The following is a 57671-nucleotide window of genomic DNA, read 5'->3' as shown; positions in this document are numbered from 1 at the left end:
TCCAGGGTGGCAGAGAACAGCATGGTCTGGTTACGCCAGCGCGTTTCACCCGCGATATGTTCGATATCCTGCGCGAAGCCCATGTCCAGCATCCGGTCAGCTTCATCAAGGATCAGCGTTTCAACCGCACGGCAGTCAAAGTTCTCTTCTTTAATGTATTGCAGCAGGCGACCGGTCGTGGCTACCACGATATCCTGGTTTTCGCTGAACACTTCGGCGTGGTTCATATACGCAACGCCGCCAGTGATGGTGGCGATATCAAGATGGGTGTTCGCCGCCAGTTCACGCGCGTGTTCGGCAACTTGCATTGCCAGTTCACGCGTAGGCGTCAGGATCAAAATACGTGGCGGGCCTGATTTTTTGCGTGGGAAATCGAGCAAATGCTGCAAGACAGGCAGCAAGTAGGCTGCTGTTTTCCCCGTGCCGGTTGGCGCAGAACCGAGCACATCGCGGCCCTCAAGCGCAGGCGGAATGGCCGCGGCCTGAATGGCGGTCGGGCGTGTAAAGCCTTTGCTCTCTAACGCATTGAGCAGGCTTTCATCGAGTTCAAGTTCGGAAAAAGTCGTTACAGTCATGTTCTACCTCTGTGTGGGGCGCTGATTATAGACGTTACGGCTGTAATCTTCATCTGTTTGTATGGATATCGCTTTGCGACCACTTCGCTTTCCCCTATGCTACTCCAGTTTCACTTAGAAGGTTGCCCTGACATGTCTCAACTCAAAGCGCAATTGCGCCGCGATGGTTTTACATTTAAACAGTTCTTTATTGCTCACGATCGCTGTGCGATGAAAGTCGGCACAGACGGGATCCTGCTGGGATCCTGGGCGCCTGTTGCTGGCGTTAAACGTATTCTTGATATTGGTACAGGAAGTGGGCTTCTGGCGCTGATGCTGGCGCAGCGTACCGAGCAACATGTCACCATTGATGCCGTTGAGCTTGATGCACAAGCCGCTGAGCAGGCAAGTGAAAATGCCGCTGAATCCCCCTGGGCTGAACGTGTAAAAGTGGAATGTGCCGATGTACTTACCTGGGCACCCGAGCAGACTTCCCGTTACGACCTTATTGTCAGCAACCCACCTTACTATGAACCCGGCGTAGAGTGCGGTACGCCGGAGCGTGAGCAGGCCCGTTATACCGGTTCGCTCGATCACCGTGCATTATTAACCAGTGCCGCTGAGTTGATCTCTGAAGAGGGATTTTTCTGCGTCGTATTGCCGGAAAGCACCGGTAATACCTTTATTGAAATTGCGCGGGAAATCGGCTGGAACTTGCGCCTGCGTACCGATATTTCAGATACAGAAGGGCGCTTGCCTCACCGGGTGCTGCTGGCACTGTCGCCAAAAGAGGGCGAGTGTTTTAATGACCGGATGGTTATCCGTGGGCCAGACCAGCGTTATTCCGAAGATTACACTGCTCTGACCCAGGCATTTTACTTGTTTATGTGAGCACCTGGGGAAAGTACCGACGGGCCTGATTCGGCCAGCTGATCCGGGAAATCCAGGGTGTAGTGCAATCCGCGGCTCTCTTTACGCATCATGGCACAGCGCACAATCAGCTCTGCTACCTGCACCAGGTTACGCAATTCCAGCAGGTTATTGGACACGCGGAAGTTTGCGTAGTACTCGTCGATTTCCTGTTGCAGCATGGTAATGCGTCGCAAAGCACGTTCAAGGCGCTTGGTTGTACGCACAATGCCCACGTAGTCCCACATAAATAGCCTTAACTCGTGCCAGTTATGCTGGATGACAACCAGCTCATCCGGGTTTTCAACGCGGCTCTCATCCCAGGCGGGTAAGTGCGCCGTCGGGCGAGCGTAAGGCATCCGCTTAATAATATCTTCTGATGCAGACCACCCGTAGACCAGGCATTCGAGCAGCGAGTTCGACGCCATGCGGTTTGCCCCATGCAGCCCCGTGTAGCTCACTTCGCCAATGGCATACAGGCCGTCAACGTCGGTACGACCATGATCGTCAACCATGACGCCGCCACAGGTATAGTGTGCTGCGGGAACAATAGGAACCGGCTCGCGGGTGAGATCAATACCCAGGCCCAGCAGCTTTTCGTAAATCATAGGGAAGTGCTGGCGAATGAAATCAGCCGGTTTATGGCTAATATCCAGATACATACAATCAACACCAAGACGCTTCATCTCGTGGTCGATGGCGCGCGCAACGATATCACGCGGGGCGAGTTCGCCTCTGGCATCAAAGTCCGGCATAAAACGCGAACCGTCCGGCCGCTTCAGGTACGCACCTTCGCCGCGCAGGGCTTCAGTCAGTAAGAAGTTGCGCGCCTGTGGGTGGAACAAGGCAGTTGGATGGAACTGGTTAAATTCCAGATTCGCCACCCGGCAGCCCGCGCGCCAGGCCATGGCGATGCCATCACCCGAGGCGATATCCGGGTTCGTGGTGTATTGATAAACTTTGGATGCACCGCCAGTTGCCAGAACCACGGCTTTCGCCTGGCAGGTTTCGACTTTCTCTTTATTACGATTCCAGACCCAGGCACCCACTACGCGGCGCGTGCCTGGAAGCCCAATCTTATCAGAAATAATAAGGTCGACCGCATTACTGCGTTCCAGTACCTGAATATTCGGATGGCTCAGCGCTTTACTGACCAGCGTGGTTTCAACTTCTTTACCGGTTGCATCCGCTGCGTGGAGGATGCGGCGGTGGCTGTGCCCGCCTTCACGGGTAAGGTGATAACTCTCTTCACCGTTGGGCTGGATCTGCGTATCGAATAAAACACCCTGATCGATGAGCCACTGAACGCAGTGGCGAGCATTGCTGGCGACAAATTCGGCGGCGTGCGCATCCACGATCCCCGCCCCGGCAATCAGCGTATCTTCCACGTGGGATGCAATGCTGTCTGTCTCATCAAACACGGCGGCAATACCGCCCTGGGCATAAAAGGTTGAGCCTTCGCTCATTGGCCCTTTACTCAGTACGATAACTTTCTGATTTTTAGCCAGGCGAAGCGCCAAAGATAACCCGGCAGCGCCGCTGCCAATAATCAGTACGTCACACGTCAGTTCTGGTGTTGTGTTCATGATGTTTGTTTAATTTACTAAACATTGTTTGGCCAGAATAGCACCCGAATGCGAGATGTCGCACGTTTTTTTTAAATGATGTTGCAATGGCTAAACTCGATATCAAGGCTTAAAAGCGGGTAAATGTATGAAAATATTTTGCGAAGCAGATCGTTAGCTTCAGATTATGTGGTGAAATAAAGCCTGTGTTGCGTTACTCTTCTGACGGTAAACAGGCAGTTTCTTGTCAGAAAGTGCCTACGTATCGTGAACGGACATATAATGATAGAAAATGAACGGTCTGCGGCGCGATGAACAAAAACAAAGGCGTTACGGAACTTATTGAAGAACAGACACTCTAAGTCGGTGCTTGCTCAACAGTGCAGTGTTTTTAGAGTGGCGTTTCGATAACGCGTGGAATTTAGGTTTGGGGAGACATTACCTCGGATGAGCGAGCAGTTAACGGACCAGGTCCTGGTTGAACGGGTCCAGAAGGGAGATCAGAAAGCCTTTAACCTTCTGGTGGTTCGCTACCAGCATAAGGTGGCGAGTCTGGTTTCCCGCTATGTACCGTCAGGGGACGTCCCTGATGTGGTACAAGAGTCTTTTATTAAGGCCTATCGTGCGCTGGATTCTTTCCGGGGAGATAGTGCTTTTTATACCTGGCTGTATCGTATTGCAGTTAATACAGCAAAGAATTATCTGGTCGCTCAGGGCCGCCGTCCACCTTCCAGTGATGTGGACGCAATCGACGCCGAAAACTTCGAAAGTGGCGGCGCATTGAAAGAAATTTCGAACCCTGAGAACTTAATGTTGTCAGAAGAACTGAGACAAATCGTTTTTCGCACGATCGAGTCGCTCCCGGAAGATTTACGCATGGCAATTACGTTGCGGGAGCTGGATGGTCTGAGCTATGAAGAGATAGCCGCTATCATGGATTGTCCGGTCGGCACGGTACGTTCACGAATCTTCCGTGCGCGAGAAGCTATTGATAATAAAGTTCAACCGCTTATCAGGCGTTGACGATAGCGGGATACTGAAAAAGGTATTAGGCATGCAGAAAGAAAAACTTTCCGCTTTAATGGATGGTGAAACGCTGGATAGTGAGCTGCTCAACGAGCTGTCTCATTCTCCCGAAATGCAAGAGACCTGGGCGAGTTATCATCTCATCCGTGACACCCTGCGCGGTGATACCGGAGAGGCTCTCCATTTCGATATCTCAGCACGCGTTATGGCGGCGATTGAGAACGAGCCTGTTCATCAGACCACACCGCTGATTCCTGAAGCTCAACCTGCACCTCACCAGTGGCAGAAAATGCCGTTCTGGCAAAAGGTGCGCCCGTGGGCCAGTCAACTTACCCAAATGGGTGTGGCTGCATGTGTATCGCTTGCAGTTATCGTTGGCGTCCAGCACTATAATACTCAGTCTGAAGCCAATCAGCAGCCTGAAGCGCCAGTGTTTAATACACTGCCGATGATGGGTAAAGCCAGCCCGGTTAGCTTGGGCGTACCGGCAGATGCATCCGCAAGCGGCGGTCAGCAACAGCAGGTACAAGAGCAGCGCCGTCGCATCAATGCGATGTTGCAGGATTATGAGTTGCAGCGTCGCCTGCACTCTGAACAGCTTCAGTTTGAGCAGGCACAAACCCAGCAAGCCGCTGTGCAGGTGCCAGGTAACCAAACTTTAGGAACGCAATCGCAGTAATGAAGCAACTTTGGTTCGCCATGTCTCTGATGGCGGGTAGCCTGTTCTTCTGTGCAAACGCCTCGGCTGATGTTTCATCCGGGGCGTTGTTGCAGCAAATGAATCTGGCCAGCCAGTCACTCAATTACGAGTTGGCATTTATCAGCATCAATAAGCAGGGTGTAGAGTCATTACGCTATCGCCATGCCCGCCTTGATAAACAGCCGCTTGCCCAGCTTTTACAGATGGATGGCCCGCGTCGGGAAGTTGTTCAGCGCGGTAACGAAATCAGCTATTTCGAACCTGGTCTTGAGCCTTTCACGCTTAATGGCGATTACATCGTTGATTCCCTTCCATCGCTTATCTATACAGACTTTAAGCGTCTTGCGCCTTTCTACGATTTTATTTCGGTAGGTCGTACGCGCATTGCCGATCGTCTGTGCGAAGTGATCCGCGTAGTTGCGCGCGATGGCACACGATACAGCTACATTGTCTGGATTGACGCAGAAACCAAGCTGCCGATGCGTGTAGACCTGCTCGATCGTGATGGCGAAACCCTGGAGCAGTTCCGGGTTATCTCATTCACCGTCAATAACCAGGTCGGCAACAGTATGCTGAATCTGGCAAAAGCCAGCCTGCCACCGCTTCTGTCTGTGCCTGCGGGCGACTCAGTTAATTTCAACTGGGTACCTTCCTGGATCCCACAGGGCTTTAGCGAAGTTTCCAGCAGCCGCCGTCAGTTGCCGACTATCGAAACACCGGTGGAGTCGCGACTCTACTCCGATGGGTTGTTCAGTTTCTCGGTTAACATCAACCGTGCAACGGCAAACAGTTCTGAACAAATGCTCCGTACCGGTCGCCGGACAGTCAGTACCACGGTGCGAGATAACGCAGAAATTACGATTGTAGGTGAATTGCCGCCGCAAACAGCGAAGCGAATTTCCGACAGCATTAAATTCAAGGCAGCACAATGATTAAAGAGTGGGCCACGGTCATTTCGTGGGCGGATGGCATTGCGCTGGTCAGCTGTGATGTAAAAGCCTCGTGCAACAGCTGCGCATCCAGAGCCGGTTGTGGAAGCCGTGTGCTGAACAAGCTTGGGCCACAGACCTCGCACACTATCTCCGTGCCGAGTGAACAACCGCTGGTGGAAGGGCAAAAAGTCGAACTGGGTATCACTGAAGGCAGTTTACTCACTTCTGCCATGCTGGTTTATCTTTCGCCGCTGGTGGGCTTGTTCGTGATGGGCGGTGTGTTCCAGATGCTTTTTGGCACCGACCTGGCCGCAATGTGCGGCGCAGCATTGGGTGGCGTTGGCGGTTTTTTACTGGCCCGGGGCTTTTCCCATAAGCTTGCAGCACGCGAAGAATGGCAGCCCGTCATTCTGAACGTGGCGCTGGCACCAGACCAGCTTCGTGTTGAAACGCTCTCTTCTGAAGCCCGGTGATTTCACCGGGCTTTATCATTATTTACATCTCTGATAAGAAAACGCTGATTCTTCACGCTATGCTTGGCTCTAAGTGCATTTCCAGGTTACGGGGATGTAGTGTAGAATGCTGCGTTTTCGCACTGAAAAACGTCAGGCTAAGAACAGCGGCCTCCAGGAATTCGTAAGGCATAATTATTTAACTATATGAAGAACATACGTAACTTTTCGATCATTGCTCACATTGACCACGGTAAGTCGACGCTGTCTGACCGTATTATCCAGATTTGCGGTGGCCTGTCTGATCGTGAAATGGAAGCCCAGGTTCTGGACTCCATGGACCTGGAACGCGAACGTGGTATTACCATCAAAGCGCAGAGCGTAACGCTCGATTACAAGGCTGCTGATGGCGAAACCTACCAGCTGAACTTTATCGACACCCCGGGCCACGTTGACTTCTCCTATGAAGTTTCGCGCTCGCTGGCGGCCTGTGAAGGCGCGCTGCTGGTGGTGGATGCCGGGCAGGGCGTAGAAGCCCAGACTCTGGCAAACTGCTACACCGCGATGGAAATGGATCTCGAGGTTGTGCCGGTTCTGAACAAAATCGACCTGCCTGCCGCCGACCCTGAGCGCGTAGCCGAAGAGATTGAAGACATTGTCGGTATCGACGCCACCGATGCCGTGCGCTGCTCGGCGAAAACCGGTGTGGGTGTTCCGGATGTGCTGGAGCGTCTGGTGCGTGATATCCCGGCACCAGAAGGTGACCCGGATGCACCATTACAGGCGCTGATCATCGACTCCTGGTTTGATAACTATCTGGGTGTTGTGTCGCTGGTCCGTATTAAAAACGGCACCATGCGTAAAGGCGACAAAATCAAGGTGATGAGCACCGGGCAGGTCTATAACGCTGACCGTCTGGGTATCTTCACGCCAAAACAGGTTGACCGTACCGAGCTGAAATGCGGCGAGGTAGGCTGGCTGGTGTGTGCAATTAAAGACATCCTCGGCGCGCCGGTAGGCGATACGCTGACGCTGGCACGTAATCCAGCGGATAAAGCGCTGCCTGGCTTCAAAAAAGTGAAGCCGCAGGTATACGCGGGTCTGTTCCCGGTCAGCTCTGATGACTACGAAAACTTCCGTGATGCGCTCGGTAAACTGAGCCTTAACGATGCTTCCCTGTTCTATGAGCCAGAAAGTTCAACGGCGTTGGGCTTCGGCTTCCGCTGTGGCTTCCTCGGCCTGCTGCACATGGAGATCATTCAGGAACGTCTGGAGCGTGAATACGATCTGGATCTGATCACCACGGCGCCGACCGTAGTCTATGAAGTAGAGACTACATCGAAAGAAGTTATTTACGTCGATAGCCCGTCCAAGCTTCCGCCGCTGAACAATATTTATGAACTGCGCGAGCCAATTGCAGAGTGTCATATGCTGCTGCCGCAGGAGTTCCTCGGCAATGTGATTACGCTATGTATCGAGAAGCGTGGCGTTCAGACCAACATGGTTTACCACGGTAACCAGGTGGCGCTGACCTACGAAATCCCGATGGCAGAAGTGGTGCTCGACTTCTTCGACCGTCTGAAGTCTACCTCTCGCGGCTATGCGTCGCTGGATTACAACTTCAAACGCTTCCAGGCATCCAACATGGTACGTGTGGACGTGCTGATCAACAGCGAGCGTGTTGATGCGCTGGCGCTGATCACCCACAACGACAACGCGCCATACCGTGGCCGTGAGCTGGTTGAGAAGATGAAAGAGCTGATCCCGCGTCAGCAGTTCGACATCGCTATCCAGGCCGCAATCGGTAACCACATTATTGCGCGTTCTACCGTGAAACAGCTGCGTAAAAACGTTCTGGCTAAATGCTATGGCGGTGACGTCAGCCGTAAGAAGAAGCTGCTCCAGAAGCAGAAAGACGGTAAGAAGCGTATGAAGCAGGTCGGTAACGTTGAGCTGCCGCAGGAAGCATTCCTTGCCATCCTTCACGTTGGTAAAGACGGCAAATAACCCTTAAGGAGTTGGCATGGCGAACATGTTTGCCCTGATCCTGGTCATTGCTACCCTGGTGACAGGTCTGTTGTGGTGTCTGGATAAGTTTATTTTCGCCCCAAAACGTCGTGAACGTCAGGCTGCCGCTCAGGCAGCCACTGGCGACGGGCTCGATGCGAAGACCCTGAAGAAAGTTGGTCCGAAACCGGGCTGGCTGGAAACCGGTGCATCGGTGTTTCCGGTGCTGGCGATTGTTCTGGTTGTCCGTTCGTTCATTTACGAACCTTTCCAGATCCCGTCTGGTTCAATGATGCCAACACTGTTGATTGGTGATTTTATTCTGGTAGAGAAGTTTGCCTACGGCATTAAAGATCCTATCTACCAGAAAACGCTGATCGAAACGGGTCATCCGAAACGTGGCGACATCGTTGTCTTTAAATATCCGGAAGATCCACGTCTTGATTACATCAAGCGTGCGGTGGGCCTGCCGGGTGACCGGGTCTCTTACGATCCGGTAGCGAAAGAAGTGACCGTACAGCCAGGTTGCAGCTCCGGTACGGCATGTGAAAACGCGCTGCCAATCACTTACTCAAACGTTGAGCCAAGCGATTTTGTGCAGACCTTTGCTCGCCGTAACGGCGGTGAAGCGACCAGCGGTTTCTTCCAGGTTCCGAAAGGTGAAAGCAAAGATAACGGCATTCGTCTGGTTGAGCGTAAAGAGACGCTGGGTGATGTTACCCACCGTATTCTGACCGTGCCGATTGCGCAGGATCAGCTGGGTATGTACTACAAACAACCTGGTCAGCAGCTGGCAAGCTGGATTGTTCCTCCTGGACACTACTTCATGATGGGTGATAACCGCGATAACTCAGCGGACAGCCGTTACTGGGGCTTTGTGCCGGAAGCCAATCTGGTGGGTAAAGCGACAGCTATCTGGATGAGTTTTGAGAAGCAGGAAGGCGAATGGCCGACCGGCGTTCGCCTGAGTCGTATCGGCGGGATCCATTAATTCTCAATAATTGAACGCGTAGCCACTGGAATTGGTGGCTACGTGAATTATTTAAGCGATAAATCTCTTCGAACTAACGACATCCCCTGTCGTTGTGTATAGAATATTCCCCCGAAGTTTAAGGTTGGCCCTGTAAGGGTGCCACGGCACACGAAACCGCGTTGGTTTTCTCAGGTCGGTTTCGTGTGCTGCATTTTTGACGCATTCATTTATTGGTATCGCATGAACCCCATCGTAATTAATCGGCTTCAACGAAAGCTGGGCTACACTTTTCAGCATCAGGAGTTGTTGCAACAGGCATTAACCCACCGCAGTGCCAGCAGCAAACATAACGAGCGTCTTGAGTTTTTAGGCGACTCTATTTTAAGTTTTGTGATTGCTAATGCGCTTTATCACCGTTTCCCGCGTGTGGACGAAGGTGATATGAGCCGGATGCGCGCCACGCTGGTGCGGGGTAACACCCTTGCGGAAATCGCACGCGAATTTGAACTGGGCGAATGTCTGCGCCTTGGGCCGGGTGAGCTCAAAAGCGGTGGTTTCCGCCGTGAATCTATTCTCGCAGATACGGTCGAAGCATTAATCGGTGGCGTTTTCCTGGACAGCGATATCCAGACCGTAGAAAAGCTGATCCTGAACTGGTATCAGACCCGTCTGGACGAAATCAGTCCGGGCGATAAACAAAAAGATCCGAAAACGCGTTTGCAGGAATATTTGCAGGGTCGTCATCTCCCGCTGCCATCCTATCTGGTGGTGCAGGTGCGTGGCGAAGCACACGATCAGGAATTTACCATCCATTGCCAGGTCAGTGGCCTGAGTGAACCGGTGGTGGGCACAGGTTCTAGCCGACGCAAGGCTGAACAGGCTGCCGCCGAACAGGCGTTAAAAATGCTGGAGCTGGAATGAGCGAAGAAAAAACCTATTGCGGATTTATTGCCATCGTCGGACGTCCGAACGTTGGTAAATCCACCCTGTTGAATAATCTGCTTGGGCAGAAGATTTCTATTACCTCTCGTAAGGCGCAGACCACGCGTCACCGCATTGTCGGTATCCATACTGAAGGCGCGTATCAGGCAATTTATGTCGATACCCCGGGCCTGCACATGGAAGAGAAGCGTGCCATCAACCGCCTGATGAACAAAGCCGCGAGCAGCTCGATCGGTGATGTTGAGCTGGTGATTTTCGTTGTGGAAGGTACCCGCTGGACGCCGGACGACGAAATGGTGTTGAACAAACTGCGCGATGGCAAAACGCCGGTTATCCTGGCCGTCAACAAAGTGGACAACGTCCAGGAAAAAGCTGACCTGCTGCCGCATCTGCAATGGCTGGGCAGCCAGATGAATTTCCTCGACATCGTTCCGCTGTCAGCCGAGACCGGTCTGAACGTCGATACCATCGCCGGCATCGTGCGTAAGCATTTGCCAGAAGCAATCCATCACTTCCCGGAAGAGTACGTCACCGACCGCTCTCAGCGCTTTATGGCGTCTGAAATCATCCGTGAAAAGCTGATGCGTTTCCTGGGCGCAGAACTGCCGTATTCTGTGACTGTTGAGATCGAACGTTTCCAGAGCAACGAGCGCGGTGGCTATGACATCAACGGCCTGATCCTCGTTGAGCGTGAAGGGCAGAAGAAGATGGTGATTGGTAACAAAGGTGCCAAGATCAAAACCATCGGTATTGAAGCCCGTAAAGACATGATGGACATGTTTGAAGCACCGGTTCACCTGGAGCTGTGGGTGAAAGTGAAATCTGGCTGGGCCGATGATGAGCGTGCTCTGCGCAGCCTCGGTTACGGCGAAGATCAATAGTTTTCATAATCTATGGCTTTCGAGGTGCAGGAAGGCGGCAAGACCGCGAATCCCCGGGAGCTTACTTCAGTAAGTGACTGGGGTGAACGGGCGCAGCCAACGCACCTGCAACTTGAAAGACGACGAGTATGATGGAAGGATGGCAGCGCGCCTTCGTATTGCATAGTCGTCCCTGGAGCGAAACCAGCCTTATGCTGGACGTCTTCACGGAAGAGTCGGGTCGCGTGCGCCTTGTTGCTAAAGGCGCACGTTCCAAACGTTCTAATCTGAAAGGCGCATTACAGCCTTTCACACCGTTGCTGGTCCGTTTTGGCGGGCGAGGGGAAGTGAAAACCCTGCGCAGTGCTGAAGCCGTCTCTCTGGCGCTCCCCCTTTCTGGTATCACGCTTTACAGCGGCCTATATGTCAATGAACTCATCTCACGCGTTCTTGAACATGAGACTCGCTTCTCTGAACTTTTCTTTGATTATCTGCACTGTATCCAGGCACTTGCTGGTGCAACCGGCACGCCGGAACCGGCGCTGCGCCGTTTCGAGCTGGCGCTGCTGGGGCATCTTGGCTACGGCGTGGATTTTTTGCACTGCGCAGGTAGCGGTGAGCAGGTAGACGACACGATGACGTACCGTTATCGCGAGGAAAAAGGCTTTATCGCCAGCATCGTCATTGATAACAGTACATTTACCGGGCGGCAGCTCAGGGCGCTGTATGAACGCGAGTTCCCGGATGCTGATACCCTGCGCGCGGCAAAACGCTTTACCCGAATTGCACTCAAGCCGTATCTTGGTGGCAAGCCCTTAAAGAGCCGCGAATTATTCAGGCAGTTTATGCCGAAACGTTAACGTTTTACCCCTCACCCCAGCCCTCTCCCGGAGGGAGAGGGGGAAGGGAAATGAACCAAAATACCGAGGATTGTCATGGCTGAATTACTGTTAGGCGTCAACATTGATCATATTGCCACGCTGCGTAATGCACGCGGCACGGCGTATCCTGATCCGGTTCAGGCGGCATTTATCGCTGAGCAGGCTGGCGCTGACGGCATTACCGTTCACCTGCGTGAAGACCGCCGCCACATCACCGACCGTGACGTGCGCATTCTGCGTCAAACGCTGGATACCCGCATGAATCTGGAAATGGCCGTCACGGAAGAGATGCTGACCATCGCCTGCGACACCAAACCGCATTTCTGCTGCCTGGTGCCGGAAAAACGTCAGGAAGTGACCACTGAAGGTGGGCTGGATGTGGCAGGCCAGTTCGACAAAATGCGTGATGCCTGCAAACGCCTGGCGGACGCGGGCATTCTGGTTTCGCTGTTTATCGATGCTGATTTCGACCAGATTAAAGCCGCTGCTGACGTGGGCGCGCCATACATCGAAATCCATACCGGCTGCTACGCAGATGCCGAAGACGATGCCACTCAGGCTAAAGAGCTGGAGCGCATTGCTAAAGCTGCCACCTATGCGGCAGGTCTGGGTCTTAAAGTTAACGCGGGCCACGGCCTGACCTATCACAACGTCAAAGCCATCGCAGCATTGCCAGAAATGCATGAGCTGAATATCGGTCACGCCATTATTGGCCGTGCGGTGATGAGTGGCCTGAAAGAGGCGGTATCAGAGATGAAACGCCTGATGCTGGAAGCGCGCAAGTAATGGCTATTCTGGGCTTAGGCACGGATATCGTCGAAATAGCCCGCATTGAAGCGGTGATCGCCCGTAGCGGCGATCGCCTTGCACGACGCGTGCTAAGTGATAACGAATGGGCCATCTGGGAAGCGCATCAGCAGCCGGTGCGTTTTCTGGCAAAGCGTTTTGCGGTGAAAGAAGCGGCCGCCAAAGCCTTTGGTACGGGCATTCGCAACGGTCTGGCGTTTAATCAGTTTGAAGTGTTTAACGATGAACTGGGCAAGCCGCGCCTGCGTTTATGGGGCGAAGCGCAGAAGTTGGCCGAGAGACTCGGCGTGGCGCATATGCACGTGACAATCGCGGATGAACGCCACTACGCCAGCGCGACGGTGATTATCGAAAGTTAGAGACAGACCCTTACAGTTTGTCCGCGTGGTGCATCAGGACAAACTTATCCCACAGCTGTTCTTCGCTTTCAACGTGTGCCGGATCTTTGAGGATCGTATTGGGGATTGGGCACACTTTCTGGCAGGTCGGTGTTTCGTAGTGGCCGATACATTCCGTGCAGCGGTCGCTGTTAATCTCATAAATGCTGTCACCCATCGAAATCGCCTCGTTTGGGCATTCGGGTTCGCACATATCGCAATTGATGCATTTTTTGGTGATTAACAGCGCCATCAGGAATTTCTCAGAAACAACACAAACAGGGCGGGCATTATATGCGCATTCCCTGTTCAAACCAATTTTTTTACCAGCTCCTCGCTGTGGCGAATACGTTCCGGAGCGTGTTCCAGATCCTGCTGAACCAACGCCATAAACAGAAGGTCCGTCAGCATCATTTGGGCACTGGTGGATGAGATAGCCGCGCTGCGCGTCGCCTGCTCTTCCGCAATGGTATACAAACAGCGCGTTGCCCGTTGTTGCAGGGCATTAGGGGTAAAACCCGTGATCGCCAGTATTTTCCCGCCAACGCGCAGGGCCTCATCGGTAGCCATGTTGATCTCGCGACGCTCGCCGGAATAGGAGATAGCCACCAGTAAATCATCAGGCTCCATCGCCTGCACCGTAGCAAGCAGAGCGTGCATATCAAGCTCGACAATGCCGTTGTAACCAATTTTGGTCAGCTTCCAGCCAAAATTACGCGCCACCAGACCCGACGCGCCAATCCCGGTCAAAATGATCCGCCGCGCGGTACGCAGCATCGCCACGCTTTCCAGCAATTTTTCTTCTGTATTGACGTCGAGTGTGGCGTGCATCGCTGCCACATTCTCTTTGATCAGTTTTTCCCCCACCAGCCGCATCGGGTCATCACCGCGGATCTGGTTGTGCACCGGCATAGACTGCGGGTTGGGATTGCTCACCAGCGCTTCGCTGATGGCAAGTTTTAAAGCCGGGAAACCTTTAAAGCCAATCTTCTGGGCAAATTTCACCACGCTGGACTGGCTCACTCCCGCTTCGCTCGCCAGCTGCTGCGAGCTGAGATGGCGGGCGTGGTCGGGCTGCGTCAGCAGGAAATCCGCCAGCTTTTTATCGCTCTGGGCAAAGCCTGCGTAACGCTGGCGGATGCGGATTAAACAGTTCATACGTTCTCCTGGCGAAAATGTGATTGCTGCTGCAAATAAAGAAATTTGCTCGCCTGAATGAATTTTATATTCCATTATAGTGTGATTATTATGAATTAAAAATTCTTGAGGTACAAAAGATGAATCTTGGCTCACTTGTTTCTGAAACGCGCAACCCGCAAACCATGGATCTGGACGCACTCTCCACGCTGGAGCTGGTTAACCGTTTTAATCAACAGGATACGCTGGTCGCGCAGGCAGTGAAAGAGACATTACCGGAAGTGGCAAAAGCTGTCGATGCGGCAGCCACCGCACTGAAATCGGGTGGCCGCATCATCTATATGGGCGCGGGAACCAGTGGGCGTCTTGGCGTGCTCGATGCCTCTGAATGTCCGCCAACGTTCGGTGTACCGCATGGGCTGGTTATCGGGCTTATCGCCGGTGGCCCGGGTGCGCTTCTGAAAGCCGTAGAGGGCGCGGAAGACAACAAACAGCTCGGGGAAGATGACCTGAAAGCGCTGAATCTGAGCAAGCGGGATCTGGTCGTCGGGCTGGCGGCATCCGGGCGCACGCCGTATGTCATCGGCGGGCTGGAATATGCTAACCACACTGGCTGCACCACGGTTGCTATCTCGTGCAATCCTGGCTCGCCGATTGCGCAGGTCGCCGCCATTGCTATTTCCCCGGTCGTCGGGCCTGAGGCGCTTACCGGCTCCACACGTCTGAAATCCGGCACGGCACAAAAGCTGGTGCTCAACATGATTTCAACCGGCGCGATGGTCAAGTTTGGCAAGGTGTACCAAAACCTGATGGTGGATATGAAAGCCACCAACATCAAGCTGATTGACCGGGCCTGCCGGATGGTGGTGGAAGCCACAGGCGCAAGCCGCGAAGAGGCGGAATCCGTCCTCAGACAGACGGATTATGATGTGAAACCCGCCATTCTGATGATTTTAAGCGGGCTGGATGCAACCGCTGCGAGAGCAAAACTCGATACGCATCATGGGTTTTTACGGGCGGCTTTAGAAAACTAAAACAGAGGCGTGTATGGAAAAAACGGCAGCGCTCGCCAGCGGTATTTTGCAGGGGATTGGCGGGGAAAAAAATATTCAGCGTCTGGAAAACTGCATGACGCGTGTGCGTGTTGAAGTGCATGACGACGAGCAGCTTGACCTGCCGCGCCTGAAGCAGCTTTCCGGGGTGAGCGGATACGTTAAACAAGGGCAGCAGCATCAGCTGATTGTCGGCCCGGGTAAAGCCGCACAGGTGGTGGATGCCATGCGGGCGTTGATGGGGGGAGAAGCCACCGCCTCGTTTGACGATGCTGAACGCACCAAAGCGCAGGCAAAGGCAAAATACAAAGCCCCAATGAGCGATGCGCTGCGGCAGCTGGCAAACGTCTTTATTCCACTGATCCCGGCCTTCATTGCCTCCGGTTTGATCACCGGGATCATCAATATCCTTAAGCGCCCGGATATCGTGGGGGACTTTGCCACCCACTATCCAAACTTGCTGGGTATTCTGGCCATTTTCGGCAGCGCCGTGTTTGCCATTATGAATATTCTGGTGGGGGTCAACACCGCAAAAGTATTTGGTGGCTCGCTGGCAATGGGTGGCGTGATGGCCGGGATCCTCTCCAGCCCGCAACTGGCGCAGATCACCCTGTTTGGTGAAGCCCTACAGCCCGGGCGTGGTGGCGTCATCGCCGTGCTGCTGGTGGTCATCCTGATGTGCTGGATTGAGAAAAAGCTGCGTACCCTGCTACCGGGTTCGATTGAGCTTATCCTTAATCCACTGCTCACCACCCTCATTACCGGTAGCGTGGCGATTGTTGCACTGCAACCGCTCGGCGGCTGGATTTCAGAAGCCATCGCCCACGGTGCTTCTTTGGCTATCGACCGGGGCGGTTTGCTGGTGGGCGCAGTATTGTCAGGGACGTTCCTGCCGCTGGTGTTAACCGGTTTGCATCAGGGTCTGGTGCCCATTCACGTTGAGCTGGTACAAGCGCACGGTTATAACGCCTTGCTGCCGATCCTGTCGATGGCGGGCGTCGGGCAGGTTGGCGCGGCTATTGCGGTACTGATGAAGACCCGCAACACACGTCGGAAGAAGGTGATTAAAGGGGCGCTGCCGGTCGGATTGCTGGGCATTGGCGAGCCGCTGATCTTCGGTGTAACCCTGCCGCTCGGCAAGCCTTTCCTCGGGGCATGTCTGGGCGGTGCTGTAGGCGGCGCGCTCATCAGCTACTGGAAAGTGGCAACGGTGATCACCTTTGGCATTTCCGGTTTGCCGCTGGCGTTAACCATCGTGACCGGAAAAGTCATGCTCTATCTGTTAGGCTATCTGGTAGCGGTGATCGCCGGGTTCTTGTTTACCTGGCTGTTAGGATTCAACGACCCAGAGGAGTAAGGTTTGGCTAATCACGAGCGTCGTGTTGTCTTTTTTGACCTGGACGGAACGCTGCATCAGCAGGATATGTTTGGTACGTTTATGCGCTACCTGCTACGGCGTCAGCCGCTGAATGCACTGCTCGTACTGCCTCTCTTACCGGTTGTTGGCCTGGCATTGCTGATTAAAGGGCGCGCTGCGCGTTGGCCGATGAGCCTGCTGTTGTGGGGCTGCACATTCGGCCACAGCGAAGCGCGGCTTAAACAGCTCGAACGGGATTTTGCCCACTGGTTTCGCAGTCATGTGATCGCGTTTCCGGTTGTGCAGGAAAGGCTGACACGATACCTCGCTGAAAATGATGCGGATATCTGGCTGATTACCGGTTCGCCGCAGCCGCTGGTGGAACAGGTCTACGCCGATACACCGTGGTTACCGCGGGTTAATCTTATCGCCACTCAAATCGCCCGCGGTTACGGCGGCTGGGTGCTGACTATGCGCTGCCTCGGGCACGAAAAGGTGGCGCAACTGGAAAAGCGGATCGGCACGCCGCTTCGCCTCTACAGCGGCTACAGCGACAGCAAGCAGGATAACCCTCTGCTCTATTTCTGCCAGCACCGCTGGCGTGTGACCCCGGTTGGTGAACTTCAGCAACTCGAATAGTCTTATGCGGAAGTGGTGTGTATAATGCCGCCCGCTTTAGACTGGAGTATCTAACGTTGTCCAATCCCGAACACAATCATGAATACTGGATGCGCCACGCGCTGACGCTGGCCCAACGCGCCTGGGAAGAGGGCGAAGTGCCCGTGGGTGCGGTTCTTGTTCATAACAACCAGGTGATTGGAGAAGGGTGGAACCGTCCTATAGGCCGCCACGATCCCACGGCTCATGCTGAAATCATGGCGTTACGCCAGGGTGGGCTGGTGCTGCAAAACTACCGTCTGCTGGATACCACGCTGTATGTCACCCTGGAACCCTGTGTTATGTGCTCCGGGGCCATGGTGCACAGCCGTATTGGCACGCTGGTGTTTGGTGCGCGGGATGAAAAAACCGGTGCGGCAGGTTCACTGATGGATGTGCTTGGTCATCCGGGCATGAACCATCAGGTCAAGACTATCGGCGGGGTGCTTGCACCAGAGTGTTCGGGGCTACTAAGTGACTTCTTTCGAATGCGCCGGCAGCAGAAAAAGCAACAAAAGGCAGAATTGAAGCCGTCGGACGATTAACTTCGTTCGGCAAGACCACCGGATAGCTTTGTGCCAGCTGTTTTGCCTCTACCGCTTCTTTTTCTTTTTCAAGCAGATAACCTACCAGACTAATCTGGTACTTACGGATATTCTCCACATAGGCGTAAGCCTCATGCCCGCGCGCGTAACCATAGGTCAGCTTGTTGTACCAGGGTTTTTGGCTCAGTAACGGCAGCCGCTGTTTTACATCTGACCAGCTATCCGGGTTGCCTTTTGTTTTTGCCGTCAGTGCGCGCGCATCAAGCATATGCGCGTAGCCCATGTTATAGGCCGCTAGCGCAAACCAGATACGCTCTTCTTCCGGCACTGTCTCCGGCACTTTGGTCATCATATCCTGCAAATATTGTGCGCCACCGCTGATGCTCTGTTCTGCATCGGTCCGGTCGCTAATGCCAAGGCTCTGTGCAGTATTTTTGGTCAGCATCATTAAACCACGCACGCCGGTTGGCGAGGTGGCCTGAGTGTCCCAGTGGGATTCCTGATAAGAAATCGCCGCCAGCAGCCGCCAGTCAATCTCCTGGGCGTATTTCTCGAACAAAGGTTGCAGGTCTGGTAGCACGCTATCTACCGCACGCAGAAAACTCCGGGTATCGACATAATCAAAGTCTTCACCGTGACCCAGATATTTCTCTTCCAGGCGCGCCAGGGTCCCGTCTTCATTAATTGAATTAAAGAAATCGAGCATGGCGGCGGACAGGGTTTGATCGTCATCGAGCTGGCTAAACCAGGTGACAGGCTGTTCATCGGTTACATCAAGCGCCACGGCGATTTCCGGATGTACGCGCTGGAAAAGGCTGATGGCCACGGAGTCAGCGATGGTGTAAGCCAGCTTTTTGTCTTTGACCTGCTCCAGCAGCGCGGTGGTGCCAAGCTTAGGATCTACCGTCCAGCTGAGATCCGGGTATTTCTTTTCTTTGAGAGTTCGCAGGTCGTCAATCACCACATGGCCCGGGGCGATAGCGAGCTGCTGCTCATTAATAGAGGCAAGGGAACGCGGGCGCGGGTTTCCCACGCGATAAACCAGCTGCTGTGAAACCGAATAGTAGGTTGGCCCGGGTTGATAATTCTTGCTGCGCTCGCTGTTATACACCAGCCCGGCGGCCAGGATATCGGCATCGTCGTTATCCAGGTCATCGAACAGCTGGCTGATATTCTGGCGAACGGTAATTTTGAGCTTTACGCCGAGGTAATCGGCGAACTGCTGGGCCAGTTCATAATCCAGGCCAATGGTTTTGCCGTTGATGTCACCGTAAATCAGCGGGGAACTCAGGGTACTGACGCGCAGCTCCCCCCGCTCTTTAATCGCGGCGATACGGTTTTCGGCTTTGCCGAACCAGGGGATAGAAGGCCAGAGGGCCACTGCCAGCAGCAAGGTAACTATGCCGATGAGCAGATAATTAATCTTTAATTTTTTCAATTAGTTAATTCTCTGCGACGCCGGGTGCCTCAGTGTGCTGTAGCCATGTGAAGAATAAGGTTTGTCATTGAATGTGCGGCATTTTGCGCAAACTTACGCCAGTTGGCAACAAATTAGAGAGAGAGGTCACATCTATTGTTAAATGTCGCGGTCGATTTTATTTCGACGCAAACGGTTTCGTCGGCGCTCAGGATTCTCTATAATGACGCCCGTTTTCCCCCCTTGCGCACACTGTAAGCGCCCCGGCGCTTCGAAGACGAGAGACTTATGATGGAAATTCTGCGTGGTTCGCCTGCACTGTCTGCCTTCCGTATCAACAAACTGCTGGCACGTTTTCAGGCAGCCGACCTTCCGGTAAGCAATATTTACGCTGAGTATGTCCATTTTGCTGACCTGAATGCACCCCTGAATGCAGAGGAGCGAGTACAGCTGGAACGCCTGCTCAAGTATGGCCCAAGTCTGAGCAGCCATACGCCAACCGGCAAATTAATCCTGGCTACGCCTCGCCCTGGTACCATCTCCCCCTGGTCTTCCAAAGCCACCGACATTGCCCACAACTGCGGCCTGAGCCAGATTAACCGTCTGGAACGTGGTGTGGCGTACTATGTGGAAGCCTCTACGCTGACGGCCGAACAATGGCAGGCCGTTGCCGCTGAACTGCACGATCGCATGATGGAGAGCGTGTTTACCTCTCTGGACGACGCGCAAAAACTCTTCTCCCATCATCAGCCTGCGCCTGTTCAGAGCGTGGACCTGCTGGGGCAGGGCCGTCAGGCGCTGATTGACGCCAACCTGCGTCTCGGCCTGGCACTGGCTGAAGATGAGATTGATTACCTGCAGGATGCGTTCGTTAAGCTGAACCGTAACCCGAACGACATCGAACTCTACATGTTCGCGCAGGCCAACTCCGAACACTGCCGCCACAAAATCTTCAACGCCGACTGGGTTATCGACGGTGAACAACAGCCGAAGTCGCTGTTCAAAATGATCAAAAACACCATGGAACAAACTCCTGACCACGTGCTGTCTGCTTATAAAGACAACGCCGCGGTGATGGAAGGTTCTGAGGTGGGCCGCTTCTTCGCCGACCGCGAAGCAGGGCGCTATGACTTCCACCAGGAGCCTGCGCATATCCTGATGAAGGTTGAAACCCACAACCACCCGACGGCGATCTCTCCGTGGCCGGGTGCGGCAACCGGCTCTGGCGGTGAAATCCGCGATGAGGGCGCAACCGGACGTGGTGCAAAACCGAAAGCCGGTCTGGTGGGCTTCTCTGTTTCCAACCTGCGTATCCCGGGCTTTGAACAGCCGTGGGAGGAAGATTTCGGTAAGCCAGAGCGCATTGTGACTGCGCTGGATATCATGACCGAAGGCCCGCTGGGCGGCGCAGCGTTCAACAACGAATTTGGTCGTCCGGCGCTGAACGGTTACTTCCGTACCTACGAAGAGAAAGTGGACAGCCACAACGGCGAAGAGCTGCGCGGCTACCACAAACCGATCATGCTGGCCGGTGGGATCGGTAACATTCGTGCCGATCACGTGCAGAAAGGCGAGATCGTCGTTGGTGCGAAGCTGATCGTACTGGGTGGCCCGGCAATGAATATCGGCCTGGGCGGCGGTGCGGCCTCTTCAATGGCATCTGGTCAGTCTGATGCGGATCTCGACTTCGCTTCTGTACAGCGTGACAACCCGGAAATGGAACGTCGTTGCCAGGAAGTGATCGACCGCTGCTGGCAGCTTGGCGAAGCTAACCCAATTCTCTTTATTCACGACGTGGGCGCGGGCGGTCTGTCTAACGCCATGCCGGAACTGGTCAGCGACGGTGGTCGCGGCGGCCGCTTTAACCTGCGCGACATCCTGAGCGATGAGCCAGGCATGAGCCCACTGGAAATCTGGTGTAACGAATCCCAGGAACGCTACGTGCTGGCTGTTGCCGCTGACCAGTTGCCGCTGTTTGACGAGCTGTGCCGCCGCGAGCGCGCACCTTATGCCGTTATCGGTGAAGCCACCGAAGAACAGCACCTCTCCTTAAGCGACACTCACTTTGACAACCAGCCAATCGATCTGCCGCTGGACGTGCTGCTGGGCAAAACGCCGAAGATGACCCGCGACGTAACAACCCGTAAAGCGGCGGGCAAGACGCTGGATCGTCAGGACATTACCGTTGCAGAAGCGGTTAACCGCGTTCTGCACCTGCCTGCTGTGGCGGAAAAAACCTTCCTGGTCACCATCGGCGACCGTACCGTAACCGGTATGGTGTCGCGCGATCAGATGGTTGGTCCGTGGCAGATCCCGGTGGCGAACTGCGCCGTGACCACCGCAAGCCTCGACAGCTACTACGGCGAAGCAATGGCGCTGGGGGAACGTACTCCGGTAGCCCTGCTGGACTTCGCAGCATCTGCGCGTCTGGCGGTAGGTGAAGCGCTGACCAACATCGCGGCCACCCAGATTGGCGACATTAAACGTATCAAATTGTCAGCTAACTGGATGGCGGCGGCTGGTCACCCGGGAGAAGATGCTGGCCTGTATGAAGCGGTGAAAGCGGTAGGTGAAGAGCTGTGTCCTGCGCTCGGCCTGACCATTCCGGTGGGTAAAGACTCCATGTCGATGAAAACCCGCTGGCAGGAAGGCAACGAGCAGCGCGAGATGACGTCTCCGCTGTCGCTGGTGATCACCGCATTTGCCCGCGTGGAAGATGTGCGTCATACCATCACCCCGCAGCTGGCGATCGAAGACAACGCCCTGCTGCTGATTGACCTGGGTAAAGGCCACAACGCACTGGGCGCAACCGCGCTGGCACAGGTTTACCGTCAGCTTGGTGATAAACCTGCCGATGTGCGCGATGTAGCACAGTTAAAAGGTTTCTACGACGCCATTCAGGCGCTGGTTGCTCAGCGCAAACTGCTGGCCTACCACGACCGTTCAGACGGTGGTCTGCTGGTCACGCTGGCGGAAATGGCCTTTACCGGCCACTGTGGTGTGGAAGCGAACATTGCCACGCTGGGTGAAGACCGACTGGCTGCGCTGTTCAATGAAGAGTTGGGTGCAGTGATTCAGGTTCGTGCCGCAGATCGCGACGCCGTTGAAGCCGTACTGGCTCAGCACGGCCTGGCCGATTGTGTGCATTATCTGGGTAAAGCCGTTCAGGGCGACCGCTTCGTGATTGAAGCCGACGGCCATGCGGTGTTCAGCGAAAGCCGCACCACCCTGCGTATGTGGTGGGCAGAAACCACCTGGCAGATGCAGCGCCTGCGTGACAACCCGGAATGTGCCGATCAGGAACACGACGCAAAAGCCAACGATAACGATCCTGGCCTGAACGTGAAGCTCTCCTTCGATATCAATGAAGACATTGCTGCACCGTACATTGCGACCGGCGCGCGTCCGAAAGTGGCCGTGCTGCGTGAGCAGGGCGTTAACTCCCATGTTGAGATGGCGGCTGCCTTCCACCGTGCAGGCTTTGATGCCATCGACGTGCACATGAGTGACCTGCTGGCAGGGCGTACCGGTCTGGAAGATTTCCAGGCGCTGGTGGCGTGCGGCGGCTTCTCTTACGGTGACGTACTAGGTGCGGGTGAAGGCTGGGCGAAATCTATTCTGTTCAACAATCGCGTGCGTGATGAATTCGAAACCTTCTTCCACCGTCCGCAGACGCTGGCACTGGGTGTATGTAACGGCTGCCAGATGATGTCTAACCTGCGTGAACTGATCCCGGGCAGCGAAGCCTGGCCGCGCTTTGTACGTAACCAGTCCGACCGCTTCGAAGCGCGTTTCAGTCTGGTCGAAGTCACGCAAAGCCCGTCCCTGCTGTTGCAGGGGATGGTGGGCTCGCAGATGCCAATTGCGGTTTCTCACGGCGAAGGACAAATCGAAGTACGTAACGCGGCACACCTTGCCGAGCTGGAAAGCAAAGGTCTGGTGGCGCTGCGCTTCGTCGATAACTTCGGTAAAGTCACGCAAACCTACCCGGCTAACCCGAACGGCTCAGCGAACGGTATCACCGCCGTCACCACTGAAAACGGCCGTGTGACCATCATGATGCCGCACCCGGAACGTGTATTCCGCACGGTGAGCAACTCCTGGCACCCGGAAAACTGGGGCGAAGACAGCCCGTGGATGCGTATTTTCCGCAACGCGCGTAAACAGTTAGGGTAATCGGTTCTGCCGGGCGGCACTACGTTTGCCCGGCCTACGTTCTTGCTCTTGTCAGCCCGGTAAGCGTGAGCGCTACCGGGCTTTTTTGTCCTTGTCGCAAAATCGCGACAATCCTGTGAGTCAGGTGTCTCCAAAAGGAGACATTTAACTCATTGATTTATATATGGCAGTTAAGGTTCCCGTTAAGGTGTTGCTGAATAGCGACACTTAGCCTGAAAATCATTCAACTGATAATTTACAGGCTAAATGAGTAAAAATTATATATTTCAATAAGTTAATATTTTGTTTTGCATTCTGGCACGGCTGTTGCATAATAATAACCAGTGGCTCATTCACCCTCTTATGTCAGCCCCTTCGGGACGTGCTACATAAACTTCGAATGACGCACAAAAAGGTGCCTGCCGTCCAACTACTGATAAAAGCATTGCTTATCAGGCCAGGGCGTAACGTCGAGTTAGGCACCGCCTCATTCCACAACAAAGCCGGGTTTTTACCCGGCTTTGTTGTATCTGAAGGGCAGACTCAGTTACGCTCTCCTGAAACCAACATGAAGAGAGTAATGTGTTGAAACGCTGGCCTGTTTTCCCTCGTTCCTTGCGACAACTCGTGATGATGGCGTTTTTGCTGATCCTGCTGCCTCTGCTGGTGCTGGCGTGGCAGGCATGGCAAAGCCTGAATGCACTGAGTGCTCAGGCTGCACTGACCAACCGTACTACGCTGGTCGATGCCAGGCGTAGTGAAGCGATGACCAACGCTGCGCTGGAGATGGAGCGTAGCTACCGCCAGTATTGTGTTCTGGACGATCGCACGCTGGAAAAGGTGTATCAAAATCAACGCAAGCGCTACAGCGAAATGCTGGATGCGCACGCAGGTGTCCTGCCTGACGACAAGCTGTATCAGGCGCTGCGTCAGGATCTTAACGATCTGGCTCAGCTTCAGTGCCACAACAGTGGCCCGGCAGCCTCTGCCGCCGCGCGCCTTGAAGCCTTTGCCAGCGCGAACACCGACATGGTTCAGGCTACGCGTACGGTGATTTATTCCCGTGGGCAGCAGCTGCAACAAGAGATTGCCGAGCGAGGCCAGTTCTTTGGCTGGCAGGCGCTGGTGCTGTTTTTGGTCAGCCTGGGGCTGGTACTGCTGTTTACCCGTATGATTATCGGCCCGGTGAAGGGGATCCAGCGCATGATCAATCGCCTGGGCGAGGGGAAATCGCTGGGTGATACGGTCGCTTTCAAGGGGCCGCGCGAATTACGCTCCGTCGGGCAGCGGATCATCTGGCTTTCCGAGCGCCTGGCCTGGCTCGAATCTCAGCGGCATCAGTTTTTACGCCATATCTCCCATGAACTCAAAACGCCGCTCGCCAGTATGCGCGAAGGCACAGAGCTGCTGGCTGACGAGGTCGCAGGGCCATTAACCGTCGAACAAAAAGAGATTGTCGAGATCCTGGATGCCAGCAGCCGTAATTTGCAAAAGCTCATCGAGCAACTGCTGGATTACAACCGCAAACTGGCTGATGGTGCGGTGGTTCTGGAGAAAGTCGCGATAGCGCCGCTGGTGGATATGGTTATCTCTGCACACAGCCTGCCAGCAAGAGCTAAAATGATGCATACCGAAGTGGAGCTTGGCGAGTCAGTCTGTTTTGCCGAGCCGATGTTGTTAATGAGCGTGCTGGATAATCTTTATTCCAATGCGGTGCACTATGGTACTGAATCCGGTAACATTTATATCCGTAGTTATACCAATGGCTCGCGTGTGTTTATTGACGTAGCCAATACGGGAACCCCGATCCCTGATGATGAAAAAGCGATGATTTTCGAACCCTTTTTCCAGGGGAGCCATCAGCGAAAAGGTGCGGTTAAAGGAAGCGGTTTGGGGCTGAGTATTGCCCGCGACTGCATACGGCGAATGCAGGGTGAGCTCAATATCGCCAGTGACGAACGCTCGGATGTGTGCTTTCGTATCGAACTGCCTCTTGGGCCGGAAAAATCAATACAATGAATCTATGTCTGGTGAGTATGTCACACGTCTTTTCCCGCGCAGTGCGCGCGGTGTTTTCCAGCAAAAAATTACGCCTGGGTTTGCCATGTCTTCTGCTGGCAGGCTGCGTTTCCCATGCACCCACGAGTGCTATCAGTGATAAACCTGATGCCAAATGGCCAGAGAATCAACTGGCCGATTTTCTGACAACGGGATGCGACGATATCTGGAATTTATCGGGGCATGACGTTGAAGCAAACCCGCTGTTCTGGTTGCGGGGTATCGATTGCTCGCAGCGCCTTGCGCCGACAACAGCTCGTTCCAAGGCAGCAATGTGGGACGATGACACCTGGCAGGACGCGTTTAAACGCGCAATCTTACTGGCCGATGCCAAAATTACGCCTGTCGAACGTCGTGCCAATACCTCACGTCTGGACGGGCTGGCAACAAGCATTCCGGCGCAGGTTCGCCCGGTGTATCAGCTCTGGCGGGACGGACAGGTGCAGCAACTTCAGTTGGCTGAAGAGCGCTCACGCTACGGCAAGTTGCAGCAGTCCAGCGATGCTGAACTCGATACGCTGCGCCAGCAGCAGGATTATTTACGTGCTCAGCTTGATACCACCACGCGCAAGCTTGAAAACCTGACCGACATTGAAAGACAGCTTTCAACGCGTAAACCGGCGAGCAACTATCTGCCTGATGGATCAAAGGGGAGTTCGCCATCCACCTCGCCGGATCAGGATAGCGACACGAAACAAGAGGATGTGAAGCCATGACAAGCCGCAAACCTGCCCATCTCTTGCTGGTGGACGATGATCCTGGATTGTTAAAACTGCTGGGAATGCGTCTGGTCAGCGAAGGCTATAGCGTGGTCACCGCCGAAAGCGGGCAGGAAGGGCTGAAAGTGCTCAGTCGCGAAAAGATTGACCTGGTGATTAGCGATCTACGCATGGACGAGATGGACGGGATGCAGCTGTTTGCGGAGATCCAGAAGCAGCAGCCGGGGATGCCGGTTATCATCCTCACTGCCCACGGCTCTATCCCCGATGCGGTCGCTGCCACGCAGCAGGGCGTATTCAGTTTTCTGACCAAACCCGTCGATAAAGATGCGCTTTATAAAGCCATCGACAGCGCGCTTGAACACACCGCACCGTCTGGTGATGAAGCATGGCGGGAATCCATCGTGACCCGCAGCCCCGTCATGTTACGCCTGCTCGAACAGGCACGGATGGTGGCACAGTCTGACGTCAGCGTACTGATTAACGGCCAGAGCGGAACCGGGAAAGAGATCCTGGCGCAGGCTATCCACAATGCCAGCCCGCGCAGCAAAAATGCCTTTATCGCCATTAACTGTGGCGCACTGCCGGAACAGCTGCTGGAGTCTGAGCTGTTTGGTCACTCGCGCGGGGCCTTTACCGGCGCGGTGAGCAGCAGAGAAGGGCTGTTCCAGGCCGCAGAAGGCGGCACGCTATTCCTTGATGAAATTGGCGATATGCCTGCGCCGTTGCAGGTTAAGCTGTTGCGCGTATTACAGGAACGCAAAGTGCGTCCGCTGGGCAGTAACCGCGATATCGACATCAACGTGCGCATCATTTCAGCGACCCACCGTGATTTACCTAAAGTGATGGCGCGCAACGAGTTCCGTGAAGACCTTTACTACCGTCTGAACGTTGTGAACCTCAAAATCCCCGCGCTTGCCGAGCGTGCGGAAGATATCCCGCTGCTGGCGAACCATTTGCTGCGCCAGTCTGCCGATCGTCATAAACCCTTCGTCCGTGCTTTTTCGACCGATGCCATGAAGCGCCTGATGACCGCAAGCTGGCCGGGGAACGTGCGTCAGCTGGTCAACGTTATCGAGCAATGTGTCGCGCTCACCTCGTCGCCGGTGATCAGCGATGCGCTGGTGGAGCAGGCGCTCGAAGGGGAAAACACGGCTCTGCCGACTTTTGCAGAGGCACGTAACCAGTTCGAGCTAAACTATTTGCGTAAGCTACTGCAAATTACCAAAGGCAACGTGACTCACGCGGCGCGAATGGCCGGGCGTAACCGCACAGAATTCTACAAATTGCTGTCGCGGCACGAGCTGGAAGCGAACGATTTTAAAGAGTAGTACCGCAAAAACCGAATGAATATGATACTGTGAGCAACCGATTACGAGGCAGCTTACTGGCAAGAGTTTAAGGACCCACCATGAAAAAGATTGATGCGATTATTAAACCTTTCAAACTGGATGATGTACGTGAAGCACTGGCTGAAGTCGGCATCACCGGGATGACCGTAACAGAAGTGAAAGGTTTTGGTCGCCAGAAAGGCCACACCGAACTGTACCGTGGTGCAGAGTACATGGTGGACTTCCTGCCAAAAGTGAAAATCGAAATCGTGGTGAGCGATGACATCGTGGATACGTGTGTGGATACCATTATCCGTACGGCGCAGACGGGTAAGATTGGCGACGGTAAAATTTTCGTCTTTGACGTGGCGCGCGTAATTCGAATCCGTACCGGCGAAGAAGACGACGCGGCGATTTAACATTGCCAACGGTTTTGTAGGCCGGGTAAGGCGCAGCCGCCACCCGGCGAAAAAAAGCCCCTCGAACGAGGGGCTTTTTCATTACAGCACCTTATGCGGGCCGAAGCACTCATAATGAATGCTGTCTTTATTTACGCCCAGCTCAACCAATTGCTTCGCTGCATACTGCATAAATGCTACCGGGCCACATACATAGAACTGCATATCCGGTGCGCTAAATGCCCCTTCATGCTGGCTTAAGTCGATCAAACCTTCGCTGTCGAAACGCGCAGCCGCGCGGTCAGCATCGGTTGGCAGACGATACCATGTATGCGCGTTAAAGCGCGGCAGATCCGCCGCCAGCGTTTTCACTTCATCCGCAAAGGCATGAACGTCGCCGTTTTCTGCGGCGTGGAACCAGTTTACCTGCGCACTGTGGTGAGCTTTCGCCAGCGTATCCAGCATCGCCAGCATTGGTGTTTGACCAACACCTGCGGAGATAAGCGTCACCGGTGTATTGGCGTCAACAGCCATAAAGAAATCACCCGCAGGCGCGGCCAGATGCACCACATCACCCACGCTGGCTTCGTTGTGCAGCCAGGTAGAGACCTGACCGCCGTCTTCGCGTTTCACGGCAATGCGGTAGCCTTTGCCGTCAGGCTTACGGGTCAGAGAGTACTGGCGGATCTCCTGGTGCGGGAAACCTTCTGGTTTCAGCCATACGCCCAGGTATTGACCCGGCTGATAATCTGCCACTGGCTTGCCATCCACAGGTTCAAATTCAAAGCTGGTAATCAGCGCGCTGCGTGGCGTTTTTTCGACAATACGGAATGCGCGAGTACCTTCCCAGCCGCCATTTTTACTGGCGTTTTCGCTGTAGATCTGCGCTTCGCGATTAATAAAGACGTTTGCCAGCACGCCGTAGGCTTTACCCCATGCGTCCAGCACTTCCTGACCCGGGCTGAACATCTCATCGAGCGTTGCCAGCAGGTGACCGCCAACGATGTTGTACTGCTCTGGTTTGATCTGGAAGCTGGTATGTTTCTGCGCAATTTTCTCTACCGCAGGCAGCAGCGCCGCCAGGTTTTCGATATTGCTGGCATACGCTGCGATGGCGTTAAACAACGCTTCGCGCTGATCGCCGTTACGCTGGTTGCTCATGTTGAAAATCTCTTTGAGCTCCGGGTTATGCGTGAACATACGATCGTAGAAATGGGCGGTGAGTTTAGGACCGGTTTCGACCAGCAGGGGAATAGTAGCCTTAACGGTAGCGATGGTTTGAGCGTCGAGCATGAGCGCATCCTTCTGATGTTACTTTAATGATGTATTTTAAATGCATCTTATAAAAAATACCCCTGCGTTGTAAATGGTTCTTTGCATCGTGAAAAATTTGCATCACAAACCTGAAAAGAAATCCGTTGAAAAGGGTGAGGGCTTTATTCCTCAAACCCTTGCGTGGCGTGGAGGTAAACGTTTGCGTAAAATCGTTTGTCAAGACCTGTTATCGCACAACTAATCAGTTATACTGTTGCCCGTCGTCCAACAGGACTGCCTTTTCAGGCCAAAATTTTATTGTTAGCTGAGTCAGGAGATGCGGATGTTAAAGCGTGAAATGAACATTGCCGATTATGATGCCGAACTGTGGCAGGCTATGGAGCAGGAAAAAGTACGTCAGGAAGAGCACATCGAACTGATCGCCTCCGAAAACTACACCAGCCCGCGCGTTATGCAGGCGCAGGGTTCTCAGCTGACCAACAAATATGCTGAAGGTTACCCGGGCAAGCGCTACTACGGCGGTTGCGAATACGTTGATATCGTTGAGCAACTGGCGATTGACCGTGCAAAAGAACTGTTTGGTGCTGACTACGCTAACGTGCAACCGCACTCAGGCTCTCAGGCTAACTTCGCGGTTTACACCGCTCTGCTGCAACCGGGTGATACCGTTCTGGGTATGAACCTGGCGCAAGGCGGTCACCTGACTCACGGCTCCCCGGTTAACTTCTCCGGCAAACTGTACAACATCATCCCTTATGGTATTGATGAGTCCGGTAAAATTGACTACGAAGACATGGCTAAGCAGGCTAAAGAGCACAAACCGAAGATGATCATCGGTGGTTTCTCTGCTTACTCCGGTATCGTTGACTGGGCAAAAATGCGTGAAATCGCAGACAGCATCGGCGCATATCTGTTCGTTGATATGGCGCACGTTGCAGGTCTGATCGCCGCAGACGTTTACCCGAACCCGGTTCCACATGCTCACGTTGTGACTACCACCACCCATAAAACCCTGGCAGGTCCACGCGGTGGCCTGATCCTGGCGAAAGGCGGTAGCGAAGAGCTGTATAAGAAACTGAACTCTGCCGTCTTCCCAAGCGCGCAGGGCGGCCCGCTGATGCACGTCATCGCGGGTAAAGCGGTTGCGCTGAAAGAAGCAATGGAGCCTGAGTTCAAGGTTTATCAGCAGCAGGTTGCTAAAAACGCCAAAGCGATGGTGGAAGTGTTCCTGAACCGTGGCTACAAAGTGGTTTCTGGCGGTACTGAAAACCACCTGTTCCTGCTGGATCTGGTTGATAAAAACCTGACCGGTAAAGAAGCTGACGCTGCCCTGGGCCGCGCCAACATCACCGTGAACAAAAACAGCGTACCAAACGATCCGAAGAGCCCGTTTGTGACCTCCGGTATCCGTATCGGTTCTCCGGCTGTGACTCGCCGTGGCTTTAAAGAAGCTGAAGTGAAAGAGCTGGCTGGCTGGATGTGTGACGTTCTGGACAATATCAATGACGAAGCGGTTATCGAGCGCGTTAAAGGTAAAGTTCTGGATATCTGCGCACGCTTCCCGGTTTACGCATAATTATCCTGCTTTGCAGAAATAAAAAAGGCCGCGATTGCGGCCTTTTTTGTGTTTAACGCCTGTCGAGGGATATTGCGCCAGGCCCGGTTATCGCCAGCAAAATAAACGCGCCAGCAATACTGACGTTCTTGTAGAAGTTAATCATATTTGGCACCACGGCATCACCGGTCAAATTCCAGTAATGGTGACCAATCACCGCCGTTCCCAGCGTATAGAAAATAAAGAGCACGGCAATAGGGCGGGTGAAAAAGCCCAGCACGATAAGAATAGCCGCGGGGACTTCCATCACTACCGCGATAATGGCTGCCAGCATGGGCGCTGGTGCACCAAGGGATGTCATATATTGCACCGTGCCGCTAAAGCCGGTCATTTTCGGAAAGCCAAAAATAATAAACAGCACAACAATCGCGATACGGGCAATCAGCAACAACAAGTGACGAGACTGGCCGAAATCAAAATAACGTAGAGAGTTCATAGCAGGCTCTTTTTTCGGTGGGACCTGATTTAAAACTAATACACAAACCGGCAGCCTGCCATTCAGCTTTTCTTCATAAATCAGCCGTAAGGATGATATTCATTTTTCGCCATTCAGCATGGTAACCCGGGGCGATAAAATAGAGGTCATTGCGCCATCTAAGCCCTGTGAAGTGTGGGTGTTATTTGCTTGTTAATAGTCACTTGCGCTGGCTTACATTTAACGACAGACTATCGCCTCCATTTCAGGAGGGATTCATGGTTTTGCATTCCACACGCTGGCTGGCGCTCAGCTATTTCACCTACTTTTTTAGCTACGGTATTTTTCTGCCTTTCTGGAGCGTCTGGCTCAAAGGGATTGGCCTTACGCCAGAAACCATTGGCGTACTGCTGGGTGCCGGGCTGGTTGCGCGTTTTCTGGGAAGTCTGTTAATTGCGCCGCGCGTCAGTGATCCCTCCTTACTGATTAAAGCCGTGCGTATTCTGGCGCTGCTGACGCTGGTCTTTATGGCCTGCTTCTGGGTCAGTCATCAGTTTGCCTGGCTGATGGTAGTAATGGTGGGCTTCAACCTGTTCTTCTCTCCGTTGGTGCCGCTGACGGATGCGCTGGCGAATACCTGGCAAAAACAGATAACCATGGATTATGGCCGCGTTCGCCTGTGGGGATCGATTGCCTTTGTCATTGGCTCGGCGCTGGTGGGCAAGCTGGTCAGTCTCTACGATTATCGCGCCATTCTGGCGCTGTTGAGTGTCGGGATCGCCTCGATGCTGCTGGGCATGTTATTGCGTCCATCAGTGATGCCGCAGGGGGAAAGCCGACATCAGGAGAGCGCAGGCTGGCCGGCCTGGCGGGCGTTGGTCGTCCAAAGCTGGCGTTTTCTGGCGTGCGTGTGTCTTCTTCAGGGGGCACATGCGGCCTATTACGGTTTTAGCGCGATTTACTGGCAGGGGGCTGGATACTCGGCTTCAGCCGTGGGGTATCTCTGGTCGCTTGGTGTTGTCGCTGAGGTGATTATCTTTGCCCTGAGCAAAAAATTGTTCCGTCGCTTTGGGGCTCGTGACCTGCTGCTGCTTTCCGCCGTCTGTGGTGTGGCGCGCTGGGGCATTATGGGCTGGACGACAGAGCTGCCGTGGCTTATCGTGGCGCAAATCCTGCACTGTGGCACCTTCACGGTGTGTCATCTGGCTGCCATGCGCTATATCTCAGCCCGGGAAGGTGGGGATGTTATTCGCTTGCAGGCGGTCTATTCAGCCGTCGCGATGGGTGGCAGTATTGCCGTGATGACGGTATTTGCGGGCTTCCTGTATCAGCAGCTCGGCCACGGCGTATTCTGGGTCATGGCACTGGTCGCAGTGCCTGCAATGGTGGTACGTCCAAAAGTGGCGGCGCGGGTCTGATTACGACTCCAGCATCGCGCGAATATGTTCTTGCTGCTGCGCATTGAGTGTCTTAACGGCATGGATCAGTGGCGGTGAGAACAGCGGCAGCGCCGTGGGGTAGGGAGTGATAACCAGTGAGGCTTCACGCGGTGCTCCCTCCTTCTGAAAGGCCTGTAACGTCAGATAACGAATATTGAGCGGCAGCAGCGTCAGTTCACGTAGCTGTTGCTCAATTAACGCCTCGCACGCTTTATCATCCCCCGTTAACAGCACGACCTGTTTTTCGTGCAGATCGTTCTCCTGCATCAGCCAGGCACCAAAAATCACCGCCACCAGGCTCATCTCTTCTTCGGAAAAACGCAGCCCGAATTCCGCTTCCAGCTCAAACAACGACTCTTTGGTTGTGCGCAGCAGGCGTGGGTAAAGACGATGGATCTCTTCCGGCAGGCTGTTATCGATGCCGATATCAAATAAAGAGCGGTCAAGCGCCTGAGCCAGGTGGACATAAAGCTGATCGGTCAGCCCCTGCTCGTCGCTGAAATTCATCCCGGTCTGCGCCCGAAAGCGCGCAATCATGCGGACAATGGTGCGGCGCAAGCGCTGATCCTGCTGGTGCTTGTCCAGAACCGGATCGGGGGTGCGCAGCATCATAAACAGTAGCGACAAAAACAGTTGCTCATCGATATGCGGAGCCGAGGGTACCCGGCGTTTCCAGTGGCGAACAATCTCCTGTGCGGTGAAATACTCACCTCTGGACTGTGCCCAGTTGCGCTGAATATGGGTGAAGTGCGGCGTATTACCCTGATGATGTTGAATCAGACAATATTGTAAAAACAGCTGTAAAAACTGCACATCCCGGCATTCGAACTGGCGCTGAAGCCGACGCGAACAGAAGTTAATCAGCGCGCGCAGGTTGGTGTCATCGTACAGAGGGCGAGCAATACCGTGCCGTTTAAGTGCGGTTTTTAATGCTGGGGTAAACTGGTGAGACACAAACTGTGGGCAAAGCCTGAGCGCCCTGCGCAGCCAGTGCAGCAGGCATAAACGCTGATTCAGTGCGGTGCCCTCAATTCGGTAGCTGCCGTCATGATGCGTGACGATATCAAGCCGATGATAGCGCTGGATTTCATCGCGTGTCTCGGCTATATCTTGCCGTGCGATGGTGTCGTCTACCCCGTTGGCAGCCGTAATGCTCTGTGCGGTGACGGCAGCATCTGGCAGGTAAAGCATCAAAAGCACCTGGCAGCGGCGCTGCGAACTGGAAAGCACAGATGGTATCTCAAGCGTCGTCATCATCTGTCGGGTATCCAGTGTGAGTGTTTGGTAAGAATAGCTAAAGGATGTCGGCAATAAAGCGCAACGGGAACGCTTTCCTTCAGGATTGCAGGCGAACATCACAGAATTTTTGACGTGAGGAATTGATGCAAATAGTTAAACAAAGTGCTCTGGCGTTATTTTTGGCGGTTTTCACTTTTACCGTCAGCGCACATCCTCACAGTTTTATCAGCCTGAAAACAACGCTGGTGACAGACGGGACGCAGCTTAGCGGTCTTAAAATGCGCTGGACGATGGACGAAATCACCTCTGCTGACCTGCTTTATGATGCCGGAAACGCCAAACCCGGAGATGAAGTCTGGAAAAAACTGGCGGCGGAAGTGATGGCAAATGTGCTGGGTCAGCACTATTTCACCGAGTTCTGGCATAACGGCCAGAAGGTCAAATTCCTTAATCGCCCAACGGAATACGGGATGTCGCGTGAAGGGCATCAGGCGGTGCTGACGTTCGTGCTGCCGCTGGCGCAACCCCAGCCGCTGTCGGGGCAAAAGTATACCTTTTCAACCTTTGACCCAAGCTATTACGTCGATATGAGTTATGCCGAAGACAGCGATGCACAGCTGCCAACTGAGCTACAAAAACGCTGTACGCTGGCGGTTCATACCCCGAAACCCAGTGAAGAAACGCTTAACTTTGCCGTGTCTCTCGATAAAGAAGATGCTCCGCCAGAGGACATGGATCTGGGTAAACAGTTTGCACAGCAGGTGACGTTGCAATGTCAGTGATCTCTTCCCCCGTCAGAAAACCCCACCGCTGGTTGCAGCTTTGGCCGCTGGCCCTGTTTATGGTGTTGGCCGCAGGTGGTGCGTTTTGGCTGTGGCAAGCATGGCCACAGGTGATGATGAAAAGCATCCTCTGGCAGCGTGACGTTAATCAGCAGATGAGCGGGCTGCTAAAAGCCGTGGCGGATAACCCAGCTCAGGCGGGCGGATCGCTGCTGATTTTCAGCTTTCTGTATGGTGTTCTGCACGCGCTTGGCCCCGGACACGGCAAAATTGTGATTACCACCTGGCTTGCCACGCATCCCTCAAAGCTGAAATCGAGTATTGGCCTGACGCTGGCCTCCTCGCTGCTACAGGGGCTGGTGGCTATTGTGCTGGTGGTGGTTGTGCTGTCGCTTCTGCAACTCCCGGCGCGTCAGTTACATTTGAGCAGTTTCTGGCTGGAGAAGGGAAGCTACGCGCTGGTGGGCGTGCTGGGGCTGATCCTCTGCTGGCGGGCGCTGAAAAAATTGCGCGTCTTACTGCAAAAACCAAAATTCAAAACGTTCACTCCGCATCACGTTCACGATGCCCACTGCGGCTGTGGGCATCAGCATTTACCGACCCAGGAACAGCTGCAAAATGGCGACGACTGGCGCGCACGGTTGATGATTGTTCTCTCGATGGGGATGCGCCCGTGTTCGGGGGCGATAATGGTGCTGCTGTTCAGTAAGGTTATCGGTGTGTTTGGCTGGGGAATGATCTCCGCGCTGGCGATGGCAGCAGGGACATCTCTGACCATCTCTTCGCTGGCGTTGCTGGTCCACAGTTTCCGTCAGTTGGCGGTCAAACTGAGCGGCAACAAAACGCCGGTGTTGTGGCGACAGGTTGGCTGGACCACGCTTGCGCTGGCAGGTGGGGTTATTTTACTGGTTGCGGCGGTAACGATGTGGATGAGTGCTGTGCCGGTAGGAAGGGGATTGCGGCCGTTTTGACAGGGGCGGGCTGGTGCCCGCACCCTGATACTGAATTAACGCTTCAGCGCGTCGCTCAGTTCATCACGCATGTTTGCCAGCATGGCTTTAACAACGCGTGGGTTACCTGCAACGATGTTGCCGGTGGTCATGTAGTTGTGGCCGCCGGTGAAATCACACACCAGTGCACCTGCTTCACGCGCGATCAGCTCGCCCGCAGCAAAGTCCCACGGCTTCAGTGCCAGTTCGAAGTAACCGTCAACGCGACCGGTCGCAACGTAGGCCAGATCCAGCGCAGCAGAACCGGTGCGACGGAAATCAGCACATTCGGTGAACAGTTTGCCCAGGATATTCATATAGGTAGTTGCGTGCTGCTTCGCTTTGAACGGGAAGCCGGTCGCCAGAATGGTGCCGTCCAGGTCACGTGCATTGCTGCAACGCAGACGATAGCCGTTCAGCTGAGCGCCCTGGCCGCGGGTTGCGGTGAACAGTTCGTTACGCATTGGATCGTAGACAACGGCGACTTCAGTACGGCCTTTAATGCGTACTGCGATAGACACAGAGAAGTGTGGCAGGCGTTTTACGAAGTTGGTGGTGCCATCCAGTGGATCGATAACCCATTGAACATCCTGATCGGTACCTTCATGTTCACCGCTTTCTTCGGTGATGATGGTGTGCTGTGGGTAAGATTTGCGGATTGTTTCGATAATAATCGCTTCTGCGGCTTTATCGACGTTAGTCACGAAATCATTGCTGCCTTTCTGGCTGGTTTCTACGGAGTCTGGAGTTTCGTAGTGTTTGGCAATTACATTACCCGCCTTGCGCGCTGCGCGCACGGCGATGGTCAGCATCGGATGCATCGGTCTCTCTCACTGGATGTTAAAGAACATGAAAATCGGCGCAGAGTATAGCAGCGGGATCGGATTATGTCTCCCGATTATGATAATATGCCCGAATATTCTTCAGACACTGAATTCAGACACCAAAAACTATGCTGCAAAATATTCGAATCGTGCTGGTCGAAACATCGCATACCGGCAATATGGGCTCTGTCGCCCGCGCAATGAAAACCATGTGTTTAACCAATCTGTGGCTGGTTAACCCATTGGTCAAACCCGACTCCCAGGCAATCGCCCTGGCGGCCGGCGCCAGTGACGTTATCGGCAATGCCCAGATTGTTGATACCCTCGACGAAGCCCTGGCGGGTTGTAGCCTGGTGGTGGGCACCAGTGCGCGTTCGCGTACGCTGCCATGGCCAATGCTGGATCCGCGTGAATGCGGTCTGAAAAGCGTGGCGGAAGCTGAACAGGCGCCAGTTGCTTTGGTGTTTGGTCGTGAGCGCGTGGGCCTGACCAACGATGAACTGCAAAAATGCCATTATCACGTGGCGATTGCCGCAAACCCGGAATACAGCTCACTGAACCTGGCGATGGCGGTACAGGTCATTGCCTACGAAGTGCGCATGGCCTGGCTGGCAACGCAGGAGAAACCGGTAGAACAGAAAGAAGAGGCGGCTTACCCGCTGGTGGACGACCTTGAGCGTTTCTACGGCCACCTGGAGCAGACGCTGCTCTCAACCGGCTTTATCCGTGAAGGCCATCCGGGGCAGGTAATGAATAAGCTGCGTCGTATGTTTACCCGTGCGCGCCCGGAAAGTCAGGAGCTGAACATCCTGCGCGGGATCCTGGCGTCGATTGAGCAGAAGAATAAAGAGTAGTGCCGGTTTGTTTTCCCCTCTCCCCTTGGGAGAGGGCCGGGGAGGGCATCAGGCCGCACCCGACAAAAACGGCACGGAAGGTTAAATACCTGACTAAAACAGTCAAGTAAATAGTTGACCAATTTAGTCAGGAATGTCAGACTTGGCCCTGCTATGCAATACCCCCATTTTACAATAAAAAACCCCGGGCAGGGGCGAGTTTGAGGTTAAGTAAGACATGAGACTGACATCTAAAGGGCGTTATGCCGTGACCGCGATGCTGGACGTTGCGCTCAACTCCGAAGCGGGCCCGGTTCCGTTGGCTGATATTTCTGAACGACAAGGGATCTCCCTCTCTTATCTGGAACAGCTGTTCTCCAGACTGCGTAAAAATGGACTGGTTTCCAGCGTTCGTGGCCCAGGCGGCGGATATCTGCTGGGTAAAGACGCGAGCAGTATTGCGGTAGGCGAAGTGATTAGCGCAGTTGACGAATCCGTTGACGCGACCCGTTGCCAGGGTAAAGGCGGCTGCCAGGGCGGCGATAAATGCCTGACCCACGCGCTGTGGCGCGATCTGAGCGACCGTCTGACCGGCTTCCTGAACAACATCACTCTCGGTGAGTTGGTGAATAACCAGGAAGTCCTGGATGTGTCTGGTCGCCAGCACAGCCATGAATCACAACGCAGCACCCGCGCGCAAGACGCAATCGACGTTAAATTACGCGCCTAATTTGCCCGTTATATTTCGTGCCGCAACTGCGTTGGCCGCACTAGCTCGCCCCAGTCACTTACTTGATGTAAGCTCCTGGGACTCGCAAGTTTGCCGCCTTGCTGCAACACGAACTATTTAGGGCAAAAATTATAAGATTTCAGAATCAGGCCGGGGTGGAAACACCCCGTGTACTCGGTCGTACATCCAGCCGGTTGCCTGATTCCTTGCATTGAAGCGATGTACGGAGTTTATAGAGCAATGAAATTACCGATTTATCTCGACTACTCCGCAACCACGCCGGTGGACCCGCGTGTTGCCGAGAAAATGATGCAGTGTCTGACCCTGGACGGAAACTTTGGTAACCCAGCTTCCCGTTCACACCGTTTTGGCTGGCATGCTGAAGAGGCGGTAGATATCGCCCGTAATCAGATTGCTGACCTGGTGGGTGCCGATCCGCGTGAAATCGTATTCACCTCCGGTGCAACCGAATCCGACAACCTGGCGATCAAAGGTGCAGCCAACTTCTATCAGAAAAAAGGCAAGCACGTTATCACCAGCAAAACCGAACACAAAGCCGTGCTGGATACCTGCCGCCAGCTGGAGCGTGAAGGGTATGAAGTCACCTACCTGGCGCCACAGAGCAACGGTATCATCGACCTGAAAGAGCTCGAAGCGGCAATGCGTGAAGACACCATTCTGGTTTCCATCATGCACGTGAACAACGAAATCGGCGTCGTGCAGGATATCGCGACCATCGGCGAAATGTGCCGTGCGCGCGGAATCATCTATCACGTTGACGCAACTCAGAGCGTGGGCAAACTGCCTATCGACCTGAGCCAGCTGAAAGTGGACCTGATGTCCTTCTCTGGCCACAAAATCTATGGCCCGAAAGGTATTGGCGCACTGTATGTTCGTCGTAAGCCACGTATTCGTATCGAAGCACAGATGCACGGCGGCGGTCACGAGCGCGGAATGCGTTCCGGTACTCTGCCTGTTCACCAGATCGTGGGCATGGGCGAAGCGTACCGCATTGCGAAAGAAGAGATGGAAACCGAGATGGCGCGTCTGCGCACTCTGCGTAACCGTCTGTGGGACGGCGTGAAAGATATGGAAGAAGTGTATCTGAACGGCGATCTGGAGCAGGGCGCACCAAACATCCTCAACGTGAGCTTCAACTATGTTGAAGGCGAATCGCTGATCATGGCGCTGAAAGACCTGGCTGTTTCTTCTGGCTCTGCATGTACTTCTGCAAGCCTCGAGCCATCCTACGTGCTGCGCGCGCTGGGGATGACCGACGAGCTGGCACACAGCTCTATCCGTTTCTCTTTAGGTCGTTTCACTACCGAAGAAGAGATTGACTACACCATCAAGCTGGTTCGCAACTCCATCGGCCGTCTGCGTGACCTTTCTCCACTGTGGGAAATGTTCAAACAGGGCGTGGATCTGAACAGCATTGAATGGTCACATCACTAATCGGTACATAAGGAGAATTCAATCATGGCATACAGCGAAAAAGTTATTGATCATTACGAGAACCCACGCAACGTTGGCTCTTTTGACAACAGCGATGAATCCGTAGGTAGCGGCATGGTCGGTGCACCGGCGTGTGGCGACGTGATGAAGTTGCAGATTAAAGTCAACAATGAAGGTATCATTGAAGACGCGCGCTTCAAGACCTATGGCTGCGGTTCTGCAATTGCGTCCAGCTCACTTGTGACCGAGTGGGTAAAGGGCAAGTCTCTGGACGAAGCACAGGCAATCAAAAACACCGATATTGCTGACGAACTCGAACTGCCGCCGGTGAAAATTCACTGCTCTATCCTGGCAGAAGACGCGATCAAAGCCGCTATTGCGGATTACAAAAGCAAACGTGAAGCAAAATAATTGAGGTTTGAGTATGTCGATTACCCTTAGCGACAGCGCTGCCGCGCGAGTAAGCGCCTTCCTGGCGAACCGTGGTAAAGGCTATGGCCTGCGACTGGGCGTACGTACCTCCGGCTGTTCTGGTATGGCTTACGTACTGGAGTTTGTTGATGAACCGGCGTCTGACGACACCGTGTTTGAAGACAAGGGCGTGAAGGTGGTGGTCGATGGCAAGAGCCTGCAATTCCTCAATGGCACTCAACTGGACTTTGTAAAAGAAGGCCTGAACGAAGGGTTTAAATTCACGAACCCTAACGTAAAAGACGAGTGCGGTTGCGGCGAAAGCTTCCACGTTTGATCGTGCGTCATCCGATGAACCCCACCGCAGGAATCTGTGCGTGGGGTTTGTTTTAATCGGCTACCCCTGAGATTGTTATGGATTACTTCACCCTCTTCGGATTACCCGCTCAGTACACTGTCGATATTCCGACCCTGACGGTCCGTTTTCAGGATCTGCAACGTCAGTACCATCCGGATAAATTTGCCAGTGGTACTCAGTCAGAGCAATTGGCGGCCGTATCGCAATCTGCGACCATCAATCAGGCCTGGCAGACGCTGCGTAATCCGTTAACCCGCGCAGAGTACTTACTCTCCCTTCACGGATTTGATCTGGCGAGCGAACAGCACACCGTGCGCGATACCGCATTTCTGATGGAACAGCTGGAGCTGCGTGAAGAGCTGGATGAGATAGACCAGGCGAAAGACGAAACCCGGCTGGCGCGCTTTATCAAACGTGTCAAAGAGATGTTTGATACCCGCCATCAGCAGATGGTTGAACAATTGAATAACGAGACATGGGACGTAGCGGCGGACACAGTACGCAAGCTCCGTTTTCTCGATAAACTGCGAAGCAGCGCTGAACAACTCGAAGAAAAGCTGCTCGATTTTTGATTCTGGAAGCTCAACATGGCCTTATTACAAATTAGTGAGCCTGGTTTAAGTGCTGCACCGCACCAGCGTCGTCTGGCGGTGGGCATTGATTTAGGTACCACCAATTCCCTCGTGGCGACCGTGCGTAGCGGCCAGGCGGAAACGCTGGCAGACGCAGACGGCCGCCATTTGCTGCCATCTGTGGTCCACTATCATCAGCAGGGCCACTCGGTCGGCTACGATGCACGCACTAACGCTGCGCGCGATCCGGCCAACACCATCAGCTCTGTCAAACGCATGATGGGCCGCTCGCTGGCCGATATCCAGGCCCGTTATCCGCATCTGCCGTATCAATTACAGGCAAGTGAAAACGGCCTGCCGATGATCGCCACCACCGCCGGTTTACTGAACCCGATTCGTGTGTCTGCGGACATCCTCAAAGCGCTGGCGGCTCGCGCCACAGCCACGCTTGAAGGTGAACTGGACGGCGTGGTGATCACCGTTCCCGCCTATTTTGATGATGCACAGCGTCAGGGCACCAAAGACGCTGCGCGTCTGGCGGGCCTGCACGTACTGCGCCTGCTGAACGAACCGACGGCCGCTGCCATTGCCTATGGCCTGGACTCCGGTCAGGAAGGGGTGATTGCAGTTTACGATCTGGGCGGCGGGACGTTTGATATCTCTATCCTGCGCTTAAGCCGCGGTGTATTTGAAGTGCTGGCCACCGGCGGTGACTCTGCGCTCGGCGGTGATGACTTCGATCATCTGCTGGCGGATCACATTCGCGAGCTGGCGGGTATTACCGATCGTAGCGATGCGCGCGTGCAGCGTGAACTGCTGGATGCGGCGGTTGAAGCCAAAATTGCACTGAGCGACGCCCAGACTGTCACCGTGAATGTGGCGGGCTGGCAGGGTGACATCACCCGTGAACAGTTTAATGATCTGATTACCTCGCTGGTGAAACGCACACTTCTGGCCTGCCGCCGCGCGCTGAAAGACGCGGGCGTCGAAGCGGAAGAAGTACTTGAAGTGGTCATGGTGGGGGGCTCCACACGTGTGCCGCTGGTGCGTGAACGCGTGGGTGAATTCTTTGGCCGCACGCCGCTGACCTCCATCGACCCGGACAAAGTGGTCGCGGTGGGCGCCGCAATCCAGGCTGATATTCTGGTCGGCAACAAGCCGGACAGCGAAATGCTGCTGCTGGACGTCATTCCACTTTCCCTGGGGCTGGAAACCATGGGTGGCCTGGTAGAGAAAGTGATCCCGCGTAACACCACCATTCCGGTGGCGCGTGCGCAGGAGTTCACCACCTTTAAAGACGGTCAGACCGCGATGTCCATCCACGTGATGCAGGGCGAACGCGAACTGGTGCAGGACTGCCGTTCTCTGGCTCGCTTTGCGCTGCGCGGTATTCCGGCGCTGCCTGCGGGCGGGGCGCACATTCGCGTGACCTTCCAGGTGGATGCGGACGGCCTGCTGAGCGTCACAGCGATGGAAAAATCGACCGGTGTTGAATCGTCCATCCAGGTGAAGCCGTCTTACGGCCTGACCGATGGCGAAATCGCGACCATGATTCAGGATTCAATGAGCTACGCCGAACAAGACGTGAAGGCGCGAATGCTGGCTGAACAGAAAGTTGAAGCCGCACGCGTGCTGGAAAGCCTGGTTGGCGCACTCACTGCCGATGCCGCGCTGTTAAGCGCCGCTGAGCGTCAGGTGATCGACGAAGCTGCCGCGCACTTACGTGCCGTAGCGCAAGGCGATGACGCTGATGCAATAGAAAAAGCCATTAAAAACGTTGATAAACAAACCCAGGACTTCGCCGCTCGCCGCATGGACAAATCTGTCCGCGTCGCGCTGAAAGGCCAGTCCGTGGACGAGGTTTAATATGCCAAAGATTGTTATTTTGCCTCATGCGGACCTCTGTCCGGATGGCGCTGTTCTGGAAGCGAAGACCGGTGAAACCATTCTCGATGTTGCCCTGCGTAACGGTATCGAAGTGGAACACGCCTGTGAAAAATCCTGTGCCTGCACCACGTGTCACTGCGTAGTGCGTGAAGGTTTCGACTCTCTTGCTGAGAGCACCGAAGACGAAGACGACATGCTGGATAAAGCATGGGGTCTGGAGCCAGACAGCCGTTTAAGCTGCCAGGCGCTGGTAACCGATGAAGATCTGGTCGTGGAATTCCCACGCTACACCATCAACCACGCACGCGAGCACTAATATGGGACTGAAGTGGACAGACAGCCGTGAAATCGGCGAAGCGCTCTACGACGCGAACCCGGATCTCGATCCAAAGACCGTACGATTCACCGACATGCACCAGTGGATCTGCGATTTAGAGGATTTTGACGACGATCCAAACGCATCCAATGAAAAAATTCTGGAGGCGATTCTGTTAGTCTGGTTAGATGAAGCAGAGTAAATCACTTAACGGGCTGCCTTCAGGCGGCCCGTTTGCTAATAAGGATAAATAAAATGACCGAAGCGATGAAGATTACGCTCTCCACACAGCCTGCTGACGCGCGCTGGGGCGAGAAAGCCACCTACAGCATCAACAACGACGGCATTACCCTGCACCTGACAGGCAAAGATGACACCGGCCTGATCCAGCGCGCCGCGCGTAAAATTGACGGCCTGGGCATTAAACATGTTTCTCTGGACGGCGAAGGCTGGGATACCGATCGCAGCTGGGCGTTCTGGGCAGGTTATAAAGGTCCGAAAGGCACCCGTAAAATTGAGTGGGCGAACCTCGATGAAGCCGGCCAGAAAGAGCTGGAAAGCCGTCTGACCATTATCGACTGGGTGCGTGACACCATCAACGCTCCGGCTGAAGAGTTAGGCCCGGAGCAGCTGGCACAGCGCGCGGTTGACCTGCTGTGCGGCGTGGCGGGTGACAAAATGTCTTACCGCATCACCAAAGGCGAAGATCTGCGCGAGCAGAACTACATGGGTATTCACACCGTGGGTCGCGGCTCTGAACGTCCTCCTGTGCTGCTGGCGCTGGATTACAACCCAACCGGCGACAAAACAGCGCCCGTCTTTGCCTGTCTGGTCGGTAAAGGTATTACCTTCGATACCGGCGGTTACAGCCTGAAGCAGAGCGCGTTCATGGATTCCATGAAGTCCGATATGGGCGGCGCAGCCACCATCACTGGTGCACTGGCGTTTGCGATTACCCGCGGTCTGAACAAGCGCGTGAAACTGTACCTGTGCTGCGCCGACAATATGGTCAGCGGCAATGCCTTCAAGCTGGGCGACATCATTCGCTACCGCAACGGCAAAAACGTCGAAGTGATGAACACCGACGCCGAAGGCCGTCTGGTGCTGGCCGATGGCCTGATCGACGCTTGCGCCCAGAAACCCGAGCTGATTATCGATATGGCAACGCTGACCGGTGCGGCGAAAACTGCCCTGGGCAACGACTACCATGCGCTGTTCAGCTTTGACGACAAACTGGCTGCCCGCCTGCTGGCAAGCGCTGCCGCAGAGAACGAGCCGTTCTGGCGTCTGCCGCTGGCCGAGTTCCACCGCAGCCAACTGCCGTCTAACTTTGCCGAACTGAACAACACCGCGAGCGCGGCGTACCCGGCAGGTGCAAGCACCGCCGCGGGCTTCCTGTCTCACTTCGTTGAGAACTACCACGAAGGCTGGCTGCACATCGACTGCTCCGCAACGTACCGTAAAGCGGCAGTTGAGCAGTGGTCTGCGGGCGCGACCGGTCTGGGTGTGCGTACCGTGGCGAACCTGCTGACGGCTGAGTAATCTCATTGCCCTCACCCTAACCCTCTCCCTCAAGGGAGAGGGCCGGGGTGAGGGGGAAAATGCACCATCTGGAATTGTTATGTCCGAAACCAAAAACGAATTAGAAACCCTGCTGGAACAGGCGGCGACCGAGCCCGCGCATCGTCCGGCATTTTTCCGTACCTTGCTGGAATCCACCGTCTGGGTGCCAGGCACGCCAGCGGAAGGTGAGCAGGTTGTGGAAGACAGTGCGCTGGATCTGCTGCACTGGGAGAAAGACGACGGCACCTCTGTTATCCCGTTCTTCACCTCTCTTGAAGCACTCCAGGAAGCGGTTGAAGACGAACAGGCGTTTGTGGTGATGCCGGTGCGCACGCTGTTTGAAATGACGCTGGGCCAGACGCTGTTCCTGAACGCCAAACTGCCGACCGGGAAAGAGTTCACCCCGCGTGAAATCAGCCATCTGATTGGCGAAGAGGGCAACCCGCTCAGCACGCAGGAAGTGATTGAAGGTGGCGAAACGCTGCTGTTGTCTGAAGTGGCGGAACCGCCAGCACAGATGATTGACTCCCTGACCACGCTGTTCAAAACCATCAAGCCGGTAAAACGCGCGTTCCTGTGCTCCATTAAAGAGAGCGCGGAAGAGCAGCCGGTGCTGCTGATTGGTATTGAAGCCGACGGTGAAATCGATGAGATCATTCAGGCGGCCGGGAACGTAGCCACTGACACACTGCCAGGTGATGAGCCGATTGATATCTGTCGCGTTGTGAAAGGTGAGAAGGGCATCAGCCACTTTATTACTGAACACATCACCCCGTTCTATGAACGTCGCTGGGGCGGTTTCCTGCGCGATCTGAAAACCAATCGCATTATCTGATAGCACTGGGGTGAGCACTCACCCCGTTGCTTCCAACAGCAGTAAATCCATCAACAGCACCAGGTTAGACTCGAACGACGTCACGCCAGCGGCTTCGGCGGCGTAATGCACCGCTTCGTCATACAACGCGAAATGCAGATCCGCCATACCTGCCAGGGTATTTGCCGAGGCGCGGGTAAAGGCCACCACCGTCATGCCAACGTTTTTGGCAATCCGCGCTTTATCCAGCACCTGTTCCGTTTCGCCACTGCGCGACACGGCGATAAACACCTGATAACGAGCAGCGTTACTCAGAAAAATATTCCTGCTGTCGCCGGGCCCGGAAATAAAGGCCGTTTTGCCCAACACCTGCAATTTCTTGGTGAGGTACTCGGCAAAAAGATACGAAAACCCTGCACCGTAGAGAAAGAAACTCTCTTTCTGGCGCAACAGGTCGGCAAACTGCTGGCGTTTTGCTTGCGTAACCCACTGGAATGTCTGCTGATAATTCGCAATAAACTGGCTGAACAGGGCAGGCAATTCCGGGAGGTCATTCCTTTGCGCAGTAATGTGTGGCGTGTCTGAAAGAAGCTGTTTGCAGTGCCAGATAAACTCGCTAAAACCGCTAAACCCCAGCTTCTGGCACAGGCGCATAATGGTGGCGGTAGAGACGAATGTCGCCTGCGCCAGCTCGCGCACCGTGATGTTACCCACCAGCAGCGGATGTTCCGTGAGGTGGGCGAGCACGCGATACTCCGCGCGGGTCAATGACTCCCCGCGCGTTAAGAGCGTTATCAGGCGGTTATCCATTATTTGGCAGGTTCAACCGGCAAATCGTCACGGGCACCCCATTCGCTCCAGGCGCCATCGTACAGTGATACATCATTCGCACCGAGGGTTGCCAGCGCCAGGATCACCACACAGGCCGTCACGCCGGAACCACAACTGGCGATAATCGGACGCTGCAAATCCACACCCTGACGAGCAAAAATGGCCTGTAGTTCGTCGGTGGTTTTCAGTTCGCCCTCAAACACCAGATCGCCCCACGGTACGTTCAGCGCGCCGGGGATGTGTCCACGCTTGAGGCCCGGGCGCGGTTCATCCGCTTCGGCGTTGAAACGCGGTGCAGGGCGAGCATCGACGATTTGCGCTGTTTTTTCATGGCTTACTACCAGCACATCGGTCAGACGTTTTACGATAGTGGCATCAAACGTGGCGTCGAAATCCCCTTCTGGCAACGTCACGTCACCCTGCTGGAACGGCAGCTCATCGCGTTTCCAGGCGGCGAGTCCGCCAGCCAGAATCGAAACTTTTTCCGCACCGAAGTTCTTCAACATCCACCACGCGCGCGGGGCGGAGAAGAGATTGCCTTCGTCATAGACAACCAGATGCTTGTCGCGGCTGATGCCAAGCTCGCGCATCGCCACGGAAAAGGCTTCTGGGCGCGGCAGCATGTGCGGCAGGGGAGAAGTGTGGTCAGAGAGGGCTTCAATATCAAAAAATACTGCGCCAGGCAGATGCCCTGCACGGTACTCACCGGGAACGTCGCGATGCTCTTGCCCCGGCGGGGCCATGCGCGCGTCTATAATCTGGACTTCCGGGTCGTCGCTGTGTTCAATCAACCAGTCGGCGGCGACAAAATATGAGGTGGACATGGGTGCCTCCATTCTTTTCCGTAAAAAAGGATTGTCGGTGTTTTTTCTGACACCGACAAGCACACCACGTTCAACTCGCGAGCAACGCCTTATTTTTTCACCGCTTCGCCGTTATTCCAGGCTTTTTGCAGCGCAGGCCAGTAATCACGGTTAGCCTCTATCATCTCATCGAGAATCGCTTTTGCATGTTCCATAGTGGGCACAGTACGGTTCAGGGTGAATGCCTGCAACGCTTTTTCATAGTTGCCCTCTATAGTGGCTTCCACCAGCAGCTGTTCAGAAGCCAGTTGCTGTTGCAGCAACGTCTGGTGGAACAGCGGCACCTGGCCCACGCGTATAGGCTCCGGCCCTTCTGAGGTGATATAGGCTGGCACTTCCACCACGGCATCGTACGGTAGATTAGTAATCGCCCCGCGGTTTTCCACCATCACCAGATGGCGCTGGCGCAAGTTGAAGGCCAGCGAGCAGGCAACATCAACAATGAATTCACCGTGCACACCTACGTGGAAGGCGTCCGACAGTACGCCAGTGCGCTTGTACTCTTCTGCGGCCGCGAACAGCTTTTTCTCGCGCCCGTTCATCACTTCGTTAGCGCGGGTGTATTCCGGGTTCTGGTGCTCGACAATCTGGTTCGGCATCAGGTAGTACTGCAGATACGGGTTCGGCAGATAATCCGGGAAATTGTCCATGATCGGTTTGATGTTGCGCCAGGTCTTCACCCATGACGGATCGGAATGCTGCGGGTCGGTTTTCGCGGCATCTTCCGTCAGCAGGCCAAACTTTGCGATATGTCGACGCAGCTCCGGCAGCTTATCTTCGCCATCCACCAGCACGCGGGTAAACCAGCCGAAGTGGTTCAGACCAAAGTAGTCCACTTCCAGCTTGTGGCGATCGACACCCAGAATCGCCCCCATATTACGCATCGCGGCCACCGGCATATCGCAGATGTTCAGCACGCGGGCGTTCGGACGCAGACGACGCACGCCTTCCGCGACGATCGCCGCCGGGTTGGAGTAGTTTACGATCCACGCTTTTTCATGCGCGTAGCGATCCACTAAATCGATAAGCTCTACCATCGGCAGGATGGTGCGCAGGCCGTACGCCAGCCCGCCGGGGCCGCAGGTTTCTTGCCCAACCACGCCGTGACGCAATGGGATCTTCTCATCCTGCTCGCGCATTTTGTACTGGCCAACGCGCATCTGGGCGAAGACAAAGTGTGCGCCGCTGAAAGCCACTTCCGGGTTGCTGGTGACGGTAAATTTAATGCTCTGGCTGTGGTCGCGAATAACTTTCTCTACCACCGGCGCAATGGTGTTCTGACGCGCGTCGTCAATATCGTAGAGGCGTATTTCTGCCAGCGGGAAATCCTGCAGGCGTACCATCAGGCTTTTCACGATGCCCGGCGTATAAGTACTACCGCCACCGGCAATAGAGAGAATAAACGGGGGTTTAAACATCTTTAGCTCCTTTCAGAGAAACGTCTCAACGGCTTCTCGCATTTTTTTGACATGCAGCCCGTAGACCACCTGAACGTTGTTACCTTGTTTGATAATCCCTTTCGCGCCGGTCGCCTTGAGGCGCGGTTCGTCGATGATTGCGACATCCTTCACCGTGACGCGTAAGCGGGTGTAGCAGTTATCCACCACTTCAATATTTTCCCGGCCACCCAGGCCTGACACGATTGACTCACCCAGCCCATCGTTGTTGCCTTTCGCCTGGTATTCCTGCTTGCTGTAGAGCCGTGTTTCTTGTTCGTCATCTTCACGGCCTGGCGTCTTCATGTTGAAACGCAGGATCAGGAAGCGGAACACCACGAAGTAGAGCGCGAACATAATCAGCCCAACCACGAGGTACATTGGCCAGTTGGATTTCTTTGTGCCGAGCGGCAGGTTGTAAAGAATGAAATCAATAATCCCGTTAGCGCCAATCGCATGAACGCCAAACAGCGAGAAGAGCATCATGCCGATGCCGGTCAGCACCGCGTGCACCACGAACAGCAGGGGGGCAACAAACAGGAACGAGAACTCAATCGGCTCGGTCACTCCCACCAGCAGAGAGGTCAGGGCGGCCGGGATAAGAATCGCTTTTGCCGCAGCCTTGCGTTCTGGCTTCGCGGTCATATACATCGCCAGCGCCGCCGCAGGCAGGCCAAACATCTTGCTGATGCCACGCGCATCCCACACTACCGTGCTGCTGAGCTGTTTCACCTGTGGGCAAGCCATCTCGGCAAAGTAGATATTGCGCGCACCCTGGTAGGTTGCACCGCAGACCTCTTGCGTCCCGCCCAGTTCGGTATACAGGAACGGCGTATAGACCAGATGGTGCAAACCGGTTGGCACCAGAATGCGCTCCAGGAAGCCGTAGATTGCAACACCAAATGGGCCGGAACCTTTTATTGCCAGTGCCAGGGTGCTAATGCCATGTTGGGCAAATGGCCAGAGTTCACTCATCACCACGCCGAGGAGCATAGAAACGGGAAGCATCACAATGGCGACAAAACAGTGGCCGGAATAAATCGCCATCGCGCCATTAAACTGTACGCTGGCGTATTTGTTGTACAGGTAGCCGGAGAGCGCTCCGGTCAGGATCCCGGCAAAGACGCCCATCTCCAGTACCTGAACCCCCAGCACCATGGCTTGTCCGGCCGCTTTCATCTGATCTACCGGAGCAAGCTCGCCCTGCAATTGCAGCGTGACATTCATGGCATTGATAAACACCACAAAGGTCACCAGACCAATCAGGGCGGCGTAGCCTTTATCACGGGTCGCCAGGCCAATTGGGATACCCACGGCAAAGACCAGCGCCAGGTTAACCAGCACTGACACGGCAGATTTGGCGATAAGTTGCCCCAGGCTCTGGATTAACGGGTGGCCGAGAAATGGCAGATAGTCTGCCAGGTTACCGTTACCCAGCACGTTACCCAGTGCGATAAAAAGGCCGACAATCGGTAAGATAAGTACCGGTCCGTACAGTGATTTTCCGAAATTTTGTAGGGCGTTCACGGCTCGTTTCATGGCTATCTCTCTTATTGAACCGCGCACTCGGTGTGCGTCTTGGGCCTTAAACTAGCAGGCAACTGGCGGGTTCATCTAGCTATCTGCTTGTTTTAAAAACAAATGACGTGAAAGGTAACATGTGACGTTTGAGGGTGTGATCGGCGTTGCAGCACCGGTTGTGAGGTATCAACTCTTTGCGAGGTGCTTTCCAGAATCTCAATTTAGACTTTTTGTATTAATGAAACTTGCGGATAATACTTAACCGGATGACGACCAACAGGCCCGATGGGCCAGGGATAAAGGATGAAACCGTTTCGTTTAGCCGCGATCTCTCTCGCGCTGCTTACCGCTTTTACGCTTGTCGGCTGTGATAACGGCGACGATAAACCACAGGCTTCGGCCCCGGCACCTGCAACCGCCAGTTCATCGAATGAGAACACCCCGGCAAAACCCGATAGCGCGCAGTTGGCGAAGCTGGCCTCTGCCAGCCAGGGTAAACCTCTCACCTTACTGGATGCATCTGAAATCCAGCTCGACGGCGCGGCTACGTTAGTTCTGACATTCTCTGTCCCGCTCAATCCCGACCAGGATTTTGCAAAGACGGTGCACGTAGTGGACAAGAAAAGCGGCAAAGTGGATGGCGCGTGGGAGCTGGCACCCAACCTGAAAGAACTGCGTCTGCGTCACCTCGAGCCGAACCGCAATCTTGTGGTTACCGTCGAACGCGACCTACTGGCGCTGAACAAAGCCACCTTTGGCATTGATTACGAAAAAGCGATCACCACCCGGGATGTTGAACCGACGGTCGGTTTTGCCAGCCGCGGCTCGCTGCTGCCTGGAAAAGTGGTGGAAGGGCTGCCGGTGATGGCGCTCAACGTCAACAACGTGGATGTTAATTTCTACCGCGTGAAGCCAGAGTCCCTGGCATCGTTTGTCAGCCAGTGGGAATACCGTAACTCGCTCACCAACTGGGAGTCTGACAATCTGCTCAAAATGGCCGATCTGGTCTATACCGGCCGTTTTGATCTCAACCCGGCGCGAAACACGCGGGAAAAACTGCTGCTACCCCTGAGTGATATCAAACCGCTGCAACAGTCCGGCGTATATATCGCCGTGATGAACCAGGCGGGACATTACAACTACAGCAATGCGGCAACCCTCTTTACCCTGAGCGACATTGGTCTGTCCGCTCACCGTTATCATAATCGCCTCGATATCTTTACCCAGAGTCTGGAAAACGGCGCGGCGCAGGCCGGTATTGAGGTCGCATTACTCAACGATAAAGGCCAGACGCTGGCACAGGGCACCAGCGATGCTGACGGCCACGCCAGGCTTGAGACCGATAAAGAAGCTGCGTTAATACTGGCGCGCAAAGACGGGCAGACCACGCTGCTCGACCTGAAACTTCCGGCGCTGGATCTGGCTGAATTTGATATCGCCGGTGCGCCGGGTTACAGCAAACAGTTCTTTATGTTTGGCCCGCGCGATCTCTATCGCCCGGGTGAAACCGTTATTCTCAACGGCCTGCTGCGTGACAGTGACGGTAAGCCACTGCCTGCACAACCGGTGAAACTTGATGTGCTGCGCCCGGACGGACAGGTGGCACGCACCCTGGTGGTTCAGCCAGAAAACGGTCTGTATCGCTTTACCTATCCGCTGGACAGCGGGGCGCAAACCGGTATGTGGCATATACGCGCCAATACCGGCGATAACCTGCAACGGATGTGGGATTTCCACGTCGAAGATTTTATGCCGGAGCGAATGGCGTTAAATCTGACTGGGCAAAAAACGCCGGTGTCCCCGGCAGATGACGTCAGGTTTGATGTGACGGGCTATTACCTGTATGGCGCGCCCGCCAACGGAAACAGCCTGCAAGGGCAGTTATTCCTGCGTCCTCTGCGTGAGGCCGTGTCGGCACTGCCGGGCTTCCAGTTTGGCGATATCGCGGAAGAGAACCTGACCCGCAGCCTGGATGAAGTGCAGCTCACGCTTAACGAGCAGGGCCGGGGTGAGGTATCAGCGGAAAGCCAGTGGAAAGAGGCGCACTCGCCGTTACAGGTGATCCTGCAAGCCAGCCTGCTGGAATCCGGCGGCCGTCCGGTGACTCGTCGCGCAGAGCAGGCCATCTGGCCAGCGCAAACCTTGCCGGGGATCCGCCCGGAGTTTGCCAGCAAAGCGGTATATGACTACCGCACAGACACCACCGTCAATCAGCCTATTGTGGATGAAAACAGCAACGCTGGTTTTGATATCGTCTATGCCGATGCCAGCGGAGCGAAAAAAGCGGTTTCAGGGCTACAGGTCCGGCTTATCCGCGAACGTCGGGATTACTTCTGGAACTGGTCAGAAACTGACGGATGGCAGTCTCAGTTTGATCAAAAAGATCTGGTTGAAGGTGAGCAATCCCTCGATATCGCCGCCGATCAGACCGGTAAAGTGACCTTCCCGGTGGAGTGGGGCTCTTATCGTCTGGAGGTCAAAGCCCCGGATGATACGGTCAGTAGCGTGCGTTTCTGGGCTGGTTACAGCTGGCAAGATAACAGCGATGGAACAGGCGCAGCGCGTCCCGACCGTGTGACGCTGAAGCTGGATAAACCGTCTTACCAGCCTGGCGACACCATTAATCTTCACATTGCCGCACCTGCCGCAGGCAAAGGCTACGCGATGATTGAATCCAGCGAAGGGCCGCTGTGGTGGAAAGAAATCGATGTTCCGGCCAACGGTCTTGAGCTGGCTATTCCGGTGGATAAAGCCTGGAAGCGTCACGATCTGTATCTCAGCACGCTGGTGGTGCGTCCGGGCGATAAATCTAAATCGGCCACGCCAAAACGCGCTGTTGGGCTGCTGCACCTGCCAATGGGTGACGAAAATCGTCGCCTGAATATTGCGCTCGATAACCCGCAAAAAATGCGCCCAAATCAGACGCTGTCGGTGAAAGTGAAAGCCAGCGTGAAAGAGGGCGCGGTGCCACAGAAAGCCAACGTGCTGGTTTCTGCGGTGGATAGCGGCGTGCTGAGCATTACGGATTACGTCACGCCAGATCCGTGGCAGGCGTTCTTTGGGCAGAAGCGTTATGGTGCAGATATTTATGATATCTACGGCCAGGTTATCGAAGGCCAGGGCCGTATGGCGGCGCTGCGTTTTGGTGGTGATGGTGATGAACTGAAACGCGGTGGTAAACCGCCGGTGAATCACGTCACCATTATCGCCCAGCAGGCGCAACCCGTAGAGCTTGATGCCAACGGCGAAGGCACCATTACGATGCCGATTGGTGATTTCAACGGCGAATTACGTCTGATGGCGCAGGCCTGGACGGAAGACGACTTTGGCAGCAGCGAAAGCAAAGTGATTGTCGCGGCGCCAGTTATCGCTGAACTGAACACGCCACGCTTCCTCGCCAGCGGTGATACCTCAAGGTTAACGCTGGATGTCACAAACCTGACCGATCAACCGCAGACCCTGAACGTTGCCTTAACGGCATCCGGTTTGCTGAGCCTGGAAAGCGCGCAGCCGCAGCCGGTTAAGCTGGCACCAGGCGTGCGAACCACCCTGTTTATCCCGGTTAGGGCGCTCGCGGGTTATGGCGACGGTGAAATTACCGCTCAGGTAACAGGGCTTACGCTTCCGGGTGAAACCTTCGCACCGCAGCAAAAAAGCTGGAAAATCGGCGTTCGTCCGGCGTTCCCGGCCCAGACGGTAAATACGGGAGCAATGCTGAACCCGGGTGAGTCCTGGACTGCACCTGCTCAGCATATCAATGGGTTAGCTCCTGCGACCTTGCAGGGGCAGATGTTGCTTAGCGGTAAACCACCGTTGAACTTGGCACGCTATATTCGTGAGTTGCAGGCTTATCCATATGGTTGTCTTGAGCAGACGACCAGTGGCCTGTTCCCGTCGCTTTATACCAACGCCGCACAACTGACGGCGCTGGGCATTAAAGGGGATAGCGATGATAAGCGTCGTGCTGCGATCGACATCGGAATATCTCGTCTGTTGCAAATGCAGCGTGATAACGGCGGCTTTGCGCTCTGGGATAAAAATGGTCAGGAGGAGTACTGGCTCACCGCCTATGTGACCGATTTCCTGGTGCGTGCTGGAGAGCAGAGCTACAGCGTTCCGGCCGATGCCATCAATAATGCCAATAACCGCCTGCTGCGCTATTTGCAGGATCCGGGCATGATGTCAATTCGCTATAGCGACGATACTCAGGCCAGCAAATTTGCGGTTCAGGCTTATGCCGCGCTGGTGCTGGCACGTCAGCAAAAAGCACCGCTCGGCGCATTGCGGGAAATCTGGGATCGTCATGGTCAGGCGGCGTCTGGTTTGCCACTGATGCAGCTCGGCATGGCGTTAAAACTGATGGGGGATGCGCCACGCAGCCAGCAGGCGCTGGATCTGGCCATCAAAACGCCGCGTAACGATAGCAAAAACTGGATGGCCGATTACGGCAGTGCGCTTCGCGACAACGCGCTGATGCTCTCCCTGCTGGAAGAGTACAAACTGCTGCCGGATGCGCAAAACACCTTGCTGAACACACTTTCTGAACAGGCGTTTAGCCAGCGCTGGCTCTCCACCCAGGAGAGTAATGCGCTGTTCCTCGCTGGCCGTGCATTGCCGACGCTTTCCGGCACCTGGCAGGCCACGAGCAGTCTGGCGGATAAACCACTCAGCGGCGACAATGCGCAGGTGCAAAACGTCAATGGCGACCAGCTCGGTGCGTTGCAGGTGACCAACACCGGCACGACGCCGCTCTGGATCCGCCTTGATAGCAGCGGATACCCGGAATATGCGCCTCAGCCGTCATCCAATGTCTTGCAGATCGAACGGCATATTCTGGCTACCGATGGCAGCACCAAATCGCTCTCTTCGCTGAAGAGTGGTGAGCTGGTGCTGGTATGGCTTGATGTGAAAGCCAGCCAGAACGTCCCGGATGCGCTGGTGGTTGATTTGCTCCCGGCAGGGCTGGAGCTGGAGAATCAGAATCTGGCAAACAGCAGCGCCAGCTTGCAGGACAGCGGAAGCGAGGTGCAGAACCTGCTGACGCAAATGCAGCAGGCGGATATTCAGCATATGGAGTTCCGCGACGATCGCTTTGTGGCGGCGGTTCCTGTCAGTGAGGGCCAGCCGGTAACGCTGGTTTATCTGGCGCGCGCTGTAACGCCTGGGACCTATCAGGTGCCAGCCCCGATGGTGGAATCCATGTATGTTCCGCAGTGGCGGGCAACGGGTGCGGCAAGTGGCCCGCTGATTGTCGTTCCATAACATGCAGATAGTCCGTCTGACACGCTCCCGCTGGCTTCAGCTCGCGGGAGCGCTTCTCGTTTTATGGGGGCTGATCATTGCCGCCGATCGCCTGTGGCCGTTACCGCTCAAAGAGGTTAATCCCGCGCGCGTGGTGGTGGATGAGCAGGGGACGCCACTGTGGCGCTTTGCCGACAGCGAAGGGATCTGGCGTTATCCGGTGACCATTGAAGAAGTTTCTCCGCGCTATCTCGACGCCCTGATCCAGTATGAAGACCGCTGGTTCTGGGATCATCCCGGCGTTAACCCTTTTTCCGTGCTGCGTGCGGCCTGGCAGGATCTGAGCTCCGGCAAAGTGGTGTCCGGGGGAAGCACGCTCACCATGCAGGTTGCACGATTACTCGACCCGCATCCGCGTACCTTTGGCGGTAAAATCCGCCAGCTCTGGCGGGCTGTTCAGCTCGAATGGCATCTTTCAAAACGCGATATTCTGACGCTCTATCTGAATCGTGCACCCTTTGGCGGCACGTTGCAGGGGGTGGGCGCGGCCAGCTGGACTTATCTTGGTAAACCGCCCTCGCAGCTAAGCTATTCGGAAGCCGCGTTGCTGGCCGTTTTGCCCCAGGCACCAAGCCGGTTGCGCCCTGACAGATGGCCGGGGCGTGCCGAAGCCGCGCGCAATAAAGTGCTCGACAGAATGGTGACTCAGGGCGTCTGGTCAGCTCAGCAGGTTAAAGAGTCCCGTGAAGAGGCCGTCTGGCTGGCGCCACGGCAAATGCCGCAGCTGGCACCGCTTTTTTCGCGGATGATGCTCGGCAAAAGCCGGGACAACAAAATCATCACCACGCTGGATGCGTCATTGCAGCGACAGCTTGAGGAGCTGGCGCTTAACTGGAAGGCGCGCCTGCCGGAAAGAAGCTCTCTGGCGATGATCGTCGTCGATCATACCGACATGAAAGTGCGCGGCTGGGTAGGTTCCGTGGATATCAACGACGATAGCCGGTTCAGCCACGTGGACATGGTCAATGCGATCCGATCGCCGGGCTCGGTGCTCAAACCCTTTATCTATGGCATGGCGCTGGACGAGGGGCTGATCCATCCTGCGTCACTGCTACAGGATGTGCCGCGCCGCACCGGGGATTATCGGCCCGGTAATTTCGACAGCGGATTTCATGGGCCCGTCAGTATGAGCGAAGCGCTGGTGCGATCGCTGAATCTCCCGGCGGTGCAGGTGCTGGAAGCCTACGGGCCAAAACGTTTTGCCGGAATGCTCAGCAATGCCGGGCTTCCGCTTATTCTGCCTGCGGGTGCTCAGCCCAATTTATCGCTCATCCTGGGGGGCGCAGGAGCAAGGCTTGCGGATATCACCGCTGCCTACAGCGCGTTTGCCCGTCACGGCAAAGCGGCAAAACTGCGTGTCCGGCCAGGCGATCCGATCCTGGAGCGCCCTTTGTTGTCACCGGGTGCGGCGTGGATTATTCGCCGGATCCTGGCAAACGAGGCACAACCACTGCCGGATGGTGCGCTGCCACAGGTGGTGCCGCTTGCGTGGAAAACCGGCACCAGTTATGGCTATCGGGATGCCTGGGCTATCGGCCTTAATGCCCGCTATATCATTGGGATCTGGACCGGACGGCCGGACGGTACGCCAGTAGCTGGACAGTTTGGCTTCGCGAGTGCGGTTCCGTTGCTCAATCAGGTGAATAACATGCTTCAGTCTCGCTCAACGATTGCTGAAGCGCGTCTGCCGCGCGACCCACGTCCGGCATCGGTTGGGCGCGGTGTTATCTGCTGGCCTGGCGGGCAGTCTCTGCCGGAAGGTAGCGAGAACTGCCGCCGTCGCCTTTCGACCTGGCTACTGGATGGCAGCGAGCCACCTACGTTGCTGCTGCCGGAGCAGGAAGGCGTTCGCGGTATCCGCTTCCCCATCTGGCTGAGTAAAGAGGGCAAGCGTGTTGCCGCGGATTGCCCGGATGCCACAGAGAAGGTTGTGGACGTGTGGCCGCTGCCGTTGGAACCGTGGCTCCCGGCAGCCGAGCGGCGGGCGGCAAGGATCCCCGCGGCGTCTGCGGTTTGTCCGCCGTTAGCGCAGGACTCTCCGGCACCGCTTATCCTCTCTGGCGTGCGTGAAGGGGCCGTTATCAAGCGTCTGCCGGGGGAAGCACGTGTGTCGCTGCCTCTCCTGGCTAGTGGCAGTAGCGGCGAACGCTGGTGGTTTTTAAATGGTGAACCGCTGGATGTGAAAGGAAGGGTTTACACTTTACAGCTTGATAAGTCAGGTGATTATCAGTTACTGGTAATGGATGATGCAGGTCAGGTAACAACGGTGAACTTTACGCTTCAGTAGCGAAATGGTGGCCTTTAGATGTGAGCTGTTGCTAAAACTCATCTTATTTTAAAAAAATGTTACTTAGATCCGTAGGCAATGGCGCTATTGCTCATTATAATCCG

52 protein-coding genes (1 of these 52 only partly in view) are annotated in these 57671 nt (G+C 55.0%); 39 read left to right on the top strand and 13 right to left on the bottom strand.

Going from position 1 to position 57671, the window contains the following annotated elements; all coding sequences use genetic code 11:
• Positions 1–575 carry the beginning of an ATP-dependent RNA helicase SrmB gene (gene srmB, locus M987_RS22645; protein ID WP_014071383.1) on the bottom strand. It extends 754 nt beyond the left edge of the window, so only the first 575 of its 1329 coding nucleotides appear in the window; its start codon is at positions 573–575; its stop codon lies beyond the left edge, outside the window.
• 132 nt (positions 576–707) lie between these two features.
• Between srmB and trmN the strand changes: the two genes are divergently transcribed.
• Positions 708–1445 (top strand): tRNA(1)(Val) (adenine(37)-N(6))-methyltransferase TrmN, encoded by a 738-nt coding sequence (gene trmN / locus M987_RS22640; protein WP_041162106.1) that lies wholly within the window; start codon positions 708–710, stop codon positions 1443–1445.
• On the opposite strand, the gene nadB is transcribed toward trmN, so the two are convergent.
• Positions 1430–3049: an L-aspartate oxidase gene (gene nadB, locus M987_RS22635; protein WP_014071382.1), complete on the bottom strand. Its 1620-nt coding sequence runs from the start codon at positions 3047–3049 to the stop codon at positions 1430–1432. The genes trmN and nadB overlap by 16 nt on opposite strands.
• Before the next feature lie 364 nt (positions 3050–3413).
• On the opposite strand from nadB, the gene rseD reads away from it, so the two are divergent.
• From rseD to acpS, 12 genes are all read left to right on the top strand, one after another.
• Positions 3414–3479, top strand: a complete 66-nt coding sequence (gene rseD / locus M987_RS25105) for a rpoE leader peptide RseD (RefSeq protein ID WP_224955222.1) — start codon at positions 3414–3416, stop codon at positions 3477–3479.
• Positions 3476–4051: an RNA polymerase sigma factor RpoE gene (gene rpoE, locus M987_RS22630; RefSeq protein ID WP_006176728.1), complete on the top strand. Its 576-nt coding sequence runs from the start codon at positions 3476–3478 to the stop codon at positions 4049–4051. The genes rseD and rpoE overlap by 4 nt, the downstream gene beginning before the upstream one ends.
• A gap of 31 nt (positions 4052–4082) precedes the next feature.
• On the top strand, positions 4083–4733 hold the full coding sequence (rseA, locus tag M987_RS22625; protein WP_014071381.1) for an anti-sigma-E factor RseA: 651 nt from the start codon (positions 4083–4085) through the stop codon (positions 4731–4733).
• Positions 4733–5686: a sigma-E factor regulatory protein RseB gene (gene rseB, locus M987_RS22620; protein ID WP_014071380.1), complete on the top strand. Its 954-nt coding sequence runs from the start codon at positions 4733–4735 to the stop codon at positions 5684–5686. Before rseA ends, rseB begins: the two co-directional genes overlap by 1 nt.
• The gene (gene rseC / locus M987_RS22615; RefSeq protein ID WP_014071379.1) at positions 5683–6159 is read left to right on the top strand and encodes a SoxR-reducing system protein RseC; all 477 of its coding nucleotides are present in this window, start codon (positions 5683–5685) and stop codon (positions 6157–6159) included. Before rseB ends, rseC begins: the two co-directional genes overlap by 4 nt.
• Before the next feature lie 186 nt (positions 6160–6345).
• Positions 6346–8145 carry a translation elongation factor 4 gene (lepA, locus tag M987_RS22610; RefSeq protein ID WP_014071378.1) on the top strand — a complete coding sequence of 600 codons (1800 nt, stop codon included), beginning with the start codon at positions 6346–6348 and terminating at the stop codon, positions 8143–8145.
• A 16-nt stretch (positions 8146–8161) separates the two neighbouring features.
• A complete protein-coding gene (gene lepB / locus M987_RS22605; protein ID WP_014071377.1) occupies positions 8162–9136 on the top strand; it encodes a signal peptidase I in 975 nt (324 codons plus the stop codon).
• Positions 9137–9358: 222 nt separating this feature from the next.
• Positions 9359–10039, top strand: coding sequence for a ribonuclease III (rnc, locus tag M987_RS22600; RefSeq protein ID WP_014071376.1), 681 nt, complete (start codon positions 9359–9361; stop codon positions 10037–10039).
• Positions 10036–10941 (top strand): GTPase Era, encoded by a 906-nt coding sequence (era, locus tag M987_RS22595; RefSeq protein WP_014071375.1) that lies wholly within the window; start codon positions 10036–10038, stop codon positions 10939–10941. Before rnc ends, era begins: the two co-directional genes overlap by 4 nt.
• Before the next feature lie 131 nt (positions 10942–11072).
• The gene (recO, locus tag M987_RS22590) at positions 11073–11780 is read left to right on the top strand and encodes a DNA repair protein RecO (protein ID WP_041162269.1); all 708 of its coding nucleotides are present in this window, start codon (positions 11073–11075) and stop codon (positions 11778–11780) included.
• Positions 11781–11855: 75 nt separating this feature from the next.
• Entirely contained in the window at positions 11856–12587 is a 732-nt protein-coding gene (gene pdxJ, locus M987_RS22585) for a pyridoxine 5'-phosphate synthase (RefSeq protein ID WP_014071372.1), read from the top strand.
• A complete protein-coding gene (gene acpS / locus M987_RS22580; RefSeq protein ID WP_014071371.1) occupies positions 12587–12967 on the top strand; it encodes a holo-ACP synthase in 381 nt (126 codons plus the stop codon). Before pdxJ ends, acpS begins: the two co-directional genes overlap by 1 nt.
• Before the next feature lie 10 nt (positions 12968–12977).
• On the opposite strand, the gene M987_RS22575 is transcribed toward acpS, so the two are convergent.
• Both M987_RS22575 and M987_RS22570 read right to left on the bottom strand, forming a co-directional pair.
• Positions 12978–13238, bottom strand: coding sequence for a YfhL family 4Fe-4S dicluster ferredoxin (locus tag M987_RS22575; protein WP_014071370.1), 261 nt, complete (start codon positions 13236–13238; stop codon positions 12978–12980).
• Between the two features lie 56 nt (positions 13239–13294).
• Positions 13295–14143, bottom strand: a complete 849-nt coding sequence (locus M987_RS22570; protein WP_014071369.1) for a MurR/RpiR family transcriptional regulator — start codon at positions 14141–14143, stop codon at positions 13295–13297.
• A 119-nt stretch (positions 14144–14262) separates the two neighbouring features.
• Between M987_RS22570 and murQ the strand changes: the two genes are divergently transcribed.
• Genes murQ through tadA form a run of 4 tightly spaced genes read left to right on the top strand, consistent with a single transcriptional unit; the run spans position 14263 to position 17733 of the window.
• Positions 14263–15156 carry an N-acetylmuramic acid 6-phosphate etherase gene (gene murQ, locus M987_RS22565; protein ID WP_014071368.1) on the top strand — a complete coding sequence of 298 codons (894 nt, stop codon included), beginning with the start codon at positions 14263–14265 and terminating at the stop codon, positions 15154–15156.
• Positions 15157–15169: 13 nt separating this feature from the next.
• Positions 15170–16531: a PTS transporter subunit EIIC gene (locus M987_RS22560; RefSeq protein WP_014071367.1), complete on the top strand. Its 1362-nt coding sequence runs from the start codon at positions 15170–15172 to the stop codon at positions 16529–16531.
• 3 nt (positions 16532–16534) lie between these two features.
• Complete coding sequence (gene yfhb, locus M987_RS22555) at positions 16535–17170, top strand: phosphatidylglycerophosphatase C (protein WP_014071366.1); 636 nt, start codon at positions 16535–16537, stop codon at positions 17168–17170.
• A 56-nt stretch (positions 17171–17226) separates the two neighbouring features.
• Positions 17227–17733 (top strand): tRNA adenosine(34) deaminase TadA, encoded by a 507-nt coding sequence (gene tadA, locus M987_RS22550; protein WP_041162105.1) that lies wholly within the window; start codon positions 17227–17229, stop codon positions 17731–17733.
• Here tadA and mltF read toward each other — a convergent pair.
• Entirely contained in the window at positions 17621–19171 is a 1551-nt protein-coding gene (gene mltF, locus M987_RS22545; protein ID WP_014071364.1) for a membrane-bound lytic murein transglycosylase MltF, read from the bottom strand. The genes tadA and mltF overlap by 113 nt on opposite strands.
• A gap of 267 nt (positions 19172–19438) precedes the next feature.
• On the opposite strand from mltF, the gene purL reads away from it, so the two are divergent.
• The 5 genes from purL (at position 19439) to glnB (ending at position 27832) form a co-directional block, all read left to right on the top strand.
• The gene (gene purL / locus M987_RS22540; RefSeq protein WP_014071363.1) at positions 19439–23326 is read left to right on the top strand and encodes a phosphoribosylformylglycinamidine synthase; all 3888 of its coding nucleotides are present in this window, start codon (positions 19439–19441) and stop codon (positions 23324–23326) included.
• 564 nt (positions 23327–23890) lie between these two features.
• Positions 23891–25324: a two component system sensor histidine kinase QseE/GlrK gene (gene qseE, locus M987_RS22535; RefSeq protein ID WP_041162268.1), complete on the top strand. Its 1434-nt coding sequence runs from the start codon at positions 23891–23893 to the stop codon at positions 25322–25324.
• On the top strand, positions 25321–26079 hold the full coding sequence (qseG, locus tag M987_RS22530) for a two-component system QseEF-associated lipoprotein QseG (protein ID WP_014071361.1): 759 nt from the start codon (positions 25321–25323) through the stop codon (positions 26077–26079). Before qseE ends, qseG begins: the two co-directional genes overlap by 4 nt.
• Complete coding sequence (gene glrR, locus M987_RS22525) at positions 26076–27413, top strand: two-component system response regulator GlrR (protein ID WP_014071360.1); 1338 nt, start codon at positions 26076–26078, stop codon at positions 27411–27413. Before qseG ends, glrR begins: the two co-directional genes overlap by 4 nt.
• 80 nt (positions 27414–27493) lie before the next feature.
• Positions 27494–27832: a nitrogen regulatory protein P-II gene (glnB, locus tag M987_RS22520; RefSeq protein WP_003860685.1), complete on the top strand. Its 339-nt coding sequence runs from the start codon at positions 27494–27496 to the stop codon at positions 27830–27832.
• A gap of 81 nt (positions 27833–27913) precedes the next feature.
• On the opposite strand, the gene hmpA is transcribed toward glnB, so the two are convergent.
• Positions 27914–29104: an NO-inducible flavohemoprotein gene (gene hmpA / locus M987_RS22515; protein WP_014071359.1), complete on the bottom strand. Its 1191-nt coding sequence runs from the start codon at positions 29102–29104 to the stop codon at positions 27914–27916.
• Between the two features lie 304 nt (positions 29105–29408).
• Between hmpA and glyA the strand changes: the two genes are divergently transcribed.
• Complete coding sequence (glyA, locus tag M987_RS22510) at positions 29409–30662, top strand: serine hydroxymethyltransferase (protein WP_014071358.1); 1254 nt, start codon at positions 29409–29411, stop codon at positions 30660–30662.
• A 52-nt stretch (positions 30663–30714) separates the two neighbouring features.
• Here the strand turns inward: glyA and M987_RS22505 are convergent, their stop codons facing one another.
• On the bottom strand, positions 30715–31137 hold the full coding sequence (locus tag M987_RS22505) for a DoxX family protein (protein WP_014071357.1): 423 nt from the start codon (positions 31135–31137) through the stop codon (positions 30715–30717).
• A gap of 257 nt (positions 31138–31394) precedes the next feature.
• Between M987_RS22505 and M987_RS22500 the strand changes: the two genes are divergently transcribed.
• Positions 31395–32534 carry a 3-phenylpropionate MFS transporter gene (locus M987_RS22500; protein WP_014071356.1) on the top strand — a complete coding sequence of 380 codons (1140 nt, stop codon included), beginning with the start codon at positions 31395–31397 and terminating at the stop codon, positions 32532–32534.
• Here the strand turns inward: M987_RS22500 and csiE are convergent, their stop codons facing one another.
• Entirely contained in the window at positions 32535–33812 is a 1278-nt protein-coding gene (gene csiE, locus M987_RS22495; RefSeq protein WP_014071355.1) for a stationary phase inducible protein CsiE, read from the bottom strand.
• Positions 33813–33937: 125 nt separating this feature from the next.
• On the opposite strand from csiE, the gene M987_RS22490 reads away from it, so the two are divergent.
• The gene (locus tag M987_RS22490) at positions 33938–34576 is read left to right on the top strand and encodes a DUF1007 family protein (protein WP_014071354.1); all 639 of its coding nucleotides are present in this window, start codon (positions 33938–33940) and stop codon (positions 34574–34576) included.
• Positions 34567–35547 (top strand): nickel/cobalt transporter, encoded by a 981-nt coding sequence (locus tag M987_RS22485; RefSeq protein WP_014071353.1) that lies wholly within the window; start codon positions 34567–34569, stop codon positions 35545–35547. Before M987_RS22490 ends, M987_RS22485 begins: the two co-directional genes overlap by 10 nt.
• A 35-nt stretch (positions 35548–35582) precedes the next feature.
• On the opposite strand, the gene suhB is transcribed toward M987_RS22485, so the two are convergent.
• The gene (gene suhB / locus M987_RS22480) at positions 35583–36386 is read right to left on the bottom strand and encodes an inositol-1-monophosphatase (RefSeq protein ID WP_014071352.1); all 804 of its coding nucleotides are present in this window, start codon (positions 36384–36386) and stop codon (positions 35583–35585) included.
• Positions 36387–36517: 131 nt separating this feature from the next.
• Here suhB and trmJ point away from each other — a divergent pair, with 131 nt between their 5' ends.
• From trmJ to sseB, 11 genes are all read left to right on the top strand, one after another.
• Positions 36518–37243, top strand: coding sequence for a tRNA (cytosine(32)/uridine(32)-2'-O)-methyltransferase TrmJ (gene trmJ / locus M987_RS22475; RefSeq protein WP_014071351.1), 726 nt, complete (start codon positions 36518–36520; stop codon positions 37241–37243).
• Positions 37244–37460: 217 nt separating this feature from the next.
• Positions 37461–37952 carry a Fe-S cluster assembly transcriptional regulator IscR gene (gene iscR, locus M987_RS22470; protein ID WP_014071350.1) on the top strand — a complete coding sequence of 164 codons (492 nt, stop codon included), beginning with the start codon at positions 37461–37463 and terminating at the stop codon, positions 37950–37952.
• Positions 37953–38192: 240 nt separating this feature from the next.
• Positions 38193–39407: a cysteine desulfurase gene (iscS, locus tag M987_RS22465; RefSeq protein ID WP_014071349.1), complete on the top strand. Its 1215-nt coding sequence runs from the start codon at positions 38193–38195 to the stop codon at positions 39405–39407.
• Between the two features lie 24 nt (positions 39408–39431).
• The gene (gene iscU / locus M987_RS22460; RefSeq protein WP_005120408.1) at positions 39432–39818 is read left to right on the top strand and encodes a Fe-S cluster assembly scaffold IscU; all 387 of its coding nucleotides are present in this window, start codon (positions 39432–39434) and stop codon (positions 39816–39818) included.
• Positions 39819–39831: 13 nt separating this feature from the next.
• On the top strand, positions 39832–40155 hold the full coding sequence (gene iscA / locus M987_RS22455) for an iron-sulfur cluster assembly protein IscA (protein WP_014071348.1): 324 nt from the start codon (positions 39832–39834) through the stop codon (positions 40153–40155).
• Positions 40156–40232: 77 nt separating this feature from the next.
• Positions 40233–40748, top strand: coding sequence for a co-chaperone HscB (gene hscB, locus M987_RS22450; protein ID WP_014071347.1), 516 nt, complete (start codon positions 40233–40235; stop codon positions 40746–40748).
• A gap of 15 nt (positions 40749–40763) precedes the next feature.
• Positions 40764–42614, top strand: a complete 1851-nt coding sequence (gene hscA, locus M987_RS22445) for a Fe-S protein assembly chaperone HscA (protein ID WP_014071346.1) — start codon at positions 40764–40766, stop codon at positions 42612–42614.
• Between the two features lies 1 nt (position 42615).
• On the top strand, positions 42616–42951 hold the full coding sequence (fdx, locus tag M987_RS22440; RefSeq protein WP_014071345.1) for an ISC system 2Fe-2S type ferredoxin: 336 nt from the start codon (positions 42616–42618) through the stop codon (positions 42949–42951).
• 1 nt (position 42952) lies between these two features.
• The gene (gene iscX, locus M987_RS22435) at positions 42953–43153 is read left to right on the top strand and encodes a Fe-S cluster assembly protein IscX (protein WP_003860650.1); all 201 of its coding nucleotides are present in this window, start codon (positions 42953–42955) and stop codon (positions 43151–43153) included.
• 53 nt (positions 43154–43206) lie between these two features.
• A complete protein-coding gene (gene pepB, locus M987_RS22430; protein WP_014071344.1) occupies positions 43207–44493 on the top strand; it encodes an aminopeptidase PepB in 1287 nt (428 codons plus the stop codon).
• A gap of 79 nt (positions 44494–44572) precedes the next feature.
• Positions 44573–45349, top strand: a complete 777-nt coding sequence (sseB, locus tag M987_RS22425) for an enhanced serine sensitivity protein SseB (RefSeq protein WP_014071343.1) — start codon at positions 44573–44575, stop codon at positions 45347–45349.
• Positions 45350–45367: 18 nt separating this feature from the next.
• Here the strand turns inward: sseB and M987_RS22420 are convergent, their stop codons facing one another.
• The 4 genes from M987_RS22420 to M987_RS22405 all read right to left on the bottom strand — a co-directional run bounded on the left by M987_RS22420 (position 45368) and on the right by M987_RS22405 (position 49997).
• Complete coding sequence (locus tag M987_RS22420) at positions 45368–46138, bottom strand: MurR/RpiR family transcriptional regulator (RefSeq protein ID WP_014071342.1); 771 nt, start codon at positions 46136–46138, stop codon at positions 45368–45370.
• Positions 46138–46983: a 3-mercaptopyruvate sulfurtransferase gene (gene sseA, locus M987_RS22415; RefSeq protein ID WP_014071341.1), complete on the bottom strand. Its 846-nt coding sequence runs from the start codon at positions 46981–46983 to the stop codon at positions 46138–46140. Before sseA ends, M987_RS22420 begins: the two co-directional genes overlap by 1 nt.
• Positions 46984–47072: 89 nt before the next feature.
• Positions 47073–48440, bottom strand: coding sequence for a 6-phospho-alpha-glucosidase (locus tag M987_RS22410; RefSeq protein WP_014071340.1), 1368 nt, complete (start codon positions 48438–48440; stop codon positions 47073–47075).
• Positions 48441–48452: 12 nt separating this feature from the next.
• Positions 48453–49997 (bottom strand): PTS transporter subunit EIIC, encoded by a 1545-nt coding sequence (locus M987_RS22405; protein ID WP_014071339.1) that lies wholly within the window; start codon positions 49995–49997, stop codon positions 48453–48455.
• Between the two features lie 285 nt (positions 49998–50282).
• Here M987_RS22405 and M987_RS22400 point away from each other — a divergent pair, with 285 nt between their 5' ends.
• Together M987_RS22400 and pbpC are read left to right on the top strand one after the other, a co-directional pair.
• Complete coding sequence (locus tag M987_RS22400) at positions 50283–55241, top strand: alpha-2-macroglobulin family protein (RefSeq protein WP_014071338.1); 4959 nt, start codon at positions 50283–50285, stop codon at positions 55239–55241.
• A 1-nt stretch (position 55242) separates the two neighbouring features.
• Positions 55243–57567, top strand: a complete 2325-nt coding sequence (pbpC, locus tag M987_RS22395; RefSeq protein WP_014071337.1) for a peptidoglycan glycosyltransferase PbpC — start codon at positions 55243–55245, stop codon at positions 57565–57567.
• Positions 57568–57671: the final 104 nt, after the last annotated feature.

Origin of the sequence: Enterobacter soli ATCC BAA-2102 (genome assembly GCF_001654845.1) — a bacterium.
Lineage (GTDB): Bacteria > Pseudomonadota > Gammaproteobacteria > Enterobacterales > Enterobacteriaceae > Enterobacter > Enterobacter soli.
Note: the sequence above shows the minus strand (reverse complement) of the source record. Positions and strands in the feature narration are given on the sequence as shown.

Excerpts from the sequence above, each read along its gene's own strand:
- trmN (WP_041162106.1), top strand. The coding sequence starts at position 708 with ATGTCTCAACTCAAAGCGCAATTGCGCCGCGATGGTTTTACATTTAAA.
- nadB (WP_014071382.1), bottom strand. The coding sequence starts at position 3,049 with ATGAACACAACACCAGAACTGACGTGTGACGTACTGATTATTGGCAGC.
- rpoE (WP_006176728.1), top strand. The coding sequence starts at position 3,476 with ATGAGCGAGCAGTTAACGGACCAGGTCCTGGTTGAACGGGTCCAGAAG.
- rseA (WP_014071381.1), top strand. The coding sequence starts at position 4,083 with ATGCAGAAAGAAAAACTTTCCGCTTTAATGGATGGTGAAACGCTGGAT.
- rseB (WP_014071380.1), top strand. The coding sequence starts at position 4,733 with ATGAAGCAACTTTGGTTCGCCATGTCTCTGATGGCGGGTAGCCTGTTC.
- rseC (WP_014071379.1), top strand. The coding sequence starts at position 5,683 with ATGATTAAAGAGTGGGCCACGGTCATTTCGTGGGCGGATGGCATTGCG.
- lepA (WP_014071378.1), top strand. The coding sequence starts at position 6,346 with ATGAAGAACATACGTAACTTTTCGATCATTGCTCACATTGACCACGGT.
- lepB (WP_014071377.1), top strand. The coding sequence starts at position 8,162 with ATGGCGAACATGTTTGCCCTGATCCTGGTCATTGCTACCCTGGTGACA.
- rnc (WP_014071376.1), top strand. The coding sequence starts at position 9,359 with ATGAACCCCATCGTAATTAATCGGCTTCAACGAAAGCTGGGCTACACT.
- era (WP_014071375.1), top strand. The coding sequence starts at position 10,036 with ATGAGCGAAGAAAAAACCTATTGCGGATTTATTGCCATCGTCGGACGT.
- recO (WP_041162269.1), top strand. The coding sequence starts at position 11,073 with ATGGAAGGATGGCAGCGCGCCTTCGTATTGCATAGTCGTCCCTGGAGC.
- pdxJ (WP_014071372.1), top strand. The coding sequence starts at position 11,856 with ATGGCTGAATTACTGTTAGGCGTCAACATTGATCATATTGCCACGCTG.
- acpS (WP_014071371.1), top strand. The coding sequence starts at position 12,587 with ATGGCTATTCTGGGCTTAGGCACGGATATCGTCGAAATAGCCCGCATT.
- M987_RS22575 (WP_014071370.1), bottom strand. The coding sequence starts at position 13,238 with ATGGCGCTGTTAATCACCAAAAAATGCATCAATTGCGATATGTGCGAA.
- M987_RS22570 (WP_014071369.1), bottom strand. The coding sequence starts at position 14,143 with ATGAACTGTTTAATCCGCATCCGCCAGCGTTACGCAGGCTTTGCCCAG.
- murQ (WP_014071368.1), top strand. The coding sequence starts at position 14,263 with ATGAATCTTGGCTCACTTGTTTCTGAAACGCGCAACCCGCAAACCATG.
- M987_RS22560 (WP_014071367.1), top strand. The coding sequence starts at position 15,170 with ATGGAAAAAACGGCAGCGCTCGCCAGCGGTATTTTGCAGGGGATTGGC.
- purL (WP_014071363.1), top strand. The coding sequence starts at position 19,439 with ATGATGGAAATTCTGCGTGGTTCGCCTGCACTGTCTGCCTTCCGTATC.
- qseG (WP_014071361.1), top strand. The coding sequence starts at position 25,321 with ATGAATCTATGTCTGGTGAGTATGTCACACGTCTTTTCCCGCGCAGTG.
- glrR (WP_014071360.1), top strand. The coding sequence starts at position 26,076 with ATGACAAGCCGCAAACCTGCCCATCTCTTGCTGGTGGACGATGATCCT.
- glnB (WP_003860685.1), top strand. The coding sequence starts at position 27,494 with ATGAAAAAGATTGATGCGATTATTAAACCTTTCAAACTGGATGATGTA.
- hmpA (WP_014071359.1), bottom strand. The coding sequence starts at position 29,104 with ATGCTCGACGCTCAAACCATCGCTACCGTTAAGGCTACTATTCCCCTG.
- glyA (WP_014071358.1), top strand. The coding sequence starts at position 29,409 with ATGTTAAAGCGTGAAATGAACATTGCCGATTATGATGCCGAACTGTGG.
- M987_RS22505 (WP_014071357.1), bottom strand. The coding sequence starts at position 31,137 with ATGAACTCTCTACGTTATTTTGATTTCGGCCAGTCTCGTCACTTGTTG.
- M987_RS22500 (WP_014071356.1), top strand. The coding sequence starts at position 31,395 with ATGGTTTTGCATTCCACACGCTGGCTGGCGCTCAGCTATTTCACCTAC.
- csiE (WP_014071355.1), bottom strand. The coding sequence starts at position 33,812 with ATGATGACGACGCTTGAGATACCATCTGTGCTTTCCAGTTCGCAGCGC.
- M987_RS22490 (WP_014071354.1), top strand. The coding sequence starts at position 33,938 with ATGCAAATAGTTAAACAAAGTGCTCTGGCGTTATTTTTGGCGGTTTTC.
- M987_RS22485 (WP_014071353.1), top strand. The coding sequence starts at position 34,567 with ATGTCAGTGATCTCTTCCCCCGTCAGAAAACCCCACCGCTGGTTGCAG.
- suhB (WP_014071352.1), bottom strand. The coding sequence starts at position 36,386 with ATGCATCCGATGCTGACCATCGCCGTGCGCGCAGCGCGCAAGGCGGGT.
- trmJ (WP_014071351.1), top strand. The coding sequence starts at position 36,518 with ATGCTGCAAAATATTCGAATCGTGCTGGTCGAAACATCGCATACCGGC.
- iscR (WP_014071350.1), top strand. The coding sequence starts at position 37,461 with ATGAGACTGACATCTAAAGGGCGTTATGCCGTGACCGCGATGCTGGAC.
- iscS (WP_014071349.1), top strand. The coding sequence starts at position 38,193 with ATGAAATTACCGATTTATCTCGACTACTCCGCAACCACGCCGGTGGAC.
- iscU (WP_005120408.1), top strand. The coding sequence starts at position 39,432 with ATGGCATACAGCGAAAAAGTTATTGATCATTACGAGAACCCACGCAAC.
- iscA (WP_014071348.1), top strand. The coding sequence starts at position 39,832 with ATGTCGATTACCCTTAGCGACAGCGCTGCCGCGCGAGTAAGCGCCTTC.
- hscB (WP_014071347.1), top strand. The coding sequence starts at position 40,233 with ATGGATTACTTCACCCTCTTCGGATTACCCGCTCAGTACACTGTCGAT.
- hscA (WP_014071346.1), top strand. The coding sequence starts at position 40,764 with ATGGCCTTATTACAAATTAGTGAGCCTGGTTTAAGTGCTGCACCGCAC.
- fdx (WP_014071345.1), top strand. The coding sequence starts at position 42,616 with ATGCCAAAGATTGTTATTTTGCCTCATGCGGACCTCTGTCCGGATGGC.
- iscX (WP_003860650.1), top strand. The coding sequence starts at position 42,953 with ATGGGACTGAAGTGGACAGACAGCCGTGAAATCGGCGAAGCGCTCTAC.
- pepB (WP_014071344.1), top strand. The coding sequence starts at position 43,207 with ATGACCGAAGCGATGAAGATTACGCTCTCCACACAGCCTGCTGACGCG.
- sseB (WP_014071343.1), top strand. The coding sequence starts at position 44,573 with ATGTCCGAAACCAAAAACGAATTAGAAACCCTGCTGGAACAGGCGGCG.
- M987_RS22420 (WP_014071342.1), bottom strand. The coding sequence starts at position 46,138 with ATGGATAACCGCCTGATAACGCTCTTAACGCGCGGGGAGTCATTGACC.
- sseA (WP_014071341.1), bottom strand. The coding sequence starts at position 46,983 with ATGTCCACCTCATATTTTGTCGCCGCCGACTGGTTGATTGAACACAGC.
- M987_RS22410 (WP_014071340.1), bottom strand. The coding sequence starts at position 48,440 with ATGTTTAAACCCCCGTTTATTCTCTCTATTGCCGGTGGCGGTAGTACT.
- M987_RS22405 (WP_014071339.1), bottom strand. The coding sequence starts at position 49,997 with ATGAAACGAGCCGTGAACGCCCTACAAAATTTCGGAAAATCACTGTAC.
- M987_RS22400 (WP_014071338.1), top strand. The coding sequence starts at position 50,283 with ATGAAACCGTTTCGTTTAGCCGCGATCTCTCTCGCGCTGCTTACCGCT.
- pbpC (WP_014071337.1), top strand. The coding sequence starts at position 55,243 with ATGCAGATAGTCCGTCTGACACGCTCCCGCTGGCTTCAGCTCGCGGGA.